At 56.2% G+C, this 57,671-nt stretch carries 50 protein-coding genes and 2 tRNA genes (1 of these 52 running past the window's edge); 14 read left to right on the plus strand and 38 right to left on the minus strand.

Annotation, left to right across the window (positions count from 1 at the left end; translation table 11 throughout):
• From BM477_RS00005 to BM477_RS00040, 8 genes are all read right to left on the minus strand, one after another.
• The coding region (locus tag BM477_RS00005) for a Rib/alpha-like domain-containing protein (protein WP_143230142.1) at positions 1-2,657 on the minus strand (2,657 nt) is incomplete at its 3' end.
• A 358-nt stretch (positions 2,658-3,015) separates the two neighbouring features.
• On the minus strand, positions 3,016-3,708 hold the full coding sequence (locus tag BM477_RS00010; protein ID WP_075360645.1) for an N-acetylmannosamine-6-phosphate 2-epimerase: 693 nt from the start codon (positions 3,706-3,708) through the stop codon (positions 3,016-3,018).
• Positions 3,708-4,709: an ROK family protein gene (locus tag BM477_RS00015; protein WP_075360646.1), complete on the minus strand. Its 1,002-nt coding sequence runs from the start codon at positions 4,707-4,709 to the stop codon at positions 3,708-3,710. Before BM477_RS00015 ends, BM477_RS00010 begins: the two co-directional genes overlap by 1 nt.
• Positions 4,710-4,732: 23 nt before the next feature.
• Positions 4,733-5,650, minus strand: coding sequence for a dihydrodipicolinate synthase family protein (locus BM477_RS00020; RefSeq protein WP_075360647.1), 918 nt, complete (start codon positions 5,648-5,650; stop codon positions 4,733-4,735).
• A 27-nt stretch (positions 5,651-5,677) separates the two neighbouring features.
• The gene (locus tag BM477_RS00025) at positions 5,678-6,490 is read right to left on the minus strand and encodes an ABC transporter ATP-binding protein (protein WP_075360648.1); all 813 of its coding nucleotides are present in this window, start codon (positions 6,488-6,490) and stop codon (positions 5,678-5,680) included.
• Positions 6,490-8,490, minus strand: a complete 2,001-nt coding sequence (locus BM477_RS00030) for a dipeptide/oligopeptide/nickel ABC transporter permease/ATP-binding protein (protein ID WP_075360649.1) — start codon at positions 8,488-8,490, stop codon at positions 6,490-6,492. The genes BM477_RS00025 and BM477_RS00030 overlap by 1 nt, the downstream gene beginning before the upstream one ends.
• Before the next feature lie 2 nt (positions 8,491-8,492).
• On the minus strand, positions 8,493-9,449 hold the full coding sequence (locus BM477_RS00035; RefSeq protein ID WP_143230143.1) for an ABC transporter permease: 957 nt from the start codon (positions 9,447-9,449) through the stop codon (positions 8,493-8,495).
• 127 nt (positions 9,450-9,576) lie between these two features.
• Positions 9,577-11,145 (minus strand): ABC transporter substrate-binding protein, encoded by a 1,569-nt coding sequence (locus BM477_RS00040; protein ID WP_075360650.1) that lies wholly within the window; start codon positions 11,143-11,145, stop codon positions 9,577-9,579.
• 215 nt (positions 11,146-11,360) lie between these two features.
• On the opposite strand from BM477_RS00040, the gene BM477_RS00045 reads away from it, so the two are divergent.
• Positions 11,361-12,125 (plus strand): FadR/GntR family transcriptional regulator, encoded by a 765-nt coding sequence (locus tag BM477_RS00045; RefSeq protein ID WP_143230144.1) that lies wholly within the window; start codon positions 11,361-11,363, stop codon positions 12,123-12,125.
• Positions 12,126-12,223: 98 nt separating this feature from the next.
• Here the strand turns inward: BM477_RS00045 and BM477_RS00050 are convergent, their stop codons facing one another.
• The 3 genes from BM477_RS00050 to BM477_RS00060 all read right to left on the minus strand — a co-directional run bounded on the left by BM477_RS00050 (position 12,224) and on the right by BM477_RS00060 (position 14,324).
• Positions 12,224-12,601, minus strand: coding sequence for a hypothetical protein (locus tag BM477_RS00050; protein WP_075360652.1), 378 nt, complete (start codon positions 12,599-12,601; stop codon positions 12,224-12,226).
• Positions 12,602-12,631: 30 nt separating this feature from the next.
• Entirely contained in the window at positions 12,632-14,206 is a 1,575-nt protein-coding gene (locus tag BM477_RS00055; protein ID WP_075360653.1) for a UDP-N-acetylmuramoyl-L-alanyl-D-glutamate--2,6-diaminopimelate ligase, read from the minus strand.
• A gap of 44 nt (positions 14,207-14,250) precedes the next feature.
• Positions 14,251-14,324 (minus strand) — tRNA-Pro (locus tag BM477_RS00060).
• Between the two features lie 161 nt (positions 14,325-14,485).
• Here BM477_RS00060 and BM477_RS00065 point away from each other — a divergent pair.
• The 3 genes from BM477_RS00065 (at position 14,486) to BM477_RS00075 (ending at position 16,880) form a co-directional block, all read left to right on the plus strand.
• A tRNA-Gly gene (locus tag BM477_RS00065) sits at positions 14,486-14,559 on the plus strand.
• 150 nt (positions 14,560-14,709) lie between these two features.
• A complete protein-coding gene (locus BM477_RS00070) occupies positions 14,710-16,098 on the plus strand; it encodes a hypothetical protein (protein ID WP_075360654.1) in 1,389 nt (462 codons plus the stop codon).
• 53 nt (positions 16,099-16,151) lie between these two features.
• The gene (locus tag BM477_RS00075; protein WP_075360655.1) at positions 16,152-16,880 is read left to right on the plus strand and encodes a hypothetical protein; all 729 of its coding nucleotides are present in this window, start codon (positions 16,152-16,154) and stop codon (positions 16,878-16,880) included.
• 11 nt (positions 16,881-16,891) lie between these two features.
• On the opposite strand, the gene BM477_RS00080 is transcribed toward BM477_RS00075, so the two are convergent.
• Both BM477_RS00080 and cuyB read right to left on the minus strand, forming a co-directional pair.
• Positions 16,892-18,253: a hypothetical protein gene (locus tag BM477_RS00080; protein ID WP_075360656.1), complete on the minus strand. Its 1,362-nt coding sequence runs from the start codon at positions 18,251-18,253 to the stop codon at positions 16,892-16,894.
• A gap of 96 nt (positions 18,254-18,349) precedes the next feature.
• A complete protein-coding gene (gene cuyB / locus BM477_RS00085) occupies positions 18,350-19,066 on the minus strand; it encodes a cysteate racemase (protein WP_075360657.1) in 717 nt (238 codons plus the stop codon).
• Between the two features lie 170 nt (positions 19,067-19,236).
• Between cuyB and BM477_RS00090 the strand changes: the two genes are divergently transcribed.
• A complete protein-coding gene (locus BM477_RS00090) occupies positions 19,237-20,163 on the plus strand; it encodes a hypothetical protein (RefSeq protein ID WP_075360658.1) in 927 nt (308 codons plus the stop codon).
• Entirely contained in the window at positions 20,160-20,543 is a 384-nt protein-coding gene (locus BM477_RS00095; RefSeq protein WP_075360659.1) for a GntR family transcriptional regulator, read from the plus strand. Before BM477_RS00090 ends, BM477_RS00095 begins: the two co-directional genes overlap by 4 nt.
• Positions 20,544-20,583: 40 nt before the next feature.
• Here the strand turns inward: BM477_RS00095 and BM477_RS00100 are convergent, their stop codons facing one another.
• From BM477_RS00100 to BM477_RS08320, 5 genes are all read right to left on the minus strand, one after another.
• Positions 20,584-21,618, minus strand: a complete 1,035-nt coding sequence (locus BM477_RS00100; RefSeq protein ID WP_075360660.1) for a restriction endonuclease — start codon at positions 21,616-21,618, stop codon at positions 20,584-20,586.
• 359 nt (positions 21,619-21,977) lie between these two features.
• Entirely contained in the window at positions 21,978-22,715 is a 738-nt protein-coding gene (locus tag BM477_RS00105; RefSeq protein WP_075360661.1) for a response regulator transcription factor, read from the minus strand.
• 59 nt (positions 22,716-22,774) lie between these two features.
• Positions 22,775-23,302, minus strand: a complete 528-nt coding sequence (locus tag BM477_RS00110; RefSeq protein ID WP_245792765.1) for a sensor histidine kinase — start codon at positions 23,300-23,302, stop codon at positions 22,775-22,777.
• 6 nt (positions 23,303-23,308) lie between these two features.
• The gene (locus BM477_RS08495; protein WP_245792767.1) at positions 23,309-23,482 is read right to left on the minus strand and encodes a histidine kinase; all 174 of its coding nucleotides are present in this window, start codon (positions 23,480-23,482) and stop codon (positions 23,309-23,311) included.
• 9 nt (positions 23,483-23,491) lie between these two features.
• Positions 23,492-23,629: a hypothetical protein gene (locus BM477_RS08320; protein ID WP_158024326.1), complete on the minus strand. Its 138-nt coding sequence runs from the start codon at positions 23,627-23,629 to the stop codon at positions 23,492-23,494.
• On the opposite strand from BM477_RS08320, the gene BM477_RS00115 reads away from it, so the two are divergent.
• From BM477_RS00115 to BM477_RS00125, 3 genes are all read left to right on the plus strand, one after another.
• Complete coding sequence (locus BM477_RS00115) at positions 23,628-24,365, plus strand: ABC transporter ATP-binding protein (RefSeq protein ID WP_075360662.1); 738 nt, start codon at positions 23,628-23,630, stop codon at positions 24,363-24,365. The two genes, BM477_RS08320 and BM477_RS00115, sit on opposite strands and share 2 nt — an antisense overlap.
• Positions 24,362-25,750, plus strand: a complete 1,389-nt coding sequence (locus tag BM477_RS00120; protein ID WP_075360663.1) for an FtsX-like permease family protein — start codon at positions 24,362-24,364, stop codon at positions 25,748-25,750. The genes BM477_RS00115 and BM477_RS00120 overlap by 4 nt, the downstream gene beginning before the upstream one ends.
• Before the next feature lie 946 nt (positions 25,751-26,696).
• Positions 26,697-27,191, plus strand: a complete 495-nt coding sequence (locus BM477_RS00125; RefSeq protein WP_084543594.1) for an alpha/beta hydrolase — start codon at positions 26,697-26,699, stop codon at positions 27,189-27,191.
• Here BM477_RS00125 and BM477_RS08325 read toward each other — a convergent pair.
• Positions 27,185-27,328, minus strand: coding sequence for a hypothetical protein (locus BM477_RS08325; protein WP_158024327.1), 144 nt, complete (start codon positions 27,326-27,328; stop codon positions 27,185-27,187). The two genes, BM477_RS00125 and BM477_RS08325, sit on opposite strands and share 7 nt — an antisense overlap.
• Before the next feature lie 157 nt (positions 27,329-27,485).
• On the opposite strand from BM477_RS08325, the gene BM477_RS00130 reads away from it, so the two are divergent.
• Positions 27,486-28,640: a helix-turn-helix domain-containing protein gene (locus tag BM477_RS00130; protein ID WP_158024328.1), complete on the plus strand. Its 1,155-nt coding sequence runs from the start codon at positions 27,486-27,488 to the stop codon at positions 28,638-28,640.
• A 692-nt stretch (positions 28,641-29,332) separates the two neighbouring features.
• Here BM477_RS00130 and BM477_RS00135 read toward each other — a convergent pair.
• The 8 genes from BM477_RS00135 to BM477_RS00170 form a co-directional block, all read right to left on the minus strand.
• Positions 29,333-30,046 (minus strand): TetR/AcrR family transcriptional regulator, encoded by a 714-nt coding sequence (locus BM477_RS00135; protein ID WP_075360666.1) that lies wholly within the window; start codon positions 30,044-30,046, stop codon positions 29,333-29,335.
• 9 nt (positions 30,047-30,055) lie between these two features.
• Positions 30,056-31,879 (minus strand): ABC transporter ATP-binding protein, encoded by a 1,824-nt coding sequence (locus BM477_RS00140; protein WP_084543596.1) that lies wholly within the window; start codon positions 31,877-31,879, stop codon positions 30,056-30,058.
• The gene (locus BM477_RS00145) at positions 31,879-33,714 is read right to left on the minus strand and encodes an ABC transporter ATP-binding protein (RefSeq protein WP_075360667.1); all 1,836 of its coding nucleotides are present in this window, start codon (positions 33,712-33,714) and stop codon (positions 31,879-31,881) included. The genes BM477_RS00140 and BM477_RS00145 overlap by 1 nt, the downstream gene beginning before the upstream one ends.
• A 440-nt stretch (positions 33,715-34,154) precedes the next feature.
• Positions 34,155-37,097 (minus strand): ABC transporter permease, encoded by a 2,943-nt coding sequence (locus tag BM477_RS00150; protein ID WP_075360668.1) that lies wholly within the window; start codon positions 37,095-37,097, stop codon positions 34,155-34,157.
• A gap of 9 nt (positions 37,098-37,106) precedes the next feature.
• A complete protein-coding gene (locus tag BM477_RS00155; protein WP_075360669.1) occupies positions 37,107-37,874 on the minus strand; it encodes an ABC transporter ATP-binding protein in 768 nt (255 codons plus the stop codon).
• Positions 37,871-38,479 carry a PadR family transcriptional regulator gene (locus tag BM477_RS00160; protein WP_075360670.1) on the minus strand — a complete coding sequence of 203 codons (609 nt, stop codon included), beginning with the start codon at positions 38,477-38,479 and terminating at the stop codon, positions 37,871-37,873. The genes BM477_RS00155 and BM477_RS00160 overlap by 4 nt, the downstream gene beginning before the upstream one ends.
• A 277-nt stretch (positions 38,480-38,756) precedes the next feature.
• On the minus strand, positions 38,757-39,014 hold the full coding sequence (locus BM477_RS00165) for a hypothetical protein (RefSeq protein ID WP_075360671.1): 258 nt from the start codon (positions 39,012-39,014) through the stop codon (positions 38,757-38,759).
• Between the two features lie 9 nt (positions 39,015-39,023).
• Entirely contained in the window at positions 39,024-40,268 is a 1,245-nt protein-coding gene (locus BM477_RS00170; RefSeq protein ID WP_222842254.1) for an MFS transporter, read from the minus strand.
• Between the two features lie 105 nt (positions 40,269-40,373).
• Between BM477_RS00170 and BM477_RS00175 the strand changes: the two genes are divergently transcribed.
• The 4 genes from BM477_RS00175 to BM477_RS00190 all read left to right on the plus strand — a co-directional run bounded on the left by BM477_RS00175 (position 40,374) and on the right by BM477_RS00190 (position 44,513).
• A complete protein-coding gene (locus BM477_RS00175) occupies positions 40,374-41,072 on the plus strand; it encodes a TetR/AcrR family transcriptional regulator (protein WP_075360672.1) in 699 nt (232 codons plus the stop codon).
• A 241-nt stretch (positions 41,073-41,313) separates the two neighbouring features.
• Positions 41,314-42,465, plus strand: coding sequence for a lactaldehyde reductase (fucO, locus tag BM477_RS00180; protein WP_075360673.1), 1,152 nt, complete (start codon positions 41,314-41,316; stop codon positions 42,463-42,465).
• A gap of 337 nt (positions 42,466-42,802) precedes the next feature.
• Positions 42,803-44,263, plus strand: a complete 1,461-nt coding sequence (locus BM477_RS00185; protein WP_075360674.1) for an NAD(P)/FAD-dependent oxidoreductase — start codon at positions 42,803-42,805, stop codon at positions 44,261-44,263.
• A gap of 58 nt (positions 44,264-44,321) precedes the next feature.
• A complete protein-coding gene (locus BM477_RS00190) occupies positions 44,322-44,513 on the plus strand; it encodes a hypothetical protein (protein WP_075360675.1) in 192 nt (63 codons plus the stop codon).
• 604 nt (positions 44,514-45,117) lie between these two features.
• Here the strand turns inward: BM477_RS00190 and BM477_RS00195 are convergent.
• The 11 genes from BM477_RS00195 to BM477_RS00245 all read right to left on the minus strand — a co-directional run.
• The gene (locus tag BM477_RS00195; protein ID WP_075360676.1) at positions 45,118-45,543 is read right to left on the minus strand and encodes an RbsD/FucU family protein; all 426 of its coding nucleotides are present in this window, start codon (positions 45,541-45,543) and stop codon (positions 45,118-45,120) included.
• Positions 45,544-45,581: 38 nt separating this feature from the next.
• Positions 45,582-46,226 carry a class II aldolase/adducin family protein gene (locus BM477_RS00200; protein ID WP_075360677.1) on the minus strand — a complete coding sequence of 215 codons (645 nt, stop codon included), beginning with the start codon at positions 46,224-46,226 and terminating at the stop codon, positions 45,582-45,584.
• A 15-nt stretch (positions 46,227-46,241) separates the two neighbouring features.
• A complete protein-coding gene (locus tag BM477_RS00205; RefSeq protein ID WP_075360678.1) occupies positions 46,242-47,627 on the minus strand; it encodes an FGGY family carbohydrate kinase in 1,386 nt (461 codons plus the stop codon).
• 98 nt (positions 47,628-47,725) lie between these two features.
• Positions 47,726-49,492 carry an L-fucose isomerase gene (locus tag BM477_RS00210; protein WP_075360679.1) on the minus strand — a complete coding sequence of 589 codons (1,767 nt, stop codon included), beginning with the start codon at positions 49,490-49,492 and terminating at the stop codon, positions 47,726-47,728.
• 180 nt (positions 49,493-49,672) lie between these two features.
• Positions 49,673-50,647 (minus strand): LacI family DNA-binding transcriptional regulator, encoded by a 975-nt coding sequence (locus BM477_RS00215; protein WP_075360680.1) that lies wholly within the window; start codon positions 50,645-50,647, stop codon positions 49,673-49,675.
• A gap of 63 nt (positions 50,648-50,710) precedes the next feature.
• The gene (locus BM477_RS00220; protein WP_075360681.1) at positions 50,711-51,688 is read right to left on the minus strand and encodes an ABC transporter substrate-binding protein; all 978 of its coding nucleotides are present in this window, start codon (positions 51,686-51,688) and stop codon (positions 50,711-50,713) included.
• A 134-nt stretch (positions 51,689-51,822) separates the two neighbouring features.
• On the minus strand, positions 51,823-52,779 hold the full coding sequence (locus tag BM477_RS00225) for an ABC transporter permease (protein ID WP_075360682.1): 957 nt from the start codon (positions 52,777-52,779) through the stop codon (positions 51,823-51,825).
• A 20-nt stretch (positions 52,780-52,799) separates the two neighbouring features.
• A complete protein-coding gene (locus tag BM477_RS00230; protein ID WP_245792769.1) occupies positions 52,800-54,326 on the minus strand; it encodes a sugar ABC transporter ATP-binding protein in 1,527 nt (508 codons plus the stop codon).
• A gap of 1,180 nt (positions 54,327-55,506) precedes the next feature.
• Positions 55,507-56,376, minus strand: a complete 870-nt coding sequence (locus tag BM477_RS00235; RefSeq protein WP_075360683.1) for a CE1759 family FMN reductase — start codon at positions 56,374-56,376, stop codon at positions 55,507-55,509.
• A 21-nt stretch (positions 56,377-56,397) separates the two neighbouring features.
• Entirely contained in the window at positions 56,398-57,549 is a 1,152-nt protein-coding gene (locus tag BM477_RS00240) for a CE1758 family FMN-dependent luciferase-like monooxygenase (RefSeq protein ID WP_075360684.1), read from the minus strand.
• 5 nt (positions 57,550-57,554) lie between these two features.
• Positions 57,555-57,671 carry the final stretch of a MarR family winged helix-turn-helix transcriptional regulator gene (locus BM477_RS00245; RefSeq protein ID WP_075360685.1) on the minus strand. 345 nt of this gene lie beyond the right edge of the window, so the window shows 117 of its 462 coding nt (coding positions 346-462); its start codon lies beyond the right edge, outside the window; its stop codon occupies positions 57,555-57,557.

A 57,671-nucleotide genomic window follows, 5' to 3' on the forward strand; every position in this document is an offset into this window, starting at 1 on the left:
GTACCAGGACCAGTGCTTTCAACTGTCGCACCATCAGGAACATCGCCACCAGCATTAGGAACTACAACATCATCACCAGGCTTACCGGTAGTGTCTTCCCAATTCGGAGCAACAGGCTTATCACCAACAGTGGCAGTACCCTCCTTGGCAACCGGAGTACCAGCAGGCTTATCACCATCAGGCTTAGTGAAACCAAGCGTCACAGTGAACGGCTTATCAGTAACCTTCTCAGTCGGAGTACCAGAGATAACACAAGCAGAACCATCAGCCTTCAACGCAACCGACAAACCAGCAGGCAAGCCAGCAGCAGTACAAGTCAGACCCTCATTCATACCAGTGTTAGTAACAGGAACCTCAATCGGAGTAATCTCCACACCAATAGTCCCATTAACCTTAGGCACCTCACCCAAAACCGGCGCTACCGCACAACCATTAGCATCAACAACCGCACCAGCAGGAGTATTCACACACTGATCCGCATCATCAGACACACCATCATTATCAGCATCAGGCTTATCACCAACAGTAAACTTTGCTACCGCGTTTTCGGTTGATTTATCAGCGAACGTAGCTACAACCGGGATATCGTAAGACTTCCCTACCTGAGCTTTCGTTCCGGTGAAAGTAACTACACCAGTCGAGGTGTTGATAGCAACATCTTCAGCAGCCACACCCTCAGGAAGCGTTCCCAGCTTAAACACTGTATCCGCGGGCAACGTGGCCACATCTGCAGTACCCTCTCCAGTGAAAATCGGAGTAGAGTCCTTAGGTGTTCCTACTGTTGCTTCCTGGTCGTCATATTTCAGATCAACCTTCTGCGCAGTCAACTTACCCTTAAAGTTGAAGGTAACTTCCGCCGGACGATCCACTTTCTTATTGTTAACAGCGTTAACAATCTCCGCAACCACCGGAACCACAACAGTTTCATCTGCCTCCTTAGGATCACCCGTCCAAGACACCACACCGGTATCAGTGTTAATGGTGTAACCCTTCGGCGCATTATCAGCCAGTCGGTAAGTTGTACCTGCCGGAGCCTGACCCTTTTCAACCTGCTCCGTTGCCGGATTATCGAATGTTGGAGCCGCAGACGATGCAGTGTTCACCCCTGCCTCAACAGCAACCGGCTCATAGTTCACCTTAGGAATATTCGACACGATTAACGAATCAACCGCAATCACATTCCCCAAAGCCTGAAGCTCAACCCGGTAAACGTCACCGGTCTGAGCATCCGAAGGAATATCATAGGTGCAGTCATTTGCCTGCGGCAAGGAAGCAATATCGTCACAGCGCTTTACTTCATCACCATTGGCGTTCTTCCAAACAATGGAAGTCCCCACCTTACTCAAGTTACCACTAACTGCGATGAGCGCCTTCCCACCCGGAGGGGCAGGACGCGTATTAGTGTCATAGTTAGTAATTTCCAGAACGGGGCTAACATAGGGGATAACAGCAAAGTGTACGTTCTCCCATGCCTTCTTCACCGGCCGGTAAAGAGGGTTAGCCAAAGGCTGCGCCAAAGTGAATGCGTCAGGTTTACCATACGTGGGAATCGTCCATGTAGAATATGCAGGCATCGGGTTACCCTCAGGATCCTCAACATAACCATAAATGTTATCCTGGTCCAATTTGCCCTCGGTAAACTTAATAAGATACTCACCCTTAGCATTGGTGTGCGTATATGCAGTTTCGGCAATATACTCAGGATGCTCAGTAAGCAAATTCTTAAATAACAAAGCCCGATTCTCTACCGGCTGCTGACGAATTTTTGCAGCCTCAACAGCTCCTTCATTCGTCAACGAAGACATGACAACCTTATAGCTGGCTGCAGGACGATCAGCACCAAGTTGAGTCGGTCCAGAAGCCAAATCAGAACCCTGAGCCTCCAACCAGACCTTACCGGACACGTACTGTTTAACACCCAGCCCGCCGGTCTGCCCCACGGGAGTTTCAATCCACTCACCCTGAGGGCGAGTCATGTAACCACTGGTCGGCAACTCAGTCATAAAAACCGTATAGTTATTCGCATACTGTCCTGCCAGGGTAGTAACTGAAGCACCGAAATTGTAATGGGAGAAAGCTGGCACATTCGCGGCAGCATCCTTCATCTGAACAACCTGGTTACCAGTGTCAGGACTAACGTAAGGGTCAATCCAAACACGAACTAAAGGCCGCTTAGCACCCGACATGATTAGAGTGTGAACGGTTCCGCTATTATCAGTCCACTGCGGAATCGCAAACGCATAAGGACTAGGATTCGGAGCACCCGCATAGCCTCGGTGAGTCCTCGTCTTGTAGATAGGTAAAACTTGGCCATCCTTATCCACCCATCGCAAATAAACCGGCGTACCATCAGGAAGAGGAGCATTTCCTCCACCATTCAAAGAAGACGTGTTTGCAGTAAGCAACACACCATAGCCCGTTACTGTCGCACCACCGTTCGACCGATCAAAAACCTTATCAATCTTCGCCCAGTTATCCATATACCACTGGTTTGATGAATCTAGAGCATCAGCCTCAATAGCGGTAGCAGTATTTGAGCCTGGATCAACAGCTTCAGCCACAGGATAGTGGTATATCGCCACAATTCCAGCCAAAGTCACTGCAAAAGCAGCGAAGGTGGAAACAATGCGGTTCATTGGACCAGGTCCAGAACGCACACAGCCTCCACCCCCTTTCTGTGTAAGAGAGCTTTTTATACTCACCTATTATCTCTTTTCACTTGATGACATTAATTCAATTTCATGGTCCATAACTCACTGCACGGACGTGCACGACCAAGCACCATTACTTCTCAGATTATCATTCAGCAATGAGTGTCGAAACTGGAATTACAAAATCGCATCCACCTAGCCATATGATTCTAAACACACCAAAACGGTTACAAAACTACTGCGCAAAGGCTGTGGTTTACACCCAAAACTCGCGTTAAAATAAAGCCCCTTCAATCCCTCTAAAACTATGTGGAGCCCTCCCAAGACGGAAGAGCTCCACAACCCAAGTTAACCAAATTGACGGCTACAAAGTTACTTTGGCGAACCAACTAGTAATCGAAGTTGGGTGCGTAATCGCAGTCCCTACACACGCAGCATGAATGGGGCGCTGCCAAACCTGACGCAAATGCTCAACCGTGTGGATTCGCCCCTCCACCACGATAGGTGCAGAAATCCGCTCACACACCTGATCGATTAGCTCAAAATCAGGGCCGTCAGTCTTCGGGCGCTCCCCCGTGTAACCAGCCAGCGTAGTGCCGACCAAATCAGCACCAGCATCCTCAGCCATCAACGCATCATCCAAAGAACCACAGTCAGCCATGACGGCAACACCTGGGAACTCATCATGGATAGCTTTGCAAGCATCCGCAAAAGTTCCACCCAGACGCTCCCTCGACGTGGCATCAATCGCCACAATCGAAGAACCAGCCAAAGCGGCGGCCCGCGCATGAGCAACCGACGGCGTAATGTAGACGCCCTCGTGCCCGTACTTAATTAAACCAACCACGGGAACCTCAACGGCCTGACGGGCAGCGGCGATATCCTGCACGCCCTGCACCCGGACAGCTACTGCTCCCCCAGCCACCACGGCCTGACACATACGCGCCGTAACCTCCGGGGTGCGCAAAGGCTCACCCGGGTAAGCCTGACAAGAAACAATCAAACCTCGGGAAGCCTCCAAGACTCCCGCAACCGAAATATCAGCCTGATGAACCATCAGCGATCTCCAAACTCATCCAAATGATAACGAATCAACTCGCCCGCACCAACTAGGGCGGCAGCGGAACCCAAAGCGGCAGGCAACAACTGTGTATCCCGCAAGGCAGGCATCAGCTGCGTCTGGTACGCGGCCTTCAACGGCCCCCAGTATAAATCCCCGGCACGGGCCAGCCCGCCACCCAAAATTACGACCTCAGGATCGAAACAGTTCACTAGGCCGGCAATAATCTGACCGGTCGCGGTGGCAGCTTCGGCCATCACCTGGATCGCCAGCTCATCCCCCGCCTCAGCCTGTGCTTCCAAATCGCGGGCATCAACGGCATTGCCGCCGCGCTGATTAAACCAGCGGGTCATACCAGGACCGGAAGCAATCGCCTCCAAATGACCGTCCGCCCCGCAGGAACAAAGATTACCCTCAGCACCCGGGGCTACGATATGTCCAACATGTCCGGACAGTCCCCGAATTCCACGCAGAATGCGTGAACCCTCAGTGAAAGCACCACCGATACCGGTACCGACCGCCACCATCAACGTGGAAGCAAAAGGATTACCGGCGCCGCCGACGGCCTCACCGCGGGCATGGGCATGAACGTCATTTTCAATGATTACGGGAAGACCAGTGGCGGCCTCCACAATATCGGCCAGCTTAGTGCCGGTCCAGCCCGGAATCGCGTCGGTCGCTGAAGCAATCATGCGACCGGTCGGATCAATCACGCCAGCGCTACCGATACCGACACCAGACAGTGTCAGACCATGCGACTGTGCGTGAGCGATCACTTTCTGTACTACAGAGACAACGGTTGCGGCCACATCATTGCCACCGGTTTTCACCGTGGCAGCAGTCCAAGTCGGATGCGTGGCAACCGCACTACGGGCCGTAACAAATCCGCGAAGCCGCTCAGCTACAGCCGCTGGAGGCGTTTCACCGGACTCCAGCAAAGCAACTAAAGCTCCCGCAATCTTGGTTCCACCGATGTCGATGGCAATAACGTGACGCACCGTTGACCTCTGTTAACTAGTTGTTAGAGCATTCCACGATCGCGCAAAACTGCTTCGATCGCACTAACGTTTTCGCCTTCAAGCGGGAGAACCGGATCAGGCATGTTGTTGGTGTTGAAAACGCCCATCAAACGCAAAGCCGTCTTGAAAGCACCAACGCCTGCGCCGAACCCAGCGACTCCACGGGTAACAGTGAAGATGCGGGCCAAGCTAGCCAGGTGGTCCTGTTCCTTACGGACAGCATCCCAATCGCCCTTTTGGTAAGCATCCCACTGACGCACGTATGCCTCCGGATCGACGTTACCTAAACCGGGAACCGCGCCATCCGCGCCAGACATGTACGCACCATCGACCACAATCTCATGGCCAGTCAGCAGCACCAGCGGGTGTCCGGCGTTAGCGTTGTCCTGCGCTAGGAAACGGAAACCGACGTCATCACCGGAAGAGTCCTTCACACCGGTGAGCACACCTTCCTTACCCAGCTGCAACAACAGTGGCCCAGGAAGCTTAGTGTGAACACAAACTGGAATATCGTAGGCGAAGAGCGGCAAATCGATGGCTTCATGGATGAGACGGAAGTGGCGTTCCACCTCCGGCAGACCACCCAGCGCATAGAACGGAGCAGTCGCAACGATGGCGTCCGCGCCCAGCTCCTTAGCGACCTTAGCGTGCTCAATCACGCGTTTGGTTTCAGTATCAATGCAACCAACCATTACTGGTACGCGGCCGGCGACGACTTCCATGGTGGCAGCAATAATCTCACGCCGACGCTGGTCAGTGGAGAACACTACTTCACCGGAGGAACCCAAAATGAACAAGCCGTGAACGCCCGCGTCAATCATACGATTGATGGAGCGAGCCAAGCTTTCTTTATCTAGCTCGCCAGAGTCCGTTAACGGAGTGACGACCGGGGGAACTACGCCCCTGAATGAGTGCTTCATGATTCTACTTTCTTAAATCTGTAGTGGTTAAGCGCGTTCGGCTTCAGTCGGGTGCAACAATGAAGGTGCTGCGCCCAAGAGAGTTTGAGTGTACGGATGCTCAGGCTGTGCGAAGACCTTCATAGCGGGGCCTTCTTCCACAATCTTGCCTCCGTTCATCACCATAATACGGTCAGAAACATAACGAACCGTTTGAATATCGTGGCTAATGAACACCAGTGATAGATTCAACTCAGTTTTTAGGTCTGACAGTAGGTTCAGAATCTGGGCACGGACGGACACGTCCAAAGCGGAGGTCGGCTCATCAGCAATGATGGCGTCCGGCTTCAACGACAAGGCGCGGGCAATCGCGACGCGCTGACGCTGACCACCAGACAGCTGACCGGGCAGAGCATCCAAAGAGGAGCCCGGCAGGCCCACCATATGAATCAGCTCATTCACCCGAGCCTGGCGCTCTTCTTTGGTGCCAATCTTGTGGACAACCAGCGGGTCAATCAGCTGATCACGCACCCGCATACGTGCATTCAAAGCAGTCGCAGGATCTTGGAAGACAACAGAGACGACGCGACCGATTTCCAGGCGTTCCTTCGCGGAACGCTTGGTGACGTCACGGCCCTTGAACATAACCTTGCCCTTGGTTGCCCGTTGCAAACCACACATCACGTTAGCGGTAGTTGATTTACCACAACCGGACTCACCCACGATACCGATAGTCTCACCCGGCATGAGCTGCAGTGAAACACCGCGAACCGCATGCACCAAATGAGGATTGAAAACCGTGCCGGCGCGAGTCTTGAAAGTTACCTCAACATTATCTAGCTCAATGATTGGAGTTGTCATCACAGCTCTCCTTCGCTAGCGCTGGCGCCAGCAACTACATCGTCAGGCAGTGCCGCATAGAAGTGATACGTGCCTGGTACCTGCTTGAAGATAGGCCTGATATCCAAGCCCACATCGGGGTGAGAAGAACGAGGCGCAAAGCGATCGCCCTTCGGGAAGTCCTTCGGGCTGGGCACCACGCCAGGAACCTGGTGGAGCCTACCCTGAGTGGCTTCAATAGAAGTAACCGCACCCAGCAGACCACGAGTGTACTCATGGCGAGGATCTGTGAGCAGCTCACGGGTGGAGGCCTGCTCCACCACCTGACCGGCGTACATTACGGTGATGGAGTGGGCGACCTTGGCGACGAGGGCGAGGTCGTGCGACACGAACATCATGGCAAAGCCAAGCTTCTCACGCAGATCGTTCAGCAGATCAATCACCTGTGCCTGCACAGTCACGTCCAAGGCCGTAGTCGGCTCATCTGCGATGACCAGCTTCGGGTCACGAGTCAAAGCCATAGCGATAAGCACGCGCTGACGCTGACCACCGGAAAGTTCATGCGGATAGGATTCCAAGGTACGTTTCGGATCCAAGCCCACCAGTTCCAGCAGCTCCTCAGCAGAGCGAGTACCGCCGCGGCGGGTCAACTGCTTCATCTGATTCTTAATCAGCATGGAGGGGTTCAAGGAAGACAAAGCATCCTGGTAGATCATGGCGATCTCATGTCCACGCAAAGCGTTATGCTCACGGGCACTCATGCCGACTAGTTCCTTACCATCGAACATGATGGAGCCGGAAATCTCAGATTTCGGATCCAGCAAGCCCATTATGGCCAGTGAAGTAATTGACTTACCGCAACCAGACTCACCAACCAAACCCATGGTTTCACCCGGGCGGATAGCGAAGCTGACGTGGTCAACCACATCGACGTCACCGTGACGCGGGAACTTAATGCATAGGTCCTTAACTTCCAGCACGGGAGCTTCCGTGGACTGCGGAATGAGGCGGTCGTTGCGGGAAAGCTCAGCTTCACGTAGCTTCGTCAAGGACTCATTCAGGCTGTCAGCCTGCTCACGGTAGGCGGCAACCGGATCAACTAGGAGACGGTCAGCCTTACGCTCAGAGACAGGAAGTTCAGTCGGGGCGGCAGCACTGGGGGCAGCCACCATGGCGTCAGTGATGCCTTCAGACAAGATGTTCAAGCACAGCACAGTAATCATAATGGCCAAGCCGGGGAAAGTGGCCTGCCACCAGTAACCGTAGAGGACGCCTTCCTTAGCGGAAGCCAGAATGTTACCCCAAGTGGGAGTGGGCTCCGGGATACCAGCGTTGATGAAGGACAGTGAAGCCTCGAAGACGATAGCATCGGCGACAGACAAGGTGGTGAACACCATGACCGGGGCAGCAATGTTACGAGTCACGTGCTTGAGCAGAATCCATGGTGCGCGAGCACCTGAAACGATTACTGCACGAACATAGTCCTTACCGTATTCGCTGATGACGTTAGCGCGCACAATACGGGCAATCTGCGGTACGTAAAGAATACCGATAGCGATGATGATGCCAATCATGGACTGGCCCAAAATGATCACGAATACGGCGGCCAGAGCGATACCGGGAACTGACATGAATACGTCGATTAGACGCATGATGATTTCAGAAATCCAAGTACGGGTAACAGCGGCAATCGCACCAATGATGGAGCCGACAACCAAAGCGAAAGCAATCGCAGACAAGCCAATCACCAGGGAGTAGCGCGTACCGTACATTACGCGGGAAAGAACGCCACGACCTAGGTTATCTGTACCGAAAAGGTATTCGCCGTTAGGCGCCATGTAGGTGCCCACAATCTTCAATGGATCATTAGGGGCAATCCACTGCGCGGTGACAGCCACGAAGGCGAGGAACAGAATCACAAACAGGGAGAGGCGTGCACCCCAAGACATATTGCGGATTCGACGGAATTTGACGCCCGGCTGGGATACGTTTTCAACAAGTTTTCGTTTTCCAAACAACATGGTTATACCGTCCTGATCCGGGGGTTGATGAGAACGTAGAGCAAGTCCACGATGATGTTAACAATGATGAAGGCCAAGGCTACGACCAACACCACACCCTGAACCAGGATGGGCTGGTTGCCGTTAATGCCTTCAAACATGACAGTTCCCATGCCTGGCAGAGTGAAGATAACTTCAATCACGATGGCGCCACCGAGGAGGTAACCAATCTTCAGACCAAGCACGGTAATGGGAGTAATGAGGGCGTTACGGAAAACGTTGCGAGCAATCACTTCACGCTTCGGAACGCCAGCACCAATAGCGGTGCGGACATAATCCTTATCCAGTTCTTCCACCATGGAAGTACGGATGATACGGGTCAGCTGACCAGCGACCGGCAAAGCCAAAGCGAAAGCCGGCATGATAATACGCTCAAGCCATCCGCCCGGATCCGAAGTGAACTCCGGAAGAGGACCGGAACCAGGTAGCCAAGCAAGCTGAATCTGGAATACGTAAATCAACAACACACCAAGCCAGAAGGACGGGGTCGCGATCGCAACAATAGAAAGAATACGGATTGCCTGATCGGGCCACTGGTCACGGTAAAGAGCAGCCAGAACGCCGAAGATTACAGCCATCACGACAGCAATCAGGAGGCCAAAGAAGGTAACCTGCATGGTGATGGGGAAGGCAATGGCAATGCGGTCAGCGACGGGTTCCTTGGTGACGCCGTAGACGCCAAGGTCACCGGTAAAGAGACCGCCAATGTAGCTAAAGAACTGCTGAATCCAGGGGCGGTCAAAGCCCATTTCAGCGCGGTATGCATCCAGCTGAGCTTGGGTGGCGTTTTCGCCCAATGCTGCTACAGCCGGATCGTATTTGGAAAATGACATCAGGAAGAAGACCAACAAGGTCACTCCAAAGGCCATTAAAGGCAGTGCCACAAGGCGACGGCCCAATAGTCGAATCAAATTATTCACGACTACGCCCTTCTCATCTGTTGCAAGTATATTTTAGGGGATTTATGCGGCTGCGATATAAAGCCGGTTGGTGCAGATGGGGGAACGAATCAGACTGAAACGTTCCCCCATCTTCACTTATCAAGGATTACTTGAGTTTTGCGTTCAAGAAGCTCAAACCAGTGGTGCCCACTGCCTCGTAGTTCGAGAACACGTCGCCCTTAATCGCGGTCGACACCTTGCGGTGGAACAGCGGGTACAACGGAACTTCCTCAGACAGAATGTCGAAGCACTCGTTCCAAGCTTCCTGCTGAGCGGCCCCCTCGGCGGCTAGCGCGCGATCCATGGCCTCATGCAGCTTATTGTAGCCCTCAGAGCCGTTCCAGAAGGAACGCTTCTTGGTCCAAGCGTTGTCACCGTACCACCAGTTCATCAACAGGTCAGGGTCGTTACCGAAGACGGACGGGTCACCGGGGGCCAGCACCATCTTGTAGGTAGCGTCATCAACGTCAGTGATGTTCGGGTACAGAGCGGAAGACTTCATGGATTCAATGTTCACATTGATGCCAACCTCAGCCAGGTTGTTCTTGATCTGGGGAGCCAGTTCAGTAACCCACTTGTGGTCGGTGGTGTACAGAGTGAAGTCAAGCGGAGTGCTTACACCAGCTTCGGCCAGCAGGGCCTTTGCCTTCTCAACATCGTGGGTGTAAACGTTCTTTGCCTTGTGGTAGTTAGCGAAGCTCTCCGGTAGGAAGGAGGTGACCGGGTCAGCCTGGCCGGCCAGCTGGTTGTCGATTAGCTTCTGAGCGTCAATCGCGTACAGAACGGCCTGACGTGCCTTGACATTGTCGAACGGAGCCTGCTTGGTGTTGAACATGATGAAGGCCTGGTTGAAGCCCTGCACAGTTTCAATCTTAGCGCCGGCGCTCTTCAAAGTTTCAAAGGCCTTGGCGGGCACGTTTTCCATGACGTCGGTGTCACCCTGCTGCATGGCGGTCACGCGAGCGGTGTCGTCCGTGTTGACGTTCCAAACCATCTTCATGGTGGTGGCAGGCTTGCTGCCGTTGTAGTGGTCGTTCTTTTCGAAGTGAACCTGCTGATCAGTGATCTGAGTGTACTTCCACGGACCGGAGCCAATCGGCATAGCGGTCAGCTCTTCAGCGGTAGCCTTTTCCGGAACAATACGAACCAAGGAGAAACGCTGCTGAGCCAAGGGGAAAGGCTTCTTCAGTTTAATGACAACAGCCTTGTCACCGTCGGGGGTAACCGAGTCAATGAAGTCGAGCATTGACAGGTACAGACCACCCTCGGCCATGGTGCGACCGAAGGAGGAAACTACGTCAGCCGGGGTAACGGCCTCACCATTGGAGAACTTAGCACCATCACGCAAAGTGACCTTGTATTCGGTGGGGGAAACCATTTCGGGTTCGCCAGCTGCGAGAGCCGGGTAAACCTTGAAAGTAGACATGTCGAGGTCGTACAGACCTTCGGTGACGTGCCAGTTACCTGCCAGAGCCAGAGCCGATGAAGTCGAGGAAGGGTCGAACTTCTTGGTGGAGTAGGCTACCTGAGCGGTAATGGTGTCTTTTGCAGGTGCAGCACCTTCTGAGGTGCCTTCCTTGGACTCACCGCCTGCTGACGAGCAGGCAGATAGGATCAGAGCGGAAGCGGCTGCAATGGCAGCGACCTTAGCTCCACGACGAGTGCTGGTACGCATTCGAGATCTCCTCTTCTTCGAGATTAAAAAATCCATCAACTATGATGAAAACATCCTAAGATGTCTGACAACTACATTAGTTCTTTAAATATGCGTACGCAACCGATGTTGCCAGATTGTTACCTACCGTTACTTAATTCAATATGTGCTAAGCTGTTCGATTGTCGGACAACCAACACAATATAACGCGAATCATGTATATCAAGGACGAATCTATGAACCCGCGCCCAACAAATTCTGTAGGCTTAACAGGATTGACGCAGCTAACCAAACCTGCAACTGCGCACACAAACACCCCCAAGCGCGCTGAATCGGTGATGGACGCTATCAAAGCACTCATCCTTGAACAGGGTTTGCGCCCTGGAGATAGTCTCCCTACTGAAGCCACCCTATGTGAGCAGCTAGGAGTTTCCCGGTCTTCCGTGCGGGAAGCCATCCGCAAACTTGAAGCGCTAAATATTGTGTCAGTGGAGCATGGACGCGGCAGCTTCGTCGGCTCACTGTCACTAGACCCCCTCGTCCAGTCCCTCGCTTTCCGTTCCACCCTCCTCTCCAATGAAGGATTCGAAGGTCTGCGTGACGTCGTCGAAGTGCGTCGCTACCTTGATTTGGGTTGCTCTGAGCAGGTCGTGAAAACCCTCAAAGGGACAAAACAACCCGAGCTGCGCCGCCTGGTGGGTGAGATGCAGGTACTGGCCTCCGAAGGCAAAACTTTCGAGCAGCAAGACATTGCCTACCACTTGGGCCTGCTAGCCCAACTACCTAATACTGTAATTAAGCAGTTAGCCCATTCACTATGGCTGGTACACATGGCGGTCACTCCGCAACTTGGTTTAGAAATCACCCATCACTTGCGTCAAACCGCTGATGCACACGAATTGATGCTGAATGCGGCCATAGCGGGCGACCTGGAAGCCTACCGGGATGCGGTCACAGAACACTACCGGCCTCTGGAAGAGATTCTGTCCGCCCGCATCTGATTCGCCCGCATCTGATCAGCACAGCACTTGATTCTCAGCAGGTACCGGCGGTTTCGCTGCGGTGGATGCCGACATGTGGGAGCTTTGGCTGCGGTTTTTTAACGCGGCGGCAAAGTAGGCGGAGGGAGCGACGGTAGCTCTTTCCAATACAGGTGAATACCCGCAATGTTAGAGAAATGCGCGAAAGCCCAATCCGCTCCGGAGACTAGGGAATCCGCAGCATCTTCACCACCAGAAACCAGATTGAAGATATGCCTGTGCGGGGATGATAACCGAGTCATCGGGTAAACCGCCCAGCCTCCCAGGCCATGCACCCCGTTACTGTCCACGAACAAGCCCGCTAGGAAATCTGCGACGGCTGCCGCCAAAACGTCCTCTTGCGGGTGAGTTACCGTCAACTGCAGGGAAGCTACAGTGGTTTCCGGCAGCCCTGACCAAATCCACTCATAGTTTGGATGATAAGGACGATTTTGCATTTCGGATACCTCACGGATTCCAGCTAAAGATTAGTCCAGCGGGAAAATCGCGTCCAGAACCTCTGCGGAAACGATTGTGTCCTCAAATGGGTGCATAACGCCGTTAAACTCTTGGTAATGCTCGTTACCTTTTCCTGTAATCATCACTGTATCTGCGACCTGAGCGGAGCGAATCGCTTCCCGGATTGCGTCGCGGCGGCAAGTGATCACTTCAATCACGTCTTTCAGTTCCGGACGTACCTTACGGATTCCTTCCAGCAGCTGACCGCGCACCTGCACAGGATCCTCATAACGCGGATTTTCGTCCGTTACCCACAAAATATCTGCATTCTCCGCGGCGACTCGCCCGACATCTGGACGCTTTGAGGCGTCACGGTCACCGTCGGTCCCGAAGACCACGATGAGCCGACCTGGCGTCAGTTCCCGAACCGTGCGGAGCACCGACTCCAGGGCCTCCGGCGTGTGCGCAAAGTCAACAATCACTAGGGGTCGCCTCTGATCGCGAGTGGACATGATTGTCATCCTCCCCGGCACCGACAGGCGCTTGATTCCCGCAATCACCTGATCCGCGGACAAGCCCAGCCCCCAGGTCGTCATTAGGTAGGCGGCGACCGCGTTTTGCACGTTCACCTCACCGGGGACCGGGACGGAGAGTTTCACCGAGGACGAGGGGGCGGCGGCTGACTGGCTCGCCAGTACCACATCGGTAGAGATGGTGTCCAAATCCCAGCTCTTTTCCAGGACCGTCCAATCGGCTTTAGCCTGCGGATCATAAGCACTGTAGGTAACGAAAGGAACATCGCACTGGGCGGCTAGACGCTGCCCCCACTGATCATCGACACAGATGACTGCGCGGCGGGTAAACTCGCTGGAGCACAGGCGCGCTTTTGCCGCAAAATAGTTGTCCATAGTGTGGTAGTAGTCCAGATGGTCATGCTGCAGGTTCAAGAAAGTCACCACATCGAACTTCATTCCCTGGATGCGGTGCAAGCTAATGGCGTGAGCGGACACCTCAATGACCGCTGAACGGCAGCCCTGCTCCAGGCCCAGAGCCAGGATTCTTTGAATGACTGGGCCTTCCATGGTGGTACGCTCCGGATAGATGCTGACGTCACCTAGCCGAATCTCTGCTGTACAGAAAATCAGGGGGTTTTCCCCTGCCTGCTCTAAAGCAGCAAAAGAAGCAAAAGACGTAGTGGTTTTACCGTTGGTTCCGGTGACACCCACAAGCTTCATCCGTTCAGCGGGGTTACCGTAGGCGCGGGCCGCTAAAGGAGCCGCCACGGCGCGCGGGTCAGCAACCTCAACAACGGGGACGCCCAGTTCAACTTCGCTGGACAGGAGTTCAGCGCCATCCCGGTCAGTAACAACGGCGACCGCACCGGCCTTGACCGCTTTGGAGGCGAATTGGGCACCGTGCGCCCGGGCGCCAGGGATGGCGACAAAGACCTCACCCTCGGCCACGTCATGCGAATCCACGGTGACACCGTAAACCTCCACTCCATTCCAGTCAGGGGAGGAGTTGAGCGCCCAACCATCAACCAGAGCGGATAAAGGTACGGGAGTTACATTGGAGGGGCGAAGATCTTTCACAGAAATACTCATGAAAACATTGTACGCGGGTGCGTATCAAACTTCGCAAAAAAATGTCGGGGTAGCGGGATTTGAACCCACGACCTTCCGCTCCCAAAGCGGACGCGCTACCAACCTGCGCCATACCCCGTGCTTTCCAAATCTTAAACGAGACAGCCCAGAAATCCTAATCACAACGGGCAGATGAGAGGGACACCACTCATGCGAGCGCACCTAAATTAGACCGCAGCGCCTTCTTCTTGTTAAACTCTATAGGTCAGTTGGCGTAGCATGCTATTTCCAGCCGGCAACGCGAGTGTAGCTTAATGGTAAAGCCTCTGCCTTCCAAGCAGATGACGCGGGTTCGATTCCCGTCACTCGCTCCATTTTTTATATGGATCTTTTTCCCAGTCTGCAATTTTCTCTGCAACAACTGGGCAACGTTTGTGTCACAGATTACTAAAACACTGTTCGAACAGCTTGCGATATTGATAGAATCAAATCCCGTTTGTCTACAGAATGTCAGGGATGTCAACATGGCAATCATAAAATCAACCAAGATCGCAGCAGCCGCCGCTTTGGCTTTGCTGCTTGCGCCCATGTCAGCTGTCGCAATGGCGGCCACAGCTGAAGACAAGCCAGAAAACGTTGACGTGTACTCACACGTGTATGCGAATTCTGACGGAACTTATTCGCTCTACATTGACAGCAACAGTAATGTTGGTAAGGTCGACTTTTTGACTGGTGATTACACCATACCAGCCACTAATGAACGCTACCCTGTAGCTACCATTACTGCGCTCCCCAAGTACGCTACCAACATCAAAGCGGAAATCGTCTCCCCCCAGAATAACCCTGAAACGAAGGTGTCAATTGCTGGGGACACGATCTCCTGGACCATGGATTTAGGGATGACGCCAGAGCCCCCGACTGGTTTTCCGCCCATCCCGAAGCAGCCGCGCAACACTTTGAAGATTACCTTCGCCCTAGCTGAAGGCTACAGCGGCAGCATTCTGCCTTTCCCCAGTATCCAATACCCTCTCACCAGCACCGGCGCGAATGGGCCGGAAACCGGCACGATGCGAGTATGGCAGAACGCTATTACCGTTGAGGAGCCAAGCAATCTGACTCTCTCCAGCGCTTTCTACCCGGCGAACCAGTCCGACGCGACTACCCCTGAAGCAATCACCGAACTGCAACGGCTCTGCAATAACGGCACCCCTGAAGCATGGGTTAACTACACTATTACTAACCCGAATAAGGTGACAGCGAAGCACGTCATGTTTGAGCAGAACTTGACGCTTACTGATGTGGTTTCTGACCAGAATCCGGAGCTCACTTCGCTGGCCGCAGGCACGCCGGTTGAACTGAAGGACATTCCTGCGGGAACTTCTGTCCATCTGTGGGCGAAGGTGTCCGGCACAGACTTGAACAAAAAGATAGCGGACGCAAAGGGCAAAGTCACCTTCACCTACAAGCATGTTGAAAGCGGCCTCGACAAGGAAAACACCCTGGGTAGCGGTGAATATGTGGCTTTGATGGACGCCTCCCAAATGGGAGATCCTAATGTTCAGCCCCCATATATCGCACGCCCCGCCTACGGCTGGTCACCAAACTACACTGGCCCGGTTAAGACCACTTTCTTCTATGACGGGGCCAATGTGGAAACTGATAGAAGCCTAACTGCTGAGGCTTCCACCGAGTTGCAGCTGCTGGAGAACAAGACTCCTTGCCCGACCATTCCGCAGGATACCGCTGAAACTCCGCAGGTCACGGCTGAAACTCCGGAGATCACCGCTGAAACTCCCAAGACTGGCGCCGGCTTAGCCAAGACCGGTTTGAACGCCTCAGGCGCCTTGCTGGCCACATTAACACTTCTGGTTGCGGGCTCTGCCGCACTAGTATGGAACCGTAAGCGTTCCTAGTCTCTACACACTGTTGGGGGACCTGGCAACGGGTCCCCCAACCTAATTGAGCTATGCGACTTAAACTCATCACTACTACGGCAGTTGCCCTATCCTTGCTGTTAGGCTCCTGCACCGGCACGCCCTCGACCCCTGGCGCAGCGGAACATACAGCCACCACTACCAGCCCTGAAACCACCAGCGCGACGCCTTCAGCCCCCACAGTTTCAGAGGATGCGCACCCTAGCGCAGAGCGAGCCGAAAGGGAGGGCGCCGAGGGCGTCGCGCCCCGGAAAACACCGGTAAGGACCGTAGCTGAAGCCACCCAGTATTTGGTGGGCACCTACCAGTTCGACCTAGCTTTAGAAGAGCGCGCTGCCTTCATAAAATGGGCGGAAGAGCAGGACCGAATTAGCCGGCTTGAGCAAGCCAAATCTGAAGGCAAATCCGAAGCTGAAACCCCGGAAGAACTAGCTCAATCTGATCGGATGGGTTTCAGCGAGGAAGAGCTCAAGATTTTGGCCGACCGGGACCGGCAATGCAAAGACGCGCAGATTATTTTACGCGCCGACCAGACAGCTGAGGTGAAAGCGGTTTGGCCCTGCCGTGACCTGTGGCGAATTGACCCTGATGCGAGCGACTGGAACGTGATTCGCGTACAAAATGACGGCACCATTCAAGTGCGGCTGGGTAAAAGTCGCTTCCGGGTGACTGAACATGAAGCCGTTACCCCAGAGATGAAACAGTTTGAGAAGCCAAACCGCAGACTCTTTGCAGGAAGTCGCTTCCTCAAGATCGGCTGATTACAGCAAGCCTACTTCGCTGGGTTCTCTGCGATGCCAGCAATCCGGATATCGGCTTCGACCTTCTCCAGACCGGTGACTTTGCGCTGCAAAATCTGACTACCATCACGCTTGCTTATCTTCGTGATGGTGGCGGCTTTCTCTGCCTGCCCCACGGTGACCGACAGGATGGTCAACGCATCGGTGCTGGCCGTCAAATAGTAACGGGTGTAGGCGGCAGCGGCTTGCCCCTTAGGGCTGCTCTCTCCAGTTACCTCTGGCGTGCTGGCAGGTGCTTCCACAGTGCTGGAGGTCGCCTCCGTGGCGCCCGGCAACTGCACTGGTAGCGTCTCTGTGACACCGCTTTGAATATTGGTACGCAAAACCTGACCGTCACCGTTAATCCAGTAAAGTTGGGGCACGCCCTCGTCCCCCTCAAGGGAGAGCGACTGGGAAGAGTACGCGGCAACCCGCAAGTCGGCGGCGCTGGTGCGGAAAACCCTGCCGTCAGCTTGGCGCAGCGGCGTGAAGTGGATGGTGCGGTGCAGGGTGTCAATGGTGCCGAGGGCGGGAACGATTCTCAGATTATCCGCATCCCGGTAGGCAAGCTGCGAGAATTCTTCACTCTGGTCACTGAAACCGGGGGTGACAGTTTGGCCCCACTGCGTAGCCAGGAAATGGATTTTCCCATCCCAGCAGGGGGCGTCGGAAGCTGCCAGATCTGCAGAAAAGAGAGGGAGCGGCTGGGAGGCCACATAGTGATGGCTGGGCTGGGAAGCTTCCAAGATGGAGTCCACCCAGAGCGACTGGCCGGCCCCGGGATTGTCACTTTCAACCTTCGCGGCGTAAACATTTAGGCCGCAGGCGGAAAGCAAAGAGTATTCAGTATCGCTGGGGACAGTGAAAGACCGCGACTGTCGGGGCTCAGACAGAACAACCTGCTGCCCCGACTGGTCTTTCTCTGCCGTGCCCGCCTGCACTGCGGCAACCAGGTTAGAGTTCTGTACGGCAGCGACCGCACGCGTGAGTGGAGCACGTCGCGCATCCGCGCTGACCACTTCACCGTCAGGTAAAACCCGGTAGTCGGCGTACATGTCGGAAGCGTAGAGCCCCTCCCGGTCCCAAATCAACCGGCCACCAGTTTCCTTATCACGCATCAGCAACTGGCTGCTTCCGTCCGCTTTCACAAAGGCAACATAGGAATGGTTGGTTGCATTTTTGCCTAGCGCGGAGTCAAGATTTAACGCCCAAGTGTATGAGTCCACATTGAAATAGTCGATGTCTTTCATGTGGTAGGTTTGAGCGGTCGTGCATCCCGTTAAAGGGACGAGGGTGAGCGCGGCTGCCATCAGCGCAGTGACCGCTGGTTTCACGGTCTTCTGATTTCTTTTCATGGCAGCAAGCTTCCTTCTGAGGTGAACGCCTTGTGCGTTTCGTGGGCGCGTCCAGAGTTTAATTATCGGTGAGAGCGCGCTTTGTCGCAATCATACTTATGTATGAGAGTTAGCGCGGAGCTGGTGATCAGCCGCCACCACTGTCCACTTCGCGAGGGTGTCCATGGAGTCGATGACGTCAGAGTCGGTCACCTGTAGGTCCTTATAGATGACGGAAAGTTCGGTGCATCCACTGATGACCGCGTCCGCACCCATCAGCCGTAGCGCCGCAATAGGGGCGAAGAACTGTCCCGGGGTGACCCGTTTGCCGGCTTTCACGCCCTGATAGATCAGGTTGGTAATCTGCTTTTGGGTACGCGCATCCGGTAGCACCGCTTCGAGGCCGTGAGCTTCGAGGGCACGCTGATAGACGCCGGCGGCGAGGGTGCCTTCAGTTGCCATGACACCAACTTTTTTGGTGTCTGCGCTGCGCCGGACTACTTCTTGCACAGTGAGTTGCACAATGTCTGCGACCGGAATCTGGACTGATTCTCTGACTGCTTCCATGAAGTGGGAGGCGGTATTACACGGCACCACAATGAAGTCCGCTCCGAAAGTCTCTAGTCCTTTGGCGTCTTTAATCATTTGCTGGGTAGGGTCAGTCCCTTCATGCAAAATAGCGTCGGTCCGGTCAGGAGTGGAGGCCCGCTGAGAGACAATCATGTCTACGTGTTCTTGGTCTGTGGTGGCGGCCGTAAAATCTAGTACCTCAGCTAGAAAGTCAATGGTTGCCTTGGGTCCAAGACCACCTAGGACACCTACTAGTTTGCTCATTAGTCACTCCTTCTACTGCGTTGATTATACGCCGCACAGGCAAAGTGGCGACGGCGAGGGTGCTAAATCTCCCCACAGCAGCACGCTTGTAACAATCGCTTGACACAAATCTGAGGAAGGAATACATTTGTATCAAACAGTTGATACAACTTGAGGGTTTGGGAGGGAAAATGCATGCCTTATTTAGCCTCATTCCGACGCTGATGCTGCTTGTCCCACTGATTGCCGCAGTGGCAATCATCTGGGTGTGGCAAAGCCAGCACCGGAGCGCACTGAGTCAGATTACGTCCCACTATCCGCAGCTACAGCAGATGCACCGCACCACCTGGCTGGTGCAAGGAATCGCACTGTTCCTAGCTTTGCTGACTGTCCCTCTCACCGGCCTCCTGGGGCCGCTAGGTTTAGGTAACGCCCTGTCCCCCACCATTTTCGGCATCATTTTGATTGCAGGGATTCTACTGCACCAACGATTACACTACCGTGCGGCCACGCAGCCGGGGAAGGCCGCTTTGGAACGACGCACGGCCCGCCAATACGTCACCAAGCGGCCCGCCATAGTCAGTGCTCTGGCGGTTCTGCTGCTACTCACCCTCGTCGTTTTCTCTCACTATCTGGCCGCCCCGGACGAGGCGGGACGCATGCGCAATTATCAGGTCGCCTGCCAGGGCAGCCTCCAAAGCTCAAGCCCCTTCCCGGGAAGCTACTACACGCTGCCAGTCCTCGCGGGCTTGGCCATCACCGTGGTGGTCGCCGGATTCACGCTCTGGTTTAATGCGAGGCGCCCACGCAACGGCGCCGACCCGCAGCTAGTCGCAGCAGATGACACGCTGCGTTTCAACAGTGCCGAAAGCGTCCTCTCCGCTGTCGGACTAACCACCGCGGCTAGCTCGCTTGGGCTGAGCACCTTCGGAGTCGTCACCACTGCCACCACTTGCGAACTAGAATCCTGGGGCGCGGCACTAATCCCCGGGATTTACGTGGTTTTCACGCTGGCTGCAATAATCCTTTGCCTCCTGAGCCTTGTCTTCTACCTTTCCCCACTCAGCGGCTACACAAAGCTGAGCCTAGGACAGCGCGAAGCGGAAGGCCGGAAATGAGTTTACGCCTGCAGATTTCCAGCACTGACGCCACCCCTCCCTATGAGCAGCTGTACCAGCAGATTGCCGCGGGGATTCACGCAGGCACCCTGCCGGAAGGCTCCCGCCTGCCGACCGTGCGGGCAGTAGCGGCCGACCTAGGGATCGCGCCAGGCACCGTGATGCGCACCTACAGCCTGCTAGCGGAGGCGGGTTTGATTATTTCAAAACGAGGACGAGGGAGCGTCGTCGCCGCCGGAGCGCAAGCCCCAGAGCAGAACCAGCAGATTTTAGAGGGCTTGGCCGCCGACTATGCCCGCAATGCGACAGCCCTAGGCGTCGATGAAGAAACCGCTTTGCAGCTGATTACCGCGGCTTTGTTTCCAGATCGGCAGCAATAAAAAGTTCTTTGGGGTCTATGGCAGGCTTTCGCCCCGAAACTTAATTCTCGTCTACCGCCAAGACGCTCCGCAACGGGAACTTACTACGCCACTTCGACGGCAACTGCTCATAATAGCGCAAAACTAAATCCGTAATATCCGCACCAGAGAAGAGCCGAATATTTTGCTTCTGGCGTTCAATTTTCAAAGCATCCGCAGAGTATGAGCCGAGAGTGAAGAACAAGCCCGCCTCATCCCGGTCTAGAGTGCCCAACAGCTGTTGCACCACCGGGCCGCCCTGTGTTGCCGAAGTGTGCTTGCACTGCACCTTAATGATTGGAGGCTCCACGCCCAGCAAATCCTTATGTGCCACCACATCAATACCGCCATCAACCGCATACTGCGTCACCCGGGCCTGATAGCCCATGCAACGAAGCAAATCGGCAGTGAAATGCTCAAACTCTTCATGGGAGAGCTCAGTCAGCAGCATATTCGCCACAAAGTCGCGGGTATGCTGATCAATCCGGTCAGCGTTGGGCATCTCCGAGACAGCTTCCTGAGCTTCCTCCTCAGTCTGTTTCTCTTGTAACTGCAGGTGAGAACGCACGAAAGATTCGTCATCCTCGGCCCCTAAGAAAGCTAAGAACTCTTCAGCATAGTTACGCACCGCAAACATGGTGAGGGCGGACCCGACCTCGTAAAGAGCCGACTGGGAGAAGAGGCTACGCGCTACTCCGGTCTTCAACCATTGCACCCGGCGCAGATGCGGCTGCAAAGATCGACTCGAATCATACTCATAGCTTCCGGTTATGCGCCCAAAGTTCAAGGAGCGGTCGTGTTTGCTGGGGAAAATCACCACGTCACCGACCTGCGCCTCGAAAGCGAAACGACGCAACATGCCTGCCCACACCGGGATGGCGCCAGGCTTAGCGGCCGGGAAGACCCTAGCTACCGCCTCTCGCATTTTTAACTGGTCATTGCCGATCTGACGCAGATCACCGACCGCTGGCCAGCCAATCGAGATGAAGCCGCCGTCAAGTAGTTCCTGGCCTAAAACATCATTGTGTAGGCCCCAAATACGCTGCGAATTAGTCATAGGTACAGACTAGCAGGGCAAAGAGGTGGAAAGGCAGCCGCATCACGAAGGCCACCGCTGCACTGTGTCGCAAAGTGCTGTTTTAAGCGTAAAACTCCACCCAATTTCGACACTTTGCAACACAGCAACACAACACAGCAACACAACGACACAATCAGACCCTCACCTACACCACAAAGGCAGCCGCATCACGAAGGCCACCGCCGCACTGTGTCGCAAAGTGCTGTTTTAAGCGTAAAATTCCACCCAATTTCGACACTTTGCAACACAGCAACACAACACAGCCAGCACAGCCAGCAAAGCTAGCGCAGCCAACGACAGGGGTCTGCCTGATGCTAGTCGGTGACTTTGCTGAAAAACTAGTTGATACCCGTCTCAGTCAGGTACTTCAATACTGCGCGGACTCGGCGGTTCTCCTCCCCCGGCAGCAGACCCAGCTTCGTGAACACATTAGACACATGCTTCGACACGGCGGCGGCCGACAAAAACATGCGCTCTTGAATCTGCGCATTAGAAAGACCAGTCGCCATCAGCTCCAAAACCTCACGCTCCCGCGGAGTCAACGAAGCCAAAGCCATTGAACGCCCCCGAATCAGCTGAGTGGCGACCTCCGGATCAATCACCACGCCACCATTAGCGACCATCCGCAAAGAAGCCGCAAAATCAGCGACCCGAGAGACTCGCTCCTTCAGCAAATAGCCCAAGCCCGCCGATTTTGCGGGAGTGGCGATCCCTCCAGAAAACGTGGAGCGACCGGGCACCGGACCACCAGCAGCCGGGCCACCACCATCTGCCGCGAACAACACCGACGCGTAAGCCGGCGCCACATACTGCGACAACACCATAATCGCCAAAGCCGGAAACTCAGCCCGCAACTGGGCGGCCGCCCGCAAACCGTCATCAGTCAGATTCGGCGGCATCCGCACATCCGTCAACACCAGGTCAATCTGCTCACCAGCCGCAAAAGCGGCCCGCACCCCAGACAGCAACTCTGGCGCACTATCCGCCTGCCCGACGACCTCAAAACCCGCCCGGCCCAGCAAACCGATTAGACCCTCACGCATCAACGCCGCATCATCAGCCACAAAAATTTTCATCGCACACCCCGCTCAAACTAACGAACCAGAAACCGCAAACACCCTCGGCCTCGGCACCCCTAAACGACCACGCCCGGCTCACCCGCGCGAAGCAGCAACGGAATCTCCCCACGCAACACGGTCGGGCCGCCCGGCGGGGAAGACAGCGAAAGGGAACCGCCGAAAGACGCCAGCCGCTCCCGCATGCCCGCCAGCCCGCCACCCGGACGGATCCACGCACCACCCGGCCCATCATCCGCAACAGAAACCCGCAAAGAATCATTCGTCGCCAGCAGCACCGTCACCGCCGCCGACGGCGCATACTTAGAAATATTCGTCAAAGCCTCCGCCACCAAAAAATAGGCGGCCGCCACCACGCCCTCCGGCAGCTGCGGCAACTCATGCGGCACCCGCACCTCCACACGCAAACGCGAACGCTCCGCCACATCCCGCACCGCGGCCTCCAAACCAATATCGGACAGCACCTTCGGATGCACATTATTGACCGTCGCCCGCAAAGACGACAAACCCCGCTGATTCACCTGCTGCGCATGCGCCAACAAAGACGGCAACTCCGCCAACTCCGGCGGCAACTCACGGCCCGACAACAGCAGCTACATCTCCCCCAAAGCCATGCCGGTCGCCACAATATACTGTTGCGCCCCATCATGGAGGTCACGCTCAATGCGGCGGCGCTCAATCTCAAACGCCGCCACAATCTCCCGCCGAGACTCCGTCAGCTGCGCAATCTCACGCGCCACATCCCGGCGCCGCCGAAAACCAAACATAACCACAGTTTAGACAGGCGAACGCAGATCCGCCGCCACACCACCGCCACACCACCCAAAGTCGCCAGAAAGTAGAGCTAGCTCTACCATAAAATCGGTAGCTACCTCCATTTTCTTCACGCCGGCACGGAGGCAGAATGGAATCATGAACGAAATGAATCTCCGCGGACGCGGTCTAGTGAAAACATACGGTACTGTCCACGCCCTCGCCGGCGTCGACATTGATCTCTTCCAGGGTGAAAGAGTCGCCATCATGGGGCCGTCCGGCTCCGGCAAATCCACCCTCCTGCACGTGCTGTCCGGCATTTTGCGCCCCGACCAGGGTGCCGTCCAGCTAGGCTCCACCACCATTTCCGAGCTTTCCGACGCGAAACGCTCCAAACTGCGGCGCACCGCTTTCGGCTTCGTCTTCCAGGACGGGCAGCTGGTTCCCGAACTAACCGCCCGCGAAAACGTCGCCTTCCCACTGCTGCTTTCCGGGGTGACGAGGGGTCAAGCCCTGAAAACAGCGGAAATGTGGCTGGGCCGGCTGGGCGTTGAATCTCAGGCACGGAAGCGGCCCGGTGAAATGTCGGGTGGCCAAGCCCAACGAGTGGCCATCGCCCGCGCCCTCGTCCACGACCCGGCAGTGCTATTCGCTGATGAGCCGACCGGCGCCCTCGACCAAGCCACCGGCCATGAAGTCATGCAGGTCCTCACCACGACCGCGAAGATGAACGGCACCACCCTGGTCGTCATCACCCACGACGCGAAAGTTGCCTCCTGGTGTGACCGGATGATTGAGATCCGCGACGGCCTCATCCACTACGATGGGCGAGTCCAGCATGAAGGGCAGAATCTGGGCGAAAGGCACGGTCTGGGCGAGGGGCAGGACCAGCAATGAACACCATCTCTCTAGCTGGCATGTTGACGAGGGCGCGACTGTCTTCTCGCACCGGCTCCACCGTGCTAGACGCCCTATCCGTAATCGCTTTCGCGGTCGCCTCCTGGCTGACCATGACCACCGCCGGTGGCGTCTGGATGTTCCACGCCCGGCAAAACACCGTCACCAAAATCTACTGGGACAGCTTCGGAATGGACTTCGGCGGTGAAGTCTACTTCGGTTTAGCGCTAGTTGCCGTGGGCCTGCTGACCATTCCACTGCTCACCCTCGGCGCCGGAGCCGCCCGACTAGGCGCCGGAGCGAGGGAGCGGCGGCTGGCATCCCTCCGACTAATCGGCATGAGCACCGGTCAAGTCGTGGTCCTATCCATCCTGGAAAGTATCATTCAAGCCCTAATCGGTTTTGGTGTCGGACTGGTAATCTACCTAGCTACACTACCGGCCTGGGGTGCGCTCAGTTTCACCACCTTGCCGATTCAGGCCAGCGAAATGCTGCTGCCCTGGTGGGGGATCCTGGCCGCCTACCTGCTGGTCACGCTGATTGCAATGACCTCCACAATCATTGGGCTGCGGCGCGTGTCCATATCCCCACTAGGCGTCGCCAAACGCATCATCCCGCTACAAGTAAGGATCTGGCGGATCCTCGTGCTGGTCGCAGCTATCGCACTGATTCTCTACCAGACCGCGCATTTCAAACCCGGCCAGGAAATGCTGGCATCCATAGTGTCCCTTGGTGTGGCGATCTTGATTTTCGTTGGAGCCGTGACGATTGTGGGGCCGCTATTCCTACAAATCACCATGCGGCCACTAGTTGCGACCTCCTCCCCCGCCCGACTGATTGCGATCCGGCGCGTTGTCTCTAACGCTCGGGGAGCCTGGCGGAACATTAGCGCAATCGTCCTCATGGGTTTGGTCGCAACCATCGCCTCCAGCCTCATGAAAGTCAGTTTCAACCCAAACGCCGACCAGACCGTGAACGGGCTCAGTTTCTACCAGCTACTAGGCGGAGACATCTCCAAAGGCGTCATGGTCGCCTTCGCGTTCTCCCTCATCATTGGGGCGACCGGCACACTGATTCAACAAGTCTCTGACGTCTACGACCGGGCCGAAGAAGCCCGTAGCCTAATCTACGTTGGCACGCCAGTGCGCACCCTGATTCGAGCCCGCTTCATCCAAGTACTGCTACCGCTAATGGTTTCCACACTGTTCGTTGTGATCCTAGGATTCCTGCCCGCCACCGCCCAGCCAGCACTGGTGAACTGGCAGAACATGTACGTGCTGCTGGCAATGGTTATGGCAGGTATCGCCCTGACCTTCGCCGCACTACTGGTGACCGTGCCGATTCAACGAAATATTGTTTCCGCCCGGGTCAGAAGAAACGACTAGGAGTAAATGGTTTCGTGATTCATGTCCTTCAAGCCGAGAGATCATCTAGGTACGGACAGAAAACCTACCACAGTGGGTTTCCACCGTGTATCACTGACCTTGCCTGAAGGAAGTTTTATAGGCCGAGGAGGGGGCTCAACGTGAGTCCCCTCCTCAAGCTAATTCAGCGTAGTCGTTTCGTCCGCTGACTGTGTGCCAGCCGCGCAACCACCCCGCCGACTGTGCACCCAACCGCACAACCACCCCGCCGACTGTGCACCTTAACAACAATTGTGCACCTTGCCGCGCGGCCGCCCCGCCGACTGTGCACCCCACCGCACAACCACCCCGCCGACTGTGCACCTTAACAACAATTGTGCACCTTACACGGTGCACAATTGTTCGTAAGCATCACGCTCGACGAAATGCGTCCAAACCGCACCGACGTCAAGCCGCCTGATCCACACATAAACCACTACTGTTTCAGCCAACACCGGCGGGTTGCCAGCGCACCCCCCATCACCCTCGTCACCTTCAAGAAAATGTGTGCAAAAAAGCCACAATCGTACGGTTGTGTGTGGGATTTCGCCACACAGTTTCAATAGTGTGTGCGAAAATACCAAAAAATGGCCAAACTCGGGCAAATTCGGGCTTTTTCCCACACACAAATGGCAGCCAAGAGAAACCAAGCCCCCACTGTGTGACCGGGTGACCGCCTCACCGCTGCGTGAGCAGGTGACAGCCTCACCGCTAAACTCCCAGAGCAGTTAATGAGGAAGCAAACACCGGACTTCTGTCTATAATTGCTCAAAGTAAGCCGAATATGAGGGGCGGGCGAATACAAAAACTGCATGCGATTGACACTGGCGCACCCTGAAAGGGCACAATCGTAGCTTTTCATGGCGTCACCGATAATGCCGCCAGTCTGAGCGGACTAGCAGAACACTGAGAAACAGAGTGGAGAGTCATCCGCGTGGACGCGCTCGGACACGGACACAGCCCTCGGTTTACAGCTGAGCAACTCCTGCGACCCTTCGACGCTATGGTGGAGAAAGCCGCAGAGGTATTGCGCTGGGCGGCCGGGCAAGGCGGCTCTTCCCCCACAAAAATCATCCTCTGCGGGCACTCCATGGGCGGAGCCATCGCCGCCCGACTGGCCGCACAACACCCCGAGCTGGTCCGCGCCGTCATCCTAGAAGATCCTGCCCTGCTAACTGACCAGCAAGCCGAACAATACCGGGCCGGCGCAGCGGACCTCGTTTCCCGCCAGCAGCGCATCGCCGCGGACCCGGGAACAGCCATCCGGCAGCTACAAGACTCACACCCCGGCTGGCCCGCTGAAGAATACCAAGCCTGGGCGGAAGCAAAATCCCAGGTCGACCTAGACTTTCTCAACACCGGAATCGTCGGGAGTCCGACCGCTCCCTCCTACACGAACTCACCGTCCCCACCCTGCTACTGACCGGAGACGCCGGCGATGTCCTCTTCGGACCCGACGCGCAAACAGAAATCGCCTCCTACCAGAACCCCAACCTGCAATACGTGCTCATTCCCGGAGCCGACCACTGCGTCCGGCGTAGCCGCACCGACGCCTTCCACGCCGCCTGCGACACCTTCCTACAACAGACTTAACCTGACCGGCGAGTTTCCAGCGCACCCCCCTCGTCCTCGACACCCCAAAATAAAACCCGCTAAAATAAAGGGAAAACCCGGCCCCGCAACTGCTGGTTGCGAAGTTCAAGGTCGGGTTACTGGAATGCAACTGGGATCCTCGGCAGAATCTCTAGTGACGCCAGATATGCTGGTGGCAGAGAGGAAAGAGAGACTAGCCATGATCATGGCCGACAAAATCATTGACCTGCGGAAGCGAAACGGGTGGACCCAAGATGGTTTAGCCGCCCGCCTAGGAGTAAGCCGGCAAGCCATCTCCAAATGGGAAAGCGCCCAGTCCGTACCGGACCTGAAAAACATCCTGGAAATGGCGCAACTTTTCGACGTCAGCACCGACTACCTAGTCCGGGACGAGATGACGCCCGAAGATGAAGGGCTGCGGGCCCCCGAGTTGAGTGGCGAGACCGCGCACATCAAGGCCGAGGACGAGGGAGCAGCGGGCGCTGACGCGCGAAATGTGCAGCCCTTGCGGCAAGTCAGCATGGAGGAAGCCACACAGTTCCTGACGCTGAAACAGAAATCATCCGGTCTAATCGCACTGGGCGTCGCAATCTGCATCATGTCAGTTACTCCACTGATGACGCTGAAATGGCTGTCCGCAAGTAGCATACTGCCGCTACATGAACATGTTATCGAAGGTATAGCTGTGCCGGTAATGCTGCTGCTGATCGCTGTCGCGGTCACTATTTTTGTGATGCAAGGATTCAAACTCTCCAAGTTCAAATACCTCCAAGATGAACCCTTCGAGACTGCCTACGGCGTCACTGGCATGGTGAAACAACGACAGGAAGAAATGCGTTCAAGGCTTCTCATCAGCATTATCGTCGGAATAGTACTATGCATCATAGCGCCGTCTGTGATTCTGATAGGAACAGCACTGCTTGACGATGCTGTGGGCATCTACCTCGAGCTTTTTGTGACCGTAATGTTTGCACTGATTGCCGTCGCGATTTACTTGTTCGTTTCGGTAGGGATTCCGTGGAATGCCACTAAGATACTCTTGCAGGAGAGCGATTATGAGCCAACCAAACGAACGGTAGCGATAAAGATTAGCCCATACGTGGCAATTTATTGGCTGCTCACGACGGCACTCTATTTGAGTTACAGTCTGCCGACCAACGACTGGGGTCGCTCCTGGGTAATCTGGCCGGTGGCGGGCGTACTGTTCGCGGTTTTCTACATTGTGTTGGAGAGGGTTTTCCGCTCCCGAATTGAGAAGCAGCGGGGTTCGCGTAGCTGAGTGTGCTGCACGCCGGCGGCCAGCCCACCGACTGTGCACCTTAGCAACAATTGTGCACCTTACACGGTGCACAATTGTTCGTAAGCATCACACTCGACGAGATAAGCCGACTGATCTGCATAAAACCACTGCTGTTTCAGCCAACACCGGCGGGTTGGCAGCGCACACCCTCACCCTCGTCGCCTTCAAGAAAATGTGTGCGAAAAAGCCACAATCGTGCGGTTGTGTGTGGGATTTTGCCACACAGTTTCAATAATGTGTGCGAAAATACCAAAAAATGGCCTAATTCGGGCTAATTCGGGCTTTTTCCCACACACAAACAATAATGTGTGGAAAATTGCCACACACAAACAGAGAAAATGGGTACTCCACCCATGGAATCCCACCGACTGTGCACTTCGCCGCACGGCCACCCCGCCGACTGTGCACCCCACCGCACGGCCACCCCGCCGACTGTGCACCCCACCGCACGGCCACCCCGCCGACTGTGCACCTTGCACGGTGCACAATTGTTCGTAAGCATCACACTCGACGAAATCCATCCAAACTGCAGAGGGGTGGGGATGGCTAGCGGCAGATAAGCTACGGAGAAATGGATGATGAGCAGAGGGACTACCGCACCGACACCCCCGGCAAGAGGCGAATTGGATACGGAGCCTAAGCGGTAGCCGCGCAACCAGCCGCGCTGGCGCTCAGCCCCCAGCAAGCCGCCGGAAATGCTCCAATGTCACTTCCCGCACCTGCGCATCACCAAACGCCGCCAGCACAAACTCCACTTTCACATCTAAGAATCCGCGGCCCAGCCAGTTCTCGTTGACCTCAAAGTAGGCTGGCCCCGGCTCCGGATCCGCATTGTACCTAGCTTTCGCTTGCTCCATCATTGGCACCCCGGACTCATCAACTGAGGTGATTTCTTGCACCCCAACATAGGTCGACAAAGCAGTGTCGCCCAGAAAATCCAGGGCGAAAGCCGCCAGCTCTGGCCCACCCTGAAAGCCGGCGGCCAGCATCCGCTCCACCATGGTGTTCACGTACCGTTTAATGTGTACGTGCCCGCCCGGGTGATGAATCAGCGCCACCGGAAACCCCGGATACCGCTCGCACATTCCCCACACGTCGTCCACATATTTGCGTAGCTGATCCTGCCAGCTGAGGGAGGCCGAGGGCGCTTCCAGCTCACCGGCGATCCGAGCTAAAGCCGCATCCACCAAGGCCGCCCGGTCAGCAAACAGCCGGTACAAGGACGCGGTCGTCACACCCAAGCGTTTCGCCACGGCAGCGAAAGTGAACCGGTCAAGACCGAGGTTTAGCGCAGCCTCCACCGCATCGGCGGTAGAAAATTTTGGTTTCGGCCCGGTTTTTCTACCGAAATGTCCGGACTGGGGTGAACCCTCGACAATCATCATGAAACCAGTTTAGCGTTCCTCGGTGAGACGCCAGCCGGCCACCTCAACGCGGCGCTGCCAGAAGGTACGGTACGGCCCGTCAATATTGACTAGCTCATCGTGCGTGCCGCGCTGCGCGATCTTCCCGTCAGCACTAAGCACAATGATCTGGTCGGCGTGGCGGACAGTGTCCAGCTTGTGCGCGATCACCAGCAGGGTGGAGCGGTGGCGGAGCTGCTCCACGCTGGCCAGCACATGCTGCTCATTTTCAGCATCGAGGGCGCTGGTTGCTTCATCCAGCAGCACGATGGGCGCCTGCTTCAGCAGGGCACGGGCCACAGAGACGCGCTGGCGTTCACCGCCGGAGAGGCTGCGGCCACCCTCGCCCACCCTGGTTTCCCAACCGTTGGGCAGGCGGCGGGCAATCTCGCCGACACCAGCTAGTTCGGCTGCGGCGATGGCGTCCTCACGGGTGGCGTCCTCGCGGCCAATCAGGATGTTGTTCAGCAAGGTGTCATCGAACAGGTAGACGTCTTGGAACACCATAGAAAGCTGCGCCATCAGGTCGGCGGTCTTGAGTTTGCGCACGTCCACACCGCCAACGCAAACGGTGCCGGAGGTGACGTCCCAGAAGCGGGCAATCAGTCGGGCGATCGTGGTTTTACCAGAACCAGACGGCCCCACGATCGCGACAACGGACTGTGCGGGAACCTGAAAGTTGATATTCTCTAGGACGGGTTTGCCGGGCAGGTACTCAAAGTTTACGTTCTCGAACTGGATGGTGCCGGGCGCGTTCAGCGGGGCGCTCTGCTGCGGTTCGGGGAGTTCTTCGGCCCCTAAAATTGTGACGATTTCTTTAATCGAGGGCACCCCGGATTGGATACCAATCGCGAAGCTGACCAGGTCGGTGACGTTTTGAAAGAAACGGATCACGATACCAATAATCACTAGGGTTTCAACGGGGCCGAGGGCGCCCGTGCTGGCCGCAATCGCAGCGCCAATCGCCAGTACTACCACCACGATTTGGGTGTCGATACCACCAACTAGGTTAGCCAGAACGTTCAGCCAAAGACCGCGCTGATTGGCGCGTTTCGATTCTGCTTGGGCGGCTTCCAGCGGCTCATAGTGCCCGGATTTGCCGGCTGCCCGCAGGGCGGGCTGAGTGCGGGCGAACTCCACAATCCGGTCGGCTAGTTCCCGGTTGGCGGGCGCTTTGGGGCGTTTCCCGGCCCGGTCAATGTGTTGTGCCAGCAGCATTAGCGCCACCATGAAGGGCAGGGCAATCACCATGGCTAGGCCAAGTTTCCACTGCCATAGCCATGCTCCCGCAATTAGGACGGGCAGGGCGACCGCGTTGCGGATGACGTTTTGTAGTAGGTGCGCGTCAACCTGGGCAGCCTCCATCAGTCCGTCACTGACGAGACGGGAGATGCCGCCGGCCCGGCCGGCTTCGAACCAGCCGAGCGGCAGACGCGCTAGTTTCCGCCCAATCGAGGCATGCACATTGTTGAGCGTGTCGAGGGCTCCCTGATAGGAGTTCATTGCGCCCAGATAGCGCAGCACCGCGTTGGCCAGTGCCAGTAGCGCAATCATAATCATCCACCAGGTGAAGTTCAATCCCCAGGCGGTTTCCCCGGTCGCTAGTGACACCATGGCGGGCAGTGCAAGCACCATGGAGAGCCCATCGATGGCACCAATAATAGAGTTCAGCACCATGCCTTTGCGGTAGATTCGCAGTCCGTCTGCACTGTAGAGACGGTTGAAAAGATCGCGGCGTAGCGGGTGGCGAAGATTGGTTTTCCAGTGTTCTTCCTCGGCCTGAAGGGCGCCGGGTTTGACGTTAGTTTGCGGCATTACTTTGCCTCCTGCGGTGCGAAGAGCTTTTGCATGTGCGGGTGGTTGGCGACCTGTTCGGGGGTGCCGAGGGCGGCCAGTTTCCCGTCTTCGATGATGGCGACTTGGTCGCAACCGATGATGGCGTTGGGCCGGTGCGCGATGACTAGGACGGTGCGGCCCACGGCGAGGCGGCTGAGGGCCCGCTGGATTTCGGCTTCACTGTCGGGGTCGGTGGAGGCGGTGGCCTCGTCAAGAATGAGCACGGGCGTGTCGGCCAGCAGGGCGCGGGCGATGGCGAGGCGTTGCGCCTGCCCGCCGGAGAGTTGCACGTCGGTGCCGTAGATGGTGTCTAGGCCTTTGTCTAGGGCGCGAATATCGTCAGCAATCTGGGCGTCGGTGAGGGCGTCCCAGATTTGCTGGTCGGTAGCTTCGGGCCGGGCCAGTTTGACGTTGTCGCGGATGCTGGTGCGCACCAGTTGCGGGTCTTGTAGTACGAAGCTGACGTTCCGGTACAGCATTTGGGTGCGCATTTGCGTGATTGGCACCCCGCCGATGGTGATGGTGCCGGTGTCGGGGTCTTGGAAGCGGGCCAGCATGGTGGCGAGCGTGGATTTGCCGGAGCCGGACGGCCCGACGAGGGCGGTTACGGTTCCTTGCGGGAGGCGCAGGTTAATTTTGTCGAGGGTGGGGGTGGCGGCGGTTTCATCGTATTTGAAGGTGACGTCGCGGTATTCCACATCGTAGGTTTCTAGTGTCTGGTCGATGTTGCCTGCATCGGAGAGTACCGGAGTGTCGAAGGTTTCAAGGATCCGGTAGGCGGCGTTTCCGGCGCGCTGATATGACCAAGTAATCATCAGGATTTTGTCGATACTGGAGGGAATGACGAGGGAGATTAGCGATGTCACAATCACCTGTGGGATGGTGACTATGCCGTGACTGACCATGAGGCCACCGACTGACAGGTTGATGAGGAGGAGCAGCGGCACCGCAATGAATGATGCGGATGTGGCGGAGACTTTCAGGAGCGGCCCCACCCAGTCAAGGTAGAAGCGGATGAAGTTTTTGTAGGCGGTCTGGTACCGGTTGTGTGCTTCGCCGGTGCGGCCGAAGGCTTTGACGATGACGACACCGTCGGCAAATTCGACGGCGGTGGAGGACACGTTCGCCAAATGCTCATCCATGATGGTGGTTTTGGCGCCCATGTCTTTGGTTTGGACTGCTTGGAATCCGATGTAGAGCGGGATGGTGGCGACGGTCAGCAGGGCGAGACGCCAGTCGATGCTTGCCGCGTAGATCAGCAGGGCAAGCGGCGTGATGATGGCTGCGGCATTATCGACGGGCGCGTGGGCGACGAGGACGTGCAGTGTTGCCGTGTCGTCTTGGATGGCTTTACGAACGCGGCCGCTGGTCGTGGAACTGAACCAGGCGAGCGGTGCGTGGGAGAGTTTTTCAACCAATAGTTGGCGGATATGCGCGGTGAGGGTGCTGTCCGCGAAGTGGGTGACTGTCAGGCCAACCACGTAGACCATGATTTGGAGGAAGAAAGCACCAATCAGGAACATGACGGTGTCCATGACGGCGTCATAGTCGGGTAGCTGTCCGGCTTTGTGGGCGGCGAACACAATATCGCCGAGCCAGACGAGGGCGATGTAGGGGGCGACGGCCAGGATACCGGATAGTCCGCCGAGGATGCGGCCAATCATGAGCTGAATCTTTACTGGCTTCATCAGCTCTTTGAGCGCAGCGTTAGCGGCTTTCCGTTTGTCTTTATCTTCGGCGGTGGGGACTGAGGTGTTTATCTTGGGGGCTTCCGCTGCCGGGGCACCTGCCACTGGTTCGTTTGGTATAGCCATAGTGTTATCCAGAACTTTCGTTACGCTGCGTCGGCCAAGAGCCTCCGCAAACAACTATCAACACAGATTAGGTTACCCAAACCTTAGTTAATTCTAAACACCATTTAGTATTAACTGGGTCACACATTTTTAGCGATGTGGGAGGCCTCGCTCACCGACACACCCTCGGCCCCCACTACCCCTCCGTACAGGTCAACTCCACCGCTCAGCCGCTCAGCCGACCATATCTCGCAAAATGTGAAAGAAACAGCCGGCTTCACCCATTTTCACCCAGTTTTGTGTGGCAAAACCCCACACAAAATCAAAACTGTGTGCAAAAAAGCCAAAAAACGGCCAAATTCGGGCAAAATCTGGCCTTTCCCCACACACAAACAAAACAGTGTGGCAAAAACCCACACAGTTTCAGCGCCAGAGAAGACTCTGCGGCAGCGCGCACCCCACTAATCCCGACTACGCACCGACAACGGCAACCGCACCCGACTGGTCAGCCAGATTAAAGAAAGCATCAGCAAGGGCGCCGGCACCGCCAACACCAGCAGGTCAGCCCAGGGAATCACCACTCGATAAACCCCGTCGTCGTAATTCATTTGCAACCGAAACCGCGCCCACGACAAGGCAAAACCGGCGACCGCCCCCAAAACAGTGGAAACCAACAGCAACAGGCCGGCCTGAGCCGTAGCGTAACGGCGGGCAAAACCGGGCGGCGCCCCGACCGCAGACAAGGTGGCCATATCTGCCTGCATCTGGGTGCGCGACAGCGCCAAAGAAATCCAGACGGTAGCGAACAGAAGTCCCAGCAAACCAATCCGCAACGAGTGCAGCATCCACCAAGGTGGCGCTGCCGTCATCTTCGGCACCAGGTAGCTCATCACGCCCTGCAAATCACCCAGCTCCGACCAGGCTTCCTCCAGCTGCGCCTGGGTAAAACTGTCCCCTACGCTCTGATCCAGTACCAGAATCTGACCGTATAAATGAGCATCGTAATATCCCAGTTCTTTCGCCAACTCTGGCGACGGCACAAAACCCGTCCGTGCTAACAGGTTGTAGACGAAAGCACCCGGGAATGCCCGGTTCGCTATCACTTCGGACTGTAAGCTGCCGGAGGCATCATGCCGGCTGCGATTCACGCTAACCCACGCCTGGCCGGTAGCCGGATTGTAGGCGTAGCCGTTAGAAACCACGACTCCCCCAGCATCCAGCACTTTCGCAGCCTCCTCAGCGCCGGGCACCCCGGTGGCCCGCATAGCATCACCGGTAAGTACCGGATTTTCCGGCAGTTCCAGATCGCCATAAATGCCGGCGCCAGAGACTACCGTCCGCCGCGTACAGGTCAACGGCTGGGTCGGGTCTCGCCGAGACTCCAGTGTGGTATTCAAGCCCGGCGGGCAGCTCTCCCCCGGCCGGTAGCCCAAGCTGTAGTAGCTTTCCGGATAGATTTCAGAACCGGACGGCTGCTTAACCTGCTGCGGTCCGCCATGCTGGAGACGCTCCGCTGAGGCGGCCACTTCCTCCGCATTGTACATGTCGGCGTGGGCAACAATCGGTAGCTCTTTCTCAAGGATTTGCCGGGTCTTATCCACGAGTTCCCGGTTGAAGTCTTCCTCTAGTGGGATTTTCGGAGCAATCAGGATACGTCCCTGCGCAATAAGGCGATCATTCACATCATCCTTCCACTGATCCCAGGTCACCAGGGTGGTCGTAGTGGAGACGTACAGCATAACCACCATCAAAGTGGCGGAGGCGACTGGGATGACCCTGCGTCGATGAATGGTGGCGTCACGTGCAGCTAACCGCCAGGCCAGCCCGACGCGACTCCCCCTCGTCCTCGACGAAAGCAGGTGGAACAGGTGCGGCAGGGCGGACACCAGCCCTAGGACGACCAGGACCGTTCCGACCCCGCTCAGCAGGTAGAGCGTGGACAGCATGCCAGAAGAGGCTCTGATTTCCACCTCTTTCCGCGTGTAAATCAGAAGGGAAGCCCACGCTCCGACGCCGGCCAGCAGCAGTAGCGGCGGCAGGAAACGGTAGCGGGGGCGCGTATGAGCATTCGCCACATACCCGGTCAAGGTTTCCAGTAGATTATTGCGGTTCACCCAGATGGCGGGCAGCAGCGAGGAAATCCAACCACACAGCAGCCCGGCCAGCACAGCTACCGGCAGTAGCCACCAGGTGAAATTCCCCGCCCAGCTGAGCGGATCGAAACTGAAATCCTCCAGCCCTTCCGCCCAGTACTTTTGCCAGGTCATTAGCCCGAGGCCAGTCACACCTAGAATCAGCCCACCGAGGGCGCCCAGCACTCCCCCTAGCAAACCAACTAGGCTGCCCTGCCGGGTGATGATACGCCGCAGTTGCCGTCCGGTCCCGCCGGCGACCGCAATCATGGCGAGGCTGCGGGCCGCTTGCTCCGCCGACACAGTGAAGGCGGGAGTCAACAGGAAGAGCGCCAGTAGCCCTACGATTGCCACGGTGACAGCTAGGTCCACTAGCGATCGGGACAGAGACTCGGCGTCGATTTCTACCGGGTAGCGTTCGCTTTCTGGTGGCGGGTTCAAGATGACGTCCCGCGAGAAGACGATCGCCCCGACACGGTTGATTTCTTTGATTTGCGGCCAGGTGACGGGCTCCGTCCCGGTCACCACGTAGTTACCGAATACGCCGTGCACGCCGGTGAGCGTGTCTTTCACCCAGCCGGGTGCCGCCCAGATTTTCGGCAGGCTGTGGCTGTTTTCGTCGGGGACGATGCCGGCGACCTGGTAGGTGAAATGCTTCTCGTGGAACGCGCCTTCTTGGCCGCCATCAAATTTGGCGGGGGCGCCGGATAGTGCTAGTTGGTCTCCGATGTGGGCGTGGAGGTAGTTGGCGGCGGATTGGTTTAGTACCGCGTGCGGGACTGGGTCCGAGGACGAGGGTGCAACGGCGAGTGCTGCCTGCAGTTGTGCAGCGGCGTCGGCGGGGAGCTCCGCGATTAGCGGCATGATCTCCGGCTGGGCTTCAGTGATTTTAAGAATGGCGATGTGGCGGTCGTTTTTCGCCAGCACATTTGGAGATAACCAGAATTGCCAAAGCTGGTTTTTGGCGTTGAGATGCGGAGCGATTTGCTCTGCACTGGCGGCCATTTTGTCCATGTAGTTTTGGATGCCCATTTGCCCGTGGTAGGGCTGTTTGACGGTTATGCCTTCCGGGTAGGGTTGCGCTAGGATGCGCGCCTGCGCCCCGGCCGGCACGTCTTTCAAGGAGACGGTTTCGATGCTGGGGCTGGCCAGTTGCACAGCGACTTTCGCGGTGCCGGCGCTGATGGGGACGGCAATCAGGAGGGTGGCGAGGATAGTTCGGGTGAGGTGACGGCGGGCGTCTCGCCACGCCATTTTCCATGCGAGTTTCATGATTTCACCTCAGTGGCCGAGGGTGCTGCGGGCACTGTCCAGCCAGCCGGCGGGGTCGTCCGGGTTGGCGGTGTCTACGATTTTGCCGTCGCGTAGGAAGATGGTGCGGTCGGCGTAGGCGGCGAAGCGCGGCTCGTGGGTGACGACTAGTGCGCCGGCACCAGCATCTACCCGCTGACGGATTACGGCCATGACGGCTTCGCCTGTGGCGCTGTCGAGGGCGCCGGTTGGCTCGTCGGCTAGCAGTAGTTTCCGGGGGCCGACGATGGCGCGGGCGATGGCGACACGTTGGGCTTGCCCGCCGGACATATTGTCGGGGAAGCGGTCGGCTAGCTCTGCGACCCCAATTTTGGCGAGTATTTGCAGGGCTTGTTCAGCGGCGGTTTTCGCTTTTACACCATCAAGTTCGAGGGGGAGGGCGACGTTTTCTAGGGCCGTCAGGGTGGGGACGAGGTTGAAGTCTTGGAAGACGTAGCCGACCGCACGGCGGCGCAGTTTGGCAAGGGCTTTGGTTTTCAGCCCGGTGATTTCTGTGCCCGCAATTTTTACATTGCCCGAGGTGGGTTGGTCGAGGGCGCCCGCCAAATGTAGCAGCGTTGATTTACCTGATCCGGAGGGGCCCATGACGGCTACGAACTCTCCGGCTTCAACGGTCAAGTCGGCGTTATCGAGGGCTTTGACTTCGGTGATCCCAGTGCCGTAATAGCGGCAGGCCGCCTGCATTTCTAGGAGCGGCCAGGTTGTGGCTGCAGTGTTGGGGCTTTCTGTGGCGCTCATTTTTTCACCTCGGACAGGCGTTCAATGAGGGCGGTCGTGTCGGTGGTGGAGACTGCGTTTGCTGCGGCTCCGTTTTGGTGGGCGGCGACTAGGCCTTCGATTTGGTCTAACCAACGGAGTTCTGCCTCGGCCATAAAAATGTGGTTTTCGATGACTAGTTGCCAGGGCAGCTCGGCTGGACTGCTGGTGGCTGAGACTTTGAGGCGGGTGAAGTCACGGAGTGCGTTCATGGTGTTGCGGCGTTGGGTTTGCACGATTTTGGCGACGTCCACGCCGGGGGTGCTGGCCGCTAAGGCTAGTTTCATGACTAGTTCGGAGCGGGCTGGTTTCTCACGATCCACCGGCGTAAACCACCATTTCAGGAGCTCCTCCCTACCGTCTTCGGTCAGGCTGAAAGGTTCAGTTTCAGAGTTTCCATCTTGTGAAGGCTGTTTCTCACCGCGAGAAACTAGGCCATCTCTTTCGAGGCGTTGCAGGGTGGAGTACACCTGCCCAATGTTGAGTGGCCAAGACTGTCCGGTGGTCTCAAGGAAGTCTTTGCGTAGTTGATAGGTGTTTGATTCTCCGCGCGCTAGTAGCGCTAGCAGGGCATGTTTGACGCTCACAGCTTGCCTCCGAGGGTGTGAATCCCACCAAAACAGCGGGGTTACTGAGTAACTATACAACTATAGTTACTCAGTAACCCCTGTTTGTCAATCCCTTTACTGCCGCAGGTTCTGCCAATCGCAGATTATTAACCACCCGATCGATCCTACTTAGCCGCGCAGACTACCTACGCCGCCCCACTTCACCACCCACCACTTCATCGACTGTGCACCTAAACCACGAATGTGCACCTTGCAAGGTGCACAATTAATAATAAAGCGCACACTCGCCGCAGATTCAGTCGGCTTCAGACGGCGAGTCCCCGCGACCCCCTCGGAGCAAAAACAAACCCAGCGGCACAAAAGCGGCGGCGGCGGCAAACCGGACCCAGCCGGGCACTCTGTCAAAGGTGGAAATATACTGCACCCCAATGAACACCGCCAAAGAGGCAGCGAACCGGATCCACTTACTTCTAGCATCAGGGCCCGCCGCGTCAGCCACAATCAACGCCGCAAACAACATGACTAAGCAGGCGATAAGAAACTTCGGCAGCATCGGCGACGCCTAAACCTTCCGCGCAGACAGCGCCCGGAACTTCGGATGGACGAACACGAACACCGTCACCAGGCCCAGAATTACCACCCCAATCCCCAGTGACAGGTACGGGCTCACCCCGTACAGTGCGGTAGAAGCAACCGGCGCTATCACATAGGCAGCACCATTATTGGAGTTAATCAAACCCGCCAGACTACCCTGCTCCGACTGAGACATTTCCATGGTCGGGCCGGCCGAGTAGCCCAGCATAGCTAAGCCAGCTCCCATGCCGAAAGTTATCGCCCCCAGACCCAGCAGCACATAGGATCCGCCCGGCATTATTAGCAGCAAACCTACGACCGTGACGACGAAACCTAGACGCATCAACTGCACAGAGTTCCATCCCAGCTGCGAAGCAATCACAGCCTGCGCCAAAATCAAGGCGAAAGACATTAGCGCCATATAAACCGCGGCAACACCCGCAGTACCAGAGGCCGACAAGGCGAAACGGTCTTGCACTAGGAAACCAAAAATCGTAGCGACCGACGCGAAACCAACGAACAGCATCAGACCAGAAATCAGGAAAGGAAAAGCGCGCGGATCAAAGTAGGAAACACTCTTTGGCTCCTCCACCTGACGCTCCTGAGCGGCCGGCTTGAAGAACACCACCAGCACAATCAGACCAGCCAGCATCAGCAAAGGCGTCACAATCAACGGCAGCATTAAACCACCAATCGCAGCTAAGCCACCACCCAGCACAGCGCCCAAAATACTGGCCAAACCATTGACTGCACCCAGGCCACCAACCGCCTTTACACGCTGCGCCTCAGTTTCGGTTTGCGTCACGAAATGGGTTTGCGCCGCCGGGGTGACCGCCGCAATCGCGCCACCATAAATCAGGCCGCGCGTCAGCATAAACCCAATAATCATGGACGGCCCCACCCAGATTCCACGCAGGCCGAGGAAGGAGATCGCCGCCACCGCAATCAGCGCCAGCAAAGCCACCAGCATCGCCGCGGTGAGGACCGGCTTGACGCCGCGCTTTTGGGAGGTCTTACCCCAGAGAGGGCTGGCGACAACCACCATGAATGCGGCTAGTGAGATGGCGACACCAATATGCCACTCCTGCATTCCCAGCTCTCGCGACAGCGGCGCAATAATCGGGCTCAGTAGCATTTGACCCATGAAGGCAAGCAGCACCACTAGATATACGATGGGGGCTTGCGTAGATTTGGGCAAAGTCACCCACTCTTTAGACTGAGACTTTGTGGACACAATTCTCTCCCTCCAGTCAGACCACAACCTTTGGTATGGTCAGAAAATCCGATGTTTGCAGAGTATTCTTAGCTACATATAGTGTCAAGAGGTAATTTAAAAAATATGAACATTCCCGATAGACCCACTGCGAGGCGCGTGGGACTAAGCAAAGAAAAGATTGTTGAAATAGCCACCAAAATGTCCGAAGAGCACGGCATTGACGGCTGGTCAATGCGCTCTTTAGCAGCTGAAACAGACGTGGTTCCTTCAGTTCTCTATCACTATTTTGCCAACAAAGATGAAGTGTGCGAACGCATCATTGAGAACCTAACGCTTCTGCTCAAACTACCAAGCGAAGACCTCGAATGGAAAGACTGGTTCACTGACTACCTAACACAAATGCGGAGGCTGCTGATTAGATACCATGGCGTCACCGAACATCTGCGGCAGGCAAAGTTCCCCAGGGCTTCCCTCCCATTTTTTGATTTAGGAATGAAGAAGCTAGAAGCAGCCGGCTTCGGCAAATACGCGCCACTTGCTCACGCCATGATCATGAATGTTGCAGTGAGCGCCATTAGTGCACGAAATGTTCGCATTCCTGAAACCAGCGGACCACACCATCAGCTCACTTCAGCTCTTCACAGTCTGAGTGGAATGGCTGCAGAATCTGAAGGATTAACCAGCATCATTGACAACGTACTGGCGCCTTTGGCCGCACAAACGGACGAAGAAACTGGGTGCAGGTTCTTCGAGCTTTTAGTCAAATCCATCCTCAGCGGCGTCGAAAGCGTTCTCCTGCCCCTGGCACAGCAGGAATCCTGAACTGGCGAAGCGTTACCGAATAACACCACAATTTAGGACTCCCTCACCAAATATTCGCAATCGATTGCGCACCCTCGTCCCCAAAGTTAGCGAGAACCCGGCCCCTAAGTCCCAAACCGCATAAACACGCGGCAAAGAGGATGAAAGTAGACAAGTAAATCAGCGGGAAAACTATTGACTTAAACAATCCATGAACCTAATTTCAAGTTATCAGAAAGTTACCTAACTGAAATGAGGAACCATGACATACCGCATGATTTTTAACCAAACCGCATACTTCGGTCGCGGCGCCATCCAGAACCTGGTGCCGGAGCTACAAAAGCGCGGCCACCACAAGGCGTTCTTGATTACCGACGCGATCCTGCTGGAGACAGGCACCGCCAAGAAAATCACCGATTTGCTAGATGAAGCTGGCTTCCCCTACGAGATTTTCAGCGACGTCGCCCCGAACCCGCCGGTCGAAAACGTGAAAGCCGGCGTTGCGAAGTTCCTAGAGTCCGGCGCTGACGTGCTGATCGGTCTAGGTGGCGGCTCCCCGCAGGATACCGCCAAAGCTGTCGGTATTATTGCCGCTAACCCGGAGTTCTCCGACGTGCTCTCCCTCGAAGGCGTGGCAGACACCAAGAACCCCTCCATCCCGATTATTGGCATCCCCACGACCGCCGGCACTGCTTCGGAAACCACCATTAACTACGTCATCACCGACACTGAGAAGCACCGCAAGTTCGTCTGCGTTGACCCGCACGACATCCCGGTCCTAGCGATTGTGGACCCTGACCTGACCGACTCCATGCCGCGCAGTCTCAAAGTGGCGACCGGCCTGGACGCCTTGACCCACGCCATCGAAGGCTACATCACCCCGGGCGCTTGGGAGCTGTCCGACTCCGTACACTTGACCGCAATCCGCATGATTGCCGCGAACCTACAGAAATCCGCTGACGGCGACTTGGAGGCTGGCGAGAAGATGGCTTACGCCAGCTATATTGCCGGCATGGGCTACTCCAACGTCGGCTTGGGTCTGGTCCACGGCATGGCACACCCGCTGGGTGGCCGTTACAACGCCCCGCACGGCTTGGCGAACGGTATCCTGCTGGCCCCGATTATGCGCTACAACGCTGAGTTCACTGGCGAAAAGTACCGCGATATTGCGCACGCTTTCGGCATCGAGGGCGTCTACTCCATGACTTTGGAAGAAGCCCGCGAAGTTGCCTGCAAGGCGGTCGAGGATTTGACGGTCGCACTGGGCAATCCGACCAGCATTTCCGCTGTCGGCGTCACCGCGGACGGCTTGGACGACTTGGCTGATGAGGCGTTCGCTGATGTTTGCACCCCGGGCAACCCGCGGCCGGCGACACGCGACGAAATCCGCGAGCTTTACGCTTCACTACTGTAGTTTGGTTTCATATTTCCGGTTGGGGCCGAGGGTGAGGGTCATTTGTGTCCTCCACCCTCGGCCCTTCCCCATTTCTGCGAAGTTCACAATTTTTGCAACTTTTTGAACATGCTTACGCATATGAATGCAGATTCTAGTCATAATTGTGGTTAATTTATTGACAAATCTCCATCTAGGACTAAAGTCGATATTGGGTGGTCCAAAACGCTAATTTGGGCGCCAAAATGAAATATACTATAACCACCTAACCGCGTATCGGCAGAGAAGCCGATACCTTACCGAACAATTCTTGGTGTCGCATAGTTGCACATCCAGAAGAGACGAAAGTAGGCAGAACATGGCTCGAATCGTTATTCTCGGCGGAGGAATCAGTGGCCACACCGCTGCAATGCATCTGCGCCGGAAACTATCCAAGTCTGAGCATGAAGTAATTGTCGTTACCCCGAACAAGAACTGGAACTGGATTCCGTCGAATATTTGGGTAGGCACCGGCAAGATGGATAAGTCTAAGGTGGTGTTCCCCCTCGCCCCCATCTATAAGCGCATGGGTGTCACCTACCGTCAGGCTAAAGCCACCACAATCTACCCGGAAGGCACCGAGAGTGATTCGCGGCCGCAGGTGGAGATTGAGTTCACCGACCCGAAGATGGCCGGTGAAGTCGCTAAGATTCCTTACGATTTCTTGATTAACTGCACCGGACCGAAGCTGAATTTCGGTGCCACTGAGGGTCTTGGCCCGGACGGTGGTTACACTTACTCGGTTTGTACCGCTGACCATGCAGAGCAGTCCGGTCAGGTGTTGCAGTCCTTGATTAAGGAGCTGAAAGCGGGCGCGAAGAAGCGTATCGTTGTTGGCACCGGTCACGGCACCTGCACCTGCCAGGGAGCGGCTTTCGAGTACTGCTTCAACGTCGATTATGATTTGCGTGAAGCCGGCGTGCGCGACAATGTCGAGCTGGTTTACTTGACTAACGAAGCTAAGCTGGGTGACTTCGGTGTTGACGGCATGACTTTCCGTGACAACGGATACGCCACCAACTCTCAGCTGTGGACAGAGTCTTTGTTCCGTGAGCGCGGCGTTAAATCGATTTCCGGCGCGGCCGTGCAGCAGATTCGTGAAGGCCAGTTGACCTATGAGAATCTGAACGGCGAAATGCACGACCTCGATTTCGATTTCGCAATGCTACTCCCCCCGTTCTCCGGTGTTGGTTTGAAAGCTAAGTTGCCTGATGGCACGGATATTACGGATAAGGTGTTCGCTCCGAACGGCTTCATGAGGGTTGATGCTGATTACACGCCGAAGCCTTACGAAGAGTGGCGTGCCACTGACTGGCCGGAAACCTACCAGTCTCCCGCCTACCCGAACATGTTCGCTGCCGGTATTGCTTTCGCCCCACCGCACGCCATTTCGAAGCCGCGTAAAACCCCGAATGGCACTATGATTGCTCCGGCTCCGCCGCGTACTGGTATGCCGTCCGGCACCATCGGTAAAGAGGTCGCCATGTCGATCGTTGATTTGCTGAAGGATCCGAACGCTAAGCTGCATAAGGCTTCGATGGGTGAGCTGGGTGCGGCTTGCGTGGCTTCGACTGGTACTGGTTTCACTAAGGGAACGGCCGCCGCTATGGTGATGTACCCGATCATTCCTGATGAGACTGTATTCGCTGATGGTGGCCGCAATCCGCGGTTCACTTTCGGTTCCATTGGCTTGTTCGGCCACTGGACCAAGTACCTGCTACATATTGGCTTTATCTACAAGGCTAAGGCCCGCCCGTTCTGGTGGCTCATCCCTGAGTAGGCCGGTTGGCATTGCACCAAATCCTTGACTGAAACCCATATCTCACGGAGGAATTGAGATGAGTAAAGACAAACAAATCATTGAAGAGATGAGCCCTGAAACTAATGAGCGTATCTCTCGGGCTCCGATGCCTTCCAAGGGCACTTTGCGTCGCCGCCAGAATCTGCTGATTCAGTTTTTTAAGCTGATTGGTTTTAATTTCCGGATTCTGCATATTGTGACGAAGGAAAAGCTCTCTAACCGTCACTAGTTTTCGGTTAATTACTCCTTGGGTTAGGGCCGAGGGTGTGGGGACTGCGGTCCCTTCATCCTCGGCCCTGGCGTATGTCTGCGGTGGGGCAGGTGCGCAGCTGCGGTGCGGGAGAGCAGCGCAGAGCGGCGGCGCGGCAGTCAGGTTAGCCAGCCCGGAGCAACGCGGGACGCGGCGATGGGGCCGGGGCGGAGCAACGCGGGAGCGGCGGAGCTAACACCCACGAATTGTGTGTAAAACAGCCACTGTCACCCGGTTTTGTGTGGTATCAACCCGCACAATTCCAATACTGTGTGGCAAAAAGCCAAAAAATGGCCAAATTTAGCCACAATTTGGTCTTTTCCCACACACAAACAAAATTGCGTGGCATTAGTCCACACAGAAACAAAATTGTGTGGCATTAGTCCACACATTTTAGACACAGACCGACGGGCAAGCAGACGAAAGCTGGACAATAACTAACCAAAAGCTGAGGGGCTTACCGCCGGTTTCCCAGCAGTAAGCCCCTCGTAACTCGGAGACGGAAAATATTTAGTGGCTTGTAGATTCCAGCGGAAGGCTGCCGCGGCCGGCTGCTACCACTAGCGCCGCCGCCAAGCTACCATCACGGGGTCACTACGCCCTTCTTCAAAATGATGTTGGCGTAGAGAGCTGTTTCACCTGTCACCACCACGGCAAAAGCCTGACGAGCACGCTCATAGAACTCGAAACGCTCAATCTGCTTCACAGTGGCGCCCGGGTATGCGGCCTCAACCAGATCCTTATACTCTGACCAGATTGGCGGGGTCGGGTCATCACCCACAGTTTCCATCAGCCCATACTGCCAGTCACTGTAAGGATCCAACGGCAGCACCGAAAGCACGGCCTCCAACAGGTTAGGCACCCCAGAAGTGTCGTAGCGCAGACAGTTCGGGTTGACTGACGCTCCCGGAAAATTACCGTCAGCAATGACAATCTCATCGCCGTGGCCCATTTCCGCTAGGTTCATCAACAGTTCCGGGGACAACCTCGGATCAATGTTCTTCAGCATCTCAAACTCCTTTGTTTCTAGAGATGAAACAACCAGCCTTAGAGGCCGTATTGTGCTCGCATTCCGATTAGTTTCTGGATCTCATCCTCGGGCAATGTGCGCTGCACGCCCTGAGAATCCAACAAGAACTGCAGCTGCGCGGTGAACTCCAAACGCTCCATCACCAGGTAGGCGTGAGCGGCGGAAGTGCCCCATGCGACGGCGCCGTGGAACTCCATCAGGCAACACGGGTAATCCTTCACGTAGGGGGCCACATTCTCAGCCAGCTGGTAGGTGGACGGAGTGCCGTACGGGGACAACGGAATCTCCGGCATGGCAATAATGTTCTCCGGCAGTGCCCGCACGGAAATGGGCTGCCCCTTAATCGCATAGTAGGTGGCATGCATGGGGTGCGCATGAACCACGCACTTCACATCCGGGTTCTCCCGGTAGATAGCGCCGTGCATCTTCACTTCACTGGAGACCTTGTAGCCTTCCGGCTCCTCAATGGCAATGCCGTCATAGTCGGCGACGCACAGCATGTCTGTGGTCAGTGAGCCTTTCGAAACACCAGTGGGTGTGCACAGGATTCGCTTATCGTCGAGGCGGACAGAAATGTTTCCATCATTCGCGGCGACCATGCCTTTGAGCCAAATCCGGTAGCCTACGTCAACTACTTCCTGCTTAATCTGTTCCAGATCCATGTTCTCTCCTTGTTACTAAATAAATTCGACTTTGATTGCTGACTTGTCGAAACCAGCTACCGTATACTGCGCCAGAAGATTACCCATAGTGGATCCTTCCGCACTGATCTTCGTTAGTTTGGTTCCAAGAATTTGTTCCATTGTTTCGGTGTAGAGCCGGTTATGGGAACCGCCACCCACCAGGTAGATGGCACCCGTGAAATCACACAGCTGGGCAAGCTGCCGTAAAGAGGTAGCATGCGAATGAGCCATGGAGACTACCAGCGCCCGAATCGCCTGCCAGTAGTCCTCATCCTGATCCCCGGCGAAGCCCAAATGCTTGAGCAGCCCGGGCAGGGTGCTGATCAGCTGTTGGGCTTCCTCAGTCTGCACCTCGAAAACGGGGCTGTCAGTCGCCGAAGCGGCCGCCCGCTCAGCGATTTCACCCCAGCTGAGGTCACCGAAACGCTCCCGAATTTCTGGCCCCAGCTGCTGCAGCAGCCACCAGCCGGTCAGGTTCAGGGAGGCTCTGAACCCACCCCCGACGGCGGCTTCATTGGTTACGCCGAGGGTGTATGCGGACTGGGAAATCAGCGGTTTATCTAAGGTGATGCTGACTACGCACCACGACCCGGAAGACACCAAGCAGCGGGGGCTCTCCCCCGGCAGGGCGAACTCTGCGCAGGCCGTGTCATGTGAGCCTGCCCGAATCACTTGCAGTCCGTCCACCTCAGCGGCGACCTGCAGTTCATCCCGGACCGGCGGCAAAATCATCGACGGAATCCCGGTCGCTTTAACGAGGGCGGGAGCCCACGCCAGATTGCCGTGCTGTAACAGTCCAGTGGTGGATGAGATGCAACGGGACGCCCCATCAATGTAGAGGCTTTCAGCGGGAACACCAGCCCACGCGGCCGCGCACAGGTTGGAGAAAAAATCAGGCAACAGCAGGGCTTTTGCGTCATGGTCTTGCGTGATCTCCTGCAGCGCCTCCCGGTCGGCCCGCAGCTGATAGATAGTGTTAATGTCTTGCGGCAAAATGCCTGTGATTTGGTACTGATCTGGTTCACTAACCAGCTCTTTAAGTTCGGCTCGCCCTCGTCCCCCTCGGGGATCACGATAACTGACCGCCGGTTTCAGCGGGCGACCATGCTGGTTCACGACCACATAGTCGACGCCCCACGTGTCAACGCCGACACTGGAAATAGTGGGATACTCCTGCTTGAGACGGGTCAGGCTTTGAGAAACGAAAGTGGTCAACCGCTCCAAATCCCAGCGGAACTGGCCGTCAACCTGCTGCGGCTGGTGGGCGACACGGTCGATTTCTTGCACCGTGAGGTGGTTGCTGGACTTGTCCAGCTGCCCCATCATCACGCGCAGGGATGAGGAACCAACATCCAATGCAATTTTTGTTACCGGATCCATGATTTTACCTCACTGTCTTTTCAGCGTGTCCAATAGTTTTCGGCTCTAGCTCGCGGCTGCGGTGGCGGCCGCCGCGAGGACGACCGCCACCGAAAGGTTTAGCCGAAGAACGGGCCGTAGGTACGGCAGGCCGCGTAGTCAGCGGACTCCAAGTTGTCCGTACCGAACAGGTCCCAGTTGCGGGGCCGGAACAGTTCGCCTTCCACGTTGTGCATGGAGACGGGGATGCGCAGCATGGCGGCCATCGAAATCAGGTCGGCACCGTAGTGTCCGAAGCCGATAGCGCCATGGTTTGCGCCCCAGTGATCCATCACGGAGTAGACGGAGGTGAACGCGCCCTTGCCGTTCAGGCGGGGAGCGAAGAAAGTGGTCGGCCAGGCCGGGTCAGTCCGGTCAATGATCTTCTTCATGGCTTCCTCGTCGAAAGTGACCGCCCAGCCTTCAGCCAGCTGCAATACCGGGCCGAGGCCCTTGCAGATGTTGATGCGGGCCATGGTCATCGGCATGGCGTTCGCGGTTATGAACTGGGTGGAGAAGCCTCCTCCCAGGAAGTAGTTGCGGTTTGCCGGGTAGAGACGCACATGGTCGAGGGTGGCCTCAATGTCGCCTTCGGTGACCTCCCACCAGGGTTTAACGGTCGGGTTACCTTCCTCATCCAGCATGGCGCCGCTTGCGTCGAAGCTGGATGCACCGGAGTTACGCAGGTCGAGGAAGCCGTTCGCGCCGTGGCCTTCTAGTTTGTGGCCGGTGACGCGCTCCACTGATTCGGGTGACCAGAAGGTGCGGACGTCGGAGAACAACTGAGCACGGTTTGTCAGGTACTGCGACAGCAGCATGGTGGCGCCGTTCAGGGTGTCGTTCTCAGTGGCGAAGGTGATGGGGGGACGGTTGCCGGTCCAGTCGAAGGAAGTGTTCATGATGGACTCAACCATGTCAGCGTTCGGCTTCCAGTCAGTCCACTGACGCTGGCCCTGGAAACCACCGACGATGGCGTTGTGACCGCGGGCCTGCTCACGTAACCCAGCTTCCGCCAGTTTCGGGTTACCCTTCATGAGGTCGCGCACCACGAGGCACATCTTGACGGAGTATTCGAACTGCTCGTCATACTCTTCCTGGCTGAGGGTTTCACCGCCGTTCACAATGTCATCACCGACAGTGACTTTGTCCTTGAACCAGGCCAGAGCTTCCTGGTATTCTTCCTCATCGAAGACGCCGCCTTCAACGCGGTGGGCGATTTCAGTCATGTCGACTGATTCGACACCCAAGCCAAGGTAGCTCTTGAAGAAGTCACGGTCAATCATGGAGCCGGCAATACCCATGCACTGGGAGCCGATCTGCAGGTAGTTGGAGCCAGCGAACTGGCCGATGGCGATAGCTGCGCGTGCGAATCGGAGCAGCTTCTCTTTCACATCTTCAGGAACAGAGTCGTCATCTAGGTCCTGCACGTCACGCCCATAGATGCCGAAAGCGCTAACCCCGAACTGTGCGTAGGCGGCCATAGCGGCGGCCAGGGTGACAGCGCCGGGACGTTCAGTACCGTTGAAGCCCCAGACAGCGTGCTGAATACGCGGGTCCATGTCTAGAACTTCGGTGACGTAATCCCAGCAGGGGGTGACGGTCAGTTCGGCGCAAACTTTCTGTCCGACGGTTAGCTCCTCCATTTTCGCGGCGTCTCCGGCACGACCAATGGTGAAGTCGGGGACAATGCATTCAACGGGGGTGCCGTCGAAGTACCTTAGCTCCTGCTTGATTAGATCCGCAGCAGTGCGTGCCATCTTCAGAGTTTTCTCTTCCAAGGATTCGCGCACGCCAGCTTCGCGTCCGTCAATGATGGGACGAATCACGATTTTCGGGTTAATAGTCATTATCTTTTCCTTCATTCATTTTGTCGGATAAATTTTGTTGCAAAGGCTGCAGCGTCTTCGCCTCAGCTGACCCTATGGGGGTTTGCAAGCTTTCGTGTAATCGATTGCACGGCGGATTAATGCCGGCTACCTGGGGGGGGATGTCAGAACCGGTAGAAAGAAACAGTTAGCGCTGTTTTACTACTTGAGATGAGATTTAAAACCTACGTTCACAGTGACCGGAGGTTCAGTGGAACCCATGATTCGCTGCAGCAAAGTATCCATCGCAATGGTACCCAGCTCAGTCGCAGGCTCACCCACATAAGGAATCTGCACATCAGGGAGCAGATGCTCCGCTGGGGCACCTAAAGAGCACAAGTCAACTTTCGGAGGTAGCATGTCGTGCTCCACCATGGAGCGAAGCACCCCGAAAGCCAGATCGTTGTTCGCCGCGTAAATGGCGTGTGGCGCATCATCGTTAGAAAGCAGCTGATTAGCTGCCTCATAACCGCCGATTCGAGAGTATTCCGTCCTGGTAACCAGCCGCTCATCAGGCAACTCGTTCGTGTGTAGACGTAAGGCATCTAGCCAGCCGGCGACACGCAAATCCGCCGTCTGTACACCCTCGGGACCAGAAATACAAGCAATCCGCTGATGCCCCTTCCCCAGCAAGTAACGGACGCAAGCCTGGCTAGCTGAATAACTGTCCATCACCACTGTGTCAACGCCTTCATCGGCGGCGGCACGGTCCACGCAAACCACCGGGACGCCCCGTTCCAAAGCCAGACTGTAGGAGCTTTCCTTAGAGGCTGGCACCGCCAAGATGCCGGCCACCGGTTCAGACACCATTGCCTGCAGATACCGGGATTCTTTAGCGGGCTCATCATCAGTGCTGAGCATTATTAAGTTGTAGCCATTACTTTCAGCTAGATTCTCAGCCGCCCGGGCGATCCGCACATAAAAAGAGTTTGAAATATCAGGCACCATTAAAGCAATCAAACTGGATTTTTGTAGGCGTAACCGCCGGGCTGCTCGACTAGGAAAGTAGTTGAGTTGCTGCGCCGCCTCCCGCACCTTCTTTGCGTTGGGAGAACCGAGAACCTTCCCGTTCAAGATACGGGAGGCGGTCGAAGCTGACACGCCAGCTAGAGAAGCTACATCATAGATTGTGGCCACGATTCCTCCTCGGATAAAACCATATAGCCACGACTATACCGCTTCTCTACGCGGCTTAGTCGTTTACTCGTAGAGGTTAGGCTTAACCTCGTCACTGTCCATATTGTCCTTGTCGTAGTAAACGAAGCCGGAGTCAATGACCTTTTCGAGGCTTTCACCCTTGATGGCCTTAATGGCTGACATGACGGTCTCGTAACCCATCTTCACCGGGGACTGCGTGATAGCGCCAGCTTCCAAGCCGGAACGGATAGCGTCAATCTGGGCCTTACCGGAGTCGAAACCAATAATCATGACGTTGCCGGTCTTGCCAGCTTCCTGAACGCCCTGCACAACACCGGTAGCGGCAGCTTCGTTAGTGCCGTAGATACCAACAATATCGGGGTTAGCGGTCAACAGGGCCTTAGCTGCGTCAGCGGCCTTACCCGCTTCACCAGCGTACTGTTCATCAATGACCTTGATGTTAGGAGCATTCTCCTTCAACCAGTCTTTGAAGCCGAAGCAGCGTTCCTTACCGGTCTGTGAAGTCTGGTCGTGGCAGACCAGACCGACAGTACCCTGATTGCCCAGCTTCTCAGCCATCTTTTCTGCGGCGGCAGCGGCGGCAGCCTTATTGTCAGTCTGTACGGTGGTGACCGGAATGTCCGAATCCACACCAGAGTCGAAAGCGACAACTGGAATACCGGCCGCCTTGATCTGCATCAAAATCGGCTCAGCGGCACCCGAATCAAGGGCTGCGAAACCAATCGCGGCAGGCTTGGAGTTCAAAGCGATCTTCAGCTGGTCGAGCTGCTGGTTTACCTGCTGCTCATTTTCTGGGCCGACGAACTCAACTTTGTAGCCGTTCTCAGCGCCAGCCTTTTCAGCGCCTTCCTTCACGGCCTGCCAGAAGCGGTGCTGGAAACCTTTGGAAACCAGGTAAATGGTCTTCTGGCCTTCGCCGCCTTCAGATGAGCCGGAACCGGCATCTCCGCCGGTGCTAGCGCAGCCGGCCAAGAGCGCAGTTGAAAGCGCTGCTGCTAATACTACTTTTCCGAAACGCATGTCTTCCTCCTTGAAGAATGATTGTTGTTTGCGATTTTGCTTGAGAGATACTTGTAGCGATCAGGAGGGACCGTGGCTGGCACAGATGAATGGGTGCCCGCACCATCCTCGGCCCCAAACTTGCTGGGCAGGAACTAGACTTGCTCTGCCCGACGACGACGCAGGTTGTCAGCGAACACGGCCGCCAGCACAACCACACCAACCACGACCAGCTGCCATTGCTGAAGCACGCCCATCATCTGCAGGCCAGTGGTCAGCGTATTCATGAGCAGGGCGCCAATCATGGTGCCAATAATGTTTGCGCGGCCACCAGCCAGCGACGTGCCGCCGATGACGACCGCGGCGATGGCCTGCAGCTCCAGGCCGAGGCCTTCAGCGGGCTGCGCGAAACCGAAACGAGCCGAGTACAAGATGCCGCCAACAGCGGTGAACAGGCCAGCCAGCATGTAGATGAGGATGAGCCACATCTTGACGTTCACGCCGGAAAGACGGGTGGCTTCCTCATTGGAGCCAATGGCGAGGGCGTAGCGGCCCAGTAGCGTCTTGTTCAGAATGAAAGCCGCCAGGATGGTCAGCACAATGAAGATCAGCGCCGCGTTTGAGATGCCGGGAATCAGCTGCCCGTTAGCGATCTGGAAGTAGCCGGGGTTGCCGATCTTGATGGATGAGGCGCCGGACATGATTAGGGCGATACCGCGGGCCACCATCATCATGGCGAGGGTAGCGATGAAGGGAGGGATACCCAACAGGGAGATGTTTACGCCGTTGAGCAGGCCGAGGAAGGCGCCCACTAGCAGGGTAAGGATGATGCCGACTGCGAGGGGGAGCTCTAGGTATTCGCCGCCGAGGAAGAGGCCAGCGGAAACAGCACAGAATGTCATGCCGGTTCCGACTGAAAGGTCAATACCTGAGGTGGCGATAACGAAGGTGGCACCCAATGCCATCACGCCGATTGATGCGGTCTGCATCAGAATCGAGCTGAAGACGTCGAAGCTGGCGAAGTTTGGTGCGAAGACCAGGAAGATTACGTAAACAACAATGAGCGCACCGAATGCGAACAACTGTTGTAGTGAGGATTTGATTAGCTGCATTTTAATCTCCGTAGATTTCTCTATGAAAGCTCTTCTGGCACGAATGTGGTCGCCAGTTCCATTAGGTTTTCTTGGGTGGCGTCCTGGTTCTTCACGATTTTGACCAGGTGCCCTTCAGACATGACCGCGATACGGTCTGAGACGCGGAGAACTTCAGGTAGTTCGGAGCTGATCACCATGATGGCTTTCCCGGACTTACGGAGTTCTTCAAGCAGACCGTAGATTTCTTCTTTCGCGCCCACGTCCACGCCGCGAGTTGGTTCATCGAAAATCAAGACGTCAGTGTCTTTGAGGAGCCACTTCGCGATGACGACTTTCTGCTGGTTACCGCCCGAAAGGGAGTTAACTACAGTTTTTACGCTGGGAGTTTTGGTGCGGAGCTGTTCCACCAGTTCCAGTGACCGCGCCTCAGCCGCCTTGTCATTAATCACACCGAACTTGGAGAGGTCTTGGAAAGAGCTCAGGCAAGTGTTGAACACGATGTCCTGCTGGAGGCACAAGCCCTGCTGTTTACGGTCTTCGGACAGGTAGGCCAGACCGTGTTTCACTGCGTCAGCGACTGAATGAATCTTGGTTTTTTTGCCTCGAATGTAGACCTCGCCGGCGCTACGCGGATCCGCACCGATGAGGCAGCGGGCAACTTCGGTCCGGCCCGCACCCATGAGGCCTGCGAAGCCGAGGATTTCACCGGCCCGCAGGTCGAAACTAACGTCGCGGAGTAACCGGTGAGTGGACAGGCCTGCAACCCGGACAATCTCTTCACCGATTTCTTCCCGCGGCTCAGGGCGGGCATCTGTCTTGAGTTTGCGACCCACCATCATGGCGACGATCTCAGACATCGGGGTTTCCGCGGTCACTCTGGTGCCAACGTACTGGCCGTCTCGGATAACGGAAACACGGTCGGTAATCTGTTCGATTTCCGGCATACGGTGCGAAATGTAAATGAGGCCCTTGCCTGGCCCTACAAACTCTTTAATGAGTTCGAAGAGAGCTTGGCTTTCCTTCACGGTCAAAGCCGCGGTGGGCTCATCCATAATCAGGATCTTGGCGTCAAAGGAAAGTGAGCGTGCGATTTCTACCATCTGCTGCTGTGCCACGGAAAGGTCACGGCAGTGTGCTTTGGGGCTGATCTGCATTCCGAGACGGGAAAACAGTTCTTCAGCCTTTTCGCACATTAGACCGTCTTTGATGAACGGGCCAGAACGGAATTCGTCACGGCCCATAAATAGGTTCTGCGCCACGGTTAAGTCAGGTACCAGATTAAGTTCTTGGTGAATAATACTGATTCCTAGCGCGCGAGCATCATTGATGTCTTTGATGTCAACTTTTTGACCATTGACAACGATTTCAGCACCGGAATCAGGAGTGTAAATACCCGATAGGATTTTCATCAGCGTGGATTTACCAGCACCATTTTCACCGCAGAGACCAAGGACTTCGCCCTCCCGTAGCGTCAAACTGACACCGTCTAGCGCCTTCACGCCAGGGAACGTCTTGGAGACATTATTGAGCTCCAAAATTGTCTTCTGCTCGTTAACAGGACTCACCTCGCCACCTCCTCATTGAGTTATTCGACGATTCTTTTCTCTGTCACACACGCTAAACGTGTCGGTTTTCCCGCTATAAATGGCGGTTTTCCCAATACGCCAACACTTCAATGTGTCAATCAACCGTCCGTGCAACTTCGCGCGTGCAATCGATTGCGTGTGAGCTCTAACACTACCTATTTTAAAATTTTCTGTCAAGTGAAATTTTTCGGACTAAAGTATGGCGTTGGTCACTTTTATGTGGTGAGAGTGTTCGCAATAGCTTTGCGACACTGTGGCTAGGGAAGGCGGGAGGGCCGAGGACGAGGGTGTGGCGGTGCTGTTAAATCCGCAGTTACATGCGAGAACCACGGTAGACCCTACCTTGATGCAAGGACTGTCGGTTAGCGGCGCATCGCCCGCTGAGGCTGAACGGAAGCTGTACCTAGCTCATAACTCTCGCTTACCTACCGCGATCTGGTGGAATGCTCATTTAACAACGTCACCCTGCTGAGCAGGAATCAGCGCTTCACCATGCCAAAAGCAAACGCCTAAACGCCAGCCGCTACCGGTTTTTCGTTTCGGTATGGGTTTACACCAGGAATTGGGCGAATTTGAGCTATTTCCAGCCGAAAGCCATACCCAACCGAAAAATAAGGACTGAATCTTTCAGTTATGTGAGACTTAACCCCCAAACAGGGCAAATCCAGGCCGATTTCAGTAATAACCCATACGTAACTGGAGTGCTGGCCAGCCAGCAGAGGTGCGAATCCAAGTACTAATCTTGTCAGACGCCACCCAGGCAATCTCACCAGCAAACGCCCTGCTCTCAACCTGGTAGTCACGCATCGTATAATCACAGTATTGGGAGTTCCAGTGAACTTCAAAGTCGTTTAGCACAAAGCTGGGGATTGCTCGGCATTAGACACGGTTACGAACCCATAAGGACCATCAGGGCGGTCGCAACCGCTCTCCTCGCAAGGGCAATCTTTGCTCTTATCCCATTGTGAAACTTGTTTTCACAATATGAAACAGTGGGCTAGGACACTCCGGTTTACAGCGGATAGTTGCCTGAAGTGAGACGTGTTGCGACACAAAAATAGATGCCAAAATTCACGCGAAAAAGAATGGCGGAGGAAAACTCCCCCCGCCATTCTCTTTTTGGGTTAACGCCACCGATAAAAGTCGGCGCCAGACAAAGCTACTTCGAGGTTTCCCCCAGCAGCTCAGCCATCGGCATGAAATCGTCGACATCAGGACGCAAACGCCCAGCCGTACCGTCGCGCTTCAGCAAAGCCGCCAAAGCCGCCTTGCCGGGCTTGCCCACATCCTGCTTCGGCCGCTGATTACGCGGAATCGTAGACTTGTGAATCGGGCCGGCAGAAGCACCAGAGGCACCCGGGCCAGCCGCAACACCCGGCGTGTTAGCCACGCGCGGTGCAGCGGGAATGGCGGGAGCAGCCCCAGCAGATGCCGGTTTCTCACTAGCCGCCACTTCCGGCACAGAGCCATCAGCCGTCAAAGCCAGCATCCGGAACAAGTCATCCGCCGCCCGCTCAACACGCGGTTGCATCTGTGAGGAAGCCCCGAAGTCCTCCGCCGCCGCGAATACCGCGGTTCCGGCCGTCTGCGCACGCATCGCTGAGAACAGCGGACGCATCGCATGGTCAAGGACGAGGGAGTGTCGTAGCGAGCCGCCGGTAGCACCCAGCAGCACCGGTGTTCCCATCAGACGCTGCGTGCCGACCAGATCCATGAAGGACTTGAACACACCAGAGTATGATCCAGCGAAAACCGGGGACACGGCAATCACCGCGTCAGCAGCTTCAAGGGCGTCCAAAGCATCCTCGACACTCTGCACGGGCATGCCGGTCACCATTACGCGGGCCACATCCAAAGCGATGTCGCGTAGTTCCACGTTCGTAATCTCAACCTTCGCGCCGGAGGCTTTCACCCGGGCTACGACCGCGTTCGTGAGCGCGTCAGCGAGCACGCGGGTCGAGGAAGGGATGGACAGTCCTGCCGACAGGACGGTGAGACGAACTGTTTTAGTTGAAGTTTCAGTTGTCATGGTTTTACCTTCTGACTGTGCTTAGTCATCGGAGCGGTCTTCAGCGCGAAGGCCGGTCCAGTTGTCTCCGGTTTCGAAACGGTACTCATCGGACCATTCAGCGTCGCGAGCGGCGACTAGGCTCTCATGAGTGGGCGCGTCGGGCACATCGGCGGGACGTTGCGAGTCGTAGGCTTCACGCAGGGCCGGGGCAACCTCGGTACCGAGCAGGTGAATCTGCTCCAGCACCATGTCTAGCGGCAAGCCAGCGTGGTCCACGAGGAACATGATGCGCTGCACGTCACCGTACTGGTCACGCATCGCGGCGTAACGGTCAATGACCTGCTGGGGGGAGCCGACGGTCAGCGGGGTGTCCGTGGTGAACTCTTCCATGCTGGGGCCGTGTCCGTAAACCGGCGCATTATCGAAGTAGGGACGGAAGGTGTTGACTGCGTCCTGCGAGTTGTGGGCGATGAAGGCCTGGCCGCCGATACCGACGTAGGCCTGATCAGCGCGGCCGTGTCCGTAGTGCTCGTAGCGCTCACGGTACAGGTTAATCATGGTCGCGGTGTGCTCTGCCTTCCAGAAAATGTTGTTGTGGAAGAATCCGTCACCGTAGAAGGCCGCCTGCTCAGCGGTCTGCGGGGAACGGATGGAGCCGTGCCAGACGAAGGGGGCAACGCCGTCGAGGGGGCGAGGAACAGAAGTGAACTGCTGCAACGGGGTACGGTAATTGCCTTCCCAGTTGACGACGTCTTCAGTCCAGAGGCGACGCAGCAGGTGGTAGTTCTCCACCATCAACGGGATACCTTCACGGATGTCCTTGCCGAACCAAGGGTAGACCGGCCCGGTGTTGCCGCGCCCCATGGTGAGGTCAACGCGGCCGCCTGAAAGGTGCTGCAACATGGCGTAATCTTCCGCAATCTTAACCGGATCGTTCGTCGTGATCAGGGTGGTCGCGGTGGTTAGCTGCAGCTTCTTGGTCTGCGCGGCAATGTATGCCAGCGTGGTGGTCGGTGAGGATGAGTAGAACGGCGGGTTGTGGTGCTCGCCGAGACCGAAAACGTCTAGGCCTGCTTCCTCGGCGGCTTTCGCCATGGTGATGCCGGCTTCGATACGCTCATGCTCGGTAGGGGTTTTACCGGTGACGGGGTTACGGGTGATGTCTGAGACTGAGAAAATTCCGATTTGCATTGGAGTTAGTCCTTTCGATTTGGTTCGGACGCTGTGAGGTGGCGTTCGAGTTGTGATAATACGCGTCCGAGGGTGGCTTGGTCTTCGTCGTCGAGGGCGCCAAAGAAAGCTTCCCGCACATA

It is taken from the genome of Boudabousia marimammalium (assembly GCF_001936115.1).
GTDB lineage: Bacteria > Actinomycetota > Actinomycetes > Actinomycetales > Actinomycetaceae > Boudabousia > Boudabousia marimammalium.

What these genes read in the sequence shown, in the direction of transcription:
- BM477_RS00010 (WP_075360645.1), bottom strand. Translation starts at nt 3,708, where the DNA reads ATGGTTCATCAGGCTGATATTTCGGTTGCGGGAGTCTTGGAGGCTTCC.
- BM477_RS00020 (WP_075360647.1), bottom strand. Translation starts at nt 5,650, where the DNA reads ATGAAGCACTCATTCAGGGGCGTAGTTCCCCCGGTCGTCACTCCGTTA.
- BM477_RS00025 (WP_075360648.1), bottom strand. Translation starts at nt 6,490, where the DNA reads ATGACAACTCCAATCATTGAGCTAGATAATGTTGAGGTAACTTTCAAG.
- BM477_RS00030 (WP_075360649.1), bottom strand. Translation starts at nt 8,490, where the DNA reads ATGTTGTTTGGAAAACGAAAACTTGTTGAAAACGTATCCCAGCCGGGC.
- BM477_RS00040 (WP_075360650.1), bottom strand. Translation starts at nt 11,145, where the DNA reads ATGCGTACCAGCACTCGTCGTGGAGCTAAGGTCGCTGCCATTGCAGCC.
- BM477_RS00045 (WP_143230144.1), top strand. Translation starts at nt 11,361, where the DNA reads ATGAACCCGCGCCCAACAAATTCTGTAGGCTTAACAGGATTGACGCAG.
- BM477_RS00050 (WP_075360652.1), bottom strand. Translation starts at nt 12,601, where the DNA reads ATGCAAAATCGTCCTTATCATCCAAACTATGAGTGGATTTGGTCAGGG.
- BM477_RS00055 (WP_075360653.1), bottom strand. Translation starts at nt 14,206, where the DNA reads ATGAGTATTTCTGTGAAAGATCTTCGCCCCTCCAATGTAACTCCCGTA.
- BM477_RS00070 (WP_075360654.1), top strand. Translation starts at nt 14,710, where the DNA reads ATGGCAATCATAAAATCAACCAAGATCGCAGCAGCCGCCGCTTTGGCT.
- BM477_RS00075 (WP_075360655.1), top strand. Translation starts at nt 16,152, where the DNA reads ATGCGACTTAAACTCATCACTACTACGGCAGTTGCCCTATCCTTGCTG.
- BM477_RS00080 (WP_075360656.1), bottom strand. Translation starts at nt 18,253, where the DNA reads ATGAAAAGAAATCAGAAGACCGTGAAACCAGCGGTCACTGCGCTGATG.
- cuyB (WP_075360657.1), bottom strand. Translation starts at nt 19,066, where the DNA reads ATGAGCAAACTAGTAGGTGTCCTAGGTGGTCTTGGACCCAAGGCAACC.
- BM477_RS00090 (WP_075360658.1), top strand. Translation starts at nt 19,237, where the DNA reads ATGCATGCCTTATTTAGCCTCATTCCGACGCTGATGCTGCTTGTCCCA.
- BM477_RS00095 (WP_075360659.1), top strand. Translation starts at nt 20,160, where the DNA reads ATGAGTTTACGCCTGCAGATTTCCAGCACTGACGCCACCCCTCCCTAT.
- BM477_RS00100 (WP_075360660.1), bottom strand. Translation starts at nt 21,618, where the DNA reads ATGACTAATTCGCAGCGTATTTGGGGCCTACACAATGATGTTTTAGGC.
- BM477_RS00105 (WP_075360661.1), bottom strand. Translation starts at nt 22,715, where the DNA reads ATGAAAATTTTTGTGGCTGATGATGCGGCGTTGATGCGTGAGGGTCTA.
- BM477_RS08495 (WP_245792767.1), bottom strand. Translation starts at nt 23,482, where the DNA reads ATGTTTGGTTTTCGGCGGCGCCGGGATGTGGCGCGTGAGATTGCGCAG.
- BM477_RS00115 (WP_075360662.1), top strand. Translation starts at nt 23,628, where the DNA reads ATGAACGAAATGAATCTCCGCGGACGCGGTCTAGTGAAAACATACGGT.
- BM477_RS08320 (WP_158024326.1), bottom strand. Translation starts at nt 23,629, where the DNA reads ATGATTCCATTCTGCCTCCGTGCCGGCGTGAAGAAAATGGAGGTAGCT.
- BM477_RS00120 (WP_075360663.1), top strand. Translation starts at nt 24,362, where the DNA reads ATGAACACCATCTCTCTAGCTGGCATGTTGACGAGGGCGCGACTGTCT.
- BM477_RS00130 (WP_158024328.1), top strand. Translation starts at nt 27,486, where the DNA reads ATGCAACTGGGATCCTCGGCAGAATCTCTAGTGACGCCAGATATGCTG.
- BM477_RS00135 (WP_075360666.1), bottom strand. Translation starts at nt 30,046, where the DNA reads ATGATGATTGTCGAGGGTTCACCCCAGTCCGGACATTTCGGTAGAAAA.
- BM477_RS00140 (WP_084543596.1), bottom strand. Translation starts at nt 31,879, where the DNA reads ATGCCGCAAACTAACGTCAAACCCGGCGCCCTTCAGGCCGAGGAAGAA.
- BM477_RS00145 (WP_075360667.1), bottom strand. Translation starts at nt 33,714, where the DNA reads ATGGCTATACCAAACGAACCAGTGGCAGGTGCCCCGGCAGCGGAAGCC.
- BM477_RS00150 (WP_075360668.1), bottom strand. Translation starts at nt 37,097, where the DNA reads ATGAAACTCGCATGGAAAATGGCGTGGCGAGACGCCCGCCGTCACCTC.
- BM477_RS00155 (WP_075360669.1), bottom strand. Translation starts at nt 37,874, where the DNA reads ATGAGCGCCACAGAAAGCCCCAACACTGCAGCCACAACCTGGCCGCTC.
- BM477_RS00165 (WP_075360671.1), bottom strand. Translation starts at nt 39,014, where the DNA reads ATGCTGCCGAAGTTTCTTATCGCCTGCTTAGTCATGTTGTTTGCGGCG.
- BM477_RS00175 (WP_075360672.1), top strand. Translation starts at nt 40,374, where the DNA reads ATGAACATTCCCGATAGACCCACTGCGAGGCGCGTGGGACTAAGCAAA.
- fucO (WP_075360673.1), top strand. Translation starts at nt 41,314, where the DNA reads ATGACATACCGCATGATTTTTAACCAAACCGCATACTTCGGTCGCGGC.
- BM477_RS00185 (WP_075360674.1), top strand. Translation starts at nt 42,803, where the DNA reads ATGGCTCGAATCGTTATTCTCGGCGGAGGAATCAGTGGCCACACCGCT.
- BM477_RS00190 (WP_075360675.1), top strand. Translation starts at nt 44,322, where the DNA reads ATGAGTAAAGACAAACAAATCATTGAAGAGATGAGCCCTGAAACTAAT.
- BM477_RS00195 (WP_075360676.1), bottom strand. Translation starts at nt 45,543, where the DNA reads ATGCTGAAGAACATTGATCCGAGGTTGTCCCCGGAACTGTTGATGAAC.
- BM477_RS00200 (WP_075360677.1), bottom strand. Translation starts at nt 46,226, where the DNA reads ATGGATCTGGAACAGATTAAGCAGGAAGTAGTTGACGTAGGCTACCGG.
- BM477_RS00205 (WP_075360678.1), bottom strand. Translation starts at nt 47,627, where the DNA reads ATGGATCCGGTAACAAAAATTGCATTGGATGTTGGTTCCTCATCCCTG.
- BM477_RS00210 (WP_075360679.1), bottom strand. Translation starts at nt 49,492, where the DNA reads ATGACTATTAACCCGAAAATCGTGATTCGTCCCATCATTGACGGACGC.
- BM477_RS00220 (WP_075360681.1), bottom strand. Translation starts at nt 51,688, where the DNA reads ATGCGTTTCGGAAAAGTAGTATTAGCAGCAGCGCTTTCAACTGCGCTC.
- BM477_RS00225 (WP_075360682.1), bottom strand. Translation starts at nt 52,779, where the DNA reads ATGCAGCTAATCAAATCCTCACTACAACAGTTGTTCGCATTCGGTGCG.
- BM477_RS00235 (WP_075360683.1), bottom strand. Translation starts at nt 56,376, where the DNA reads ATGACAACTGAAACTTCAACTAAAACAGTTCGTCTCACCGTCCTGTCG.
- BM477_RS00240 (WP_075360684.1), bottom strand. Translation starts at nt 57,549, where the DNA reads ATGCAAATCGGAATTTTCTCAGTCTCAGACATCACCCGTAACCCCGTC.